General features: G+C 60.9%; 47 protein-coding genes (2 of these 47 cut by a window edge). 24 read left to right on the forward strand and 23 right to left on the reverse strand.

Annotated elements, in window-relative coordinates; translation table 11 throughout:
* The 8 genes from AAE484_RS14640 to AAE484_RS14675 form a co-directional block, all read left to right on the forward strand.
* Positions 1-377, forward strand: the 3' end of a protein-coding gene (locus tag AAE484_RS14640) for a tryptophan halogenase family protein (RefSeq protein WP_341939163.1). The gene continues 1,195 nt to the left of window position 1, outside the view; the window shows 377 of its 1,572 coding nt (coding positions 1,196-1,572); the start codon falls outside the window, past its left edge; its stop codon occupies positions 375-377.
* Positions 378-409: 32 nt separating this feature from the next.
* A complete protein-coding gene (locus AAE484_RS14645; protein ID WP_341939164.1) occupies positions 410-1,915 on the forward strand; it encodes a tryptophan halogenase family protein in 1,506 nt (501 codons plus the stop codon).
* Positions 1,916-1,924: 9 nt separating this feature from the next.
* Positions 1,925-2,650, forward strand: a complete 726-nt coding sequence (locus AAE484_RS14650; protein WP_341939165.1) for a DUF6445 family protein — start codon at positions 1,925-1,927, stop codon at positions 2,648-2,650.
* On the forward strand, positions 2,647-3,459 hold the full coding sequence (locus AAE484_RS14655) for a cupin-like domain-containing protein (RefSeq protein WP_341939166.1): 813 nt from the start codon (positions 2,647-2,649) through the stop codon (positions 3,457-3,459). The genes AAE484_RS14650 and AAE484_RS14655 overlap by 4 nt, the downstream gene beginning before the upstream one ends.
* Positions 3,460-3,548: 89 nt before the next feature.
* On the forward strand, positions 3,549-4,352 hold the full coding sequence (locus AAE484_RS14660) for a polysaccharide deacetylase family protein (RefSeq protein ID WP_341939167.1): 804 nt from the start codon (positions 3,549-3,551) through the stop codon (positions 4,350-4,352).
* A 308-nt stretch (positions 4,353-4,660) separates the two neighbouring features.
* Entirely contained in the window at positions 4,661-7,171 is a 2,511-nt protein-coding gene (locus tag AAE484_RS14665; protein ID WP_341939168.1) for a glycoside hydrolase family 3 N-terminal domain-containing protein, read from the forward strand.
* Positions 7,172-7,261: 90 nt separating this feature from the next.
* Complete coding sequence (locus AAE484_RS14670; RefSeq protein WP_341939169.1) at positions 7,262-9,412, forward strand: glycoside hydrolase family 16 protein; 2,151 nt, start codon at positions 7,262-7,264, stop codon at positions 9,410-9,412.
* A 124-nt stretch (positions 9,413-9,536) separates the two neighbouring features.
* Positions 9,537-11,441 carry a DUF5060 domain-containing protein gene (locus AAE484_RS14675; protein ID WP_341939170.1) on the forward strand — a complete coding sequence of 635 codons (1,905 nt, stop codon included), beginning with the start codon at positions 9,537-9,539 and terminating at the stop codon, positions 11,439-11,441.
* Between the two features lie 139 nt (positions 11,442-11,580).
* Here the strand turns inward: AAE484_RS14675 and AAE484_RS14680 are convergent, their stop codons facing one another.
* Both AAE484_RS14680 and AAE484_RS14685 read right to left on the reverse strand, forming a co-directional pair.
* Positions 11,581-12,444, reverse strand: coding sequence for a helix-turn-helix domain-containing protein (locus AAE484_RS14680; protein WP_341939171.1), 864 nt, complete (start codon positions 12,442-12,444; stop codon positions 11,581-11,583).
* Between the two features lie 343 nt (positions 12,445-12,787).
* Positions 12,788-13,942 (reverse strand): AraC family transcriptional regulator, encoded by a 1,155-nt coding sequence (locus AAE484_RS14685; RefSeq protein WP_341939172.1) that lies wholly within the window; start codon positions 13,940-13,942, stop codon positions 12,788-12,790.
* A 219-nt stretch (positions 13,943-14,161) separates the two neighbouring features.
* On the opposite strand from AAE484_RS14685, the gene AAE484_RS14690 reads away from it, so the two are divergent.
* Together AAE484_RS14690 and AAE484_RS14695 are read left to right on the forward strand one after the other, a co-directional pair.
* The gene (locus AAE484_RS14690; RefSeq protein WP_341939173.1) at positions 14,162-16,066 is read left to right on the forward strand and encodes a glycoside hydrolase family 9 protein; all 1,905 of its coding nucleotides are present in this window, start codon (positions 14,162-14,164) and stop codon (positions 16,064-16,066) included.
* A gap of 49 nt (positions 16,067-16,115) precedes the next feature.
* Entirely contained in the window at positions 16,116-17,069 is a 954-nt protein-coding gene (locus AAE484_RS14695) for an alpha/beta hydrolase (RefSeq protein WP_341939174.1), read from the forward strand.
* Between the two features lie 11 nt (positions 17,070-17,080).
* Here the strand turns inward: AAE484_RS14695 and serA are convergent, their stop codons facing one another.
* Both serA and tsaA read right to left on the reverse strand, forming a co-directional pair.
* Positions 17,081-18,310, reverse strand: a complete 1,230-nt coding sequence (gene serA, locus AAE484_RS14700; RefSeq protein WP_341939175.1) for a phosphoglycerate dehydrogenase — start codon at positions 18,308-18,310, stop codon at positions 17,081-17,083.
* A 99-nt stretch (positions 18,311-18,409) separates the two neighbouring features.
* Complete coding sequence (gene tsaA / locus AAE484_RS14705) at positions 18,410-19,141, reverse strand: tRNA (N6-threonylcarbamoyladenosine(37)-N6)-methyltransferase TrmO (protein WP_341939176.1); 732 nt, start codon at positions 19,139-19,141, stop codon at positions 18,410-18,412.
* 234 nt (positions 19,142-19,375) lie between these two features.
* Here tsaA and AAE484_RS14710 point away from each other — a divergent pair, with 234 nt between their 5' ends.
* On the forward strand, positions 19,376-20,464 hold the full coding sequence (locus tag AAE484_RS14710; protein ID WP_341939177.1) for an endonuclease/exonuclease/phosphatase family protein: 1,089 nt from the start codon (positions 19,376-19,378) through the stop codon (positions 20,462-20,464).
* Positions 20,465-20,471: 7 nt separating this feature from the next.
* Here the strand turns inward: AAE484_RS14710 and AAE484_RS14715 are convergent, their stop codons facing one another.
* Complete coding sequence (locus AAE484_RS14715; RefSeq protein ID WP_341939178.1) at positions 20,472-22,862, reverse strand: response regulator; 2,391 nt, start codon at positions 22,860-22,862, stop codon at positions 20,472-20,474.
* A gap of 252 nt (positions 22,863-23,114) precedes the next feature.
* Here AAE484_RS14715 and AAE484_RS14720 point away from each other — a divergent pair, with 252 nt between their 5' ends.
* Positions 23,115-23,288, forward strand: coding sequence for a DUF6435 family protein (locus AAE484_RS14720; protein WP_341939179.1), 174 nt, complete (start codon positions 23,115-23,117; stop codon positions 23,286-23,288).
* Positions 23,289-23,295: 7 nt separating this feature from the next.
* Here AAE484_RS14720 and hemW read toward each other — a convergent pair whose 3' ends face one another.
* The 13 genes from hemW to AAE484_RS14785 all read right to left on the reverse strand — a co-directional run bounded on the left by hemW (position 23,296) and on the right by AAE484_RS14785 (position 37,802).
* Positions 23,296-24,519, reverse strand: a complete 1,224-nt coding sequence (gene hemW, locus AAE484_RS14725; protein ID WP_341939180.1) for a radical SAM family heme chaperone HemW — start codon at positions 24,517-24,519, stop codon at positions 23,296-23,298.
* Between the two features lie 106 nt (positions 24,520-24,625).
* The gene (locus tag AAE484_RS14730) at positions 24,626-26,653 is read right to left on the reverse strand and encodes an alpha/beta hydrolase family protein (protein WP_341939182.1); all 2,028 of its coding nucleotides are present in this window, start codon (positions 26,651-26,653) and stop codon (positions 24,626-24,628) included.
* 160 nt (positions 26,654-26,813) lie between these two features.
* Positions 26,814-27,416 (reverse strand): RdgB/HAM1 family non-canonical purine NTP pyrophosphatase, encoded by a 603-nt coding sequence (gene rdgB / locus AAE484_RS14735; protein ID WP_341939184.1) that lies wholly within the window; start codon positions 27,414-27,416, stop codon positions 26,814-26,816.
* Between the two features lie 20 nt (positions 27,417-27,436).
* Complete coding sequence (locus AAE484_RS14740) at positions 27,437-27,970, reverse strand: DUF4426 domain-containing protein (RefSeq protein ID WP_341939185.1); 534 nt, start codon at positions 27,968-27,970, stop codon at positions 27,437-27,439.
* A 41-nt stretch (positions 27,971-28,011) separates the two neighbouring features.
* The gene (locus AAE484_RS14745; RefSeq protein ID WP_341939186.1) at positions 28,012-28,413 is read right to left on the reverse strand and encodes a DUF4168 domain-containing protein; all 402 of its coding nucleotides are present in this window, start codon (positions 28,411-28,413) and stop codon (positions 28,012-28,014) included.
* Positions 28,414-28,633: 220 nt separating this feature from the next.
* On the reverse strand, positions 28,634-30,022 hold the full coding sequence (locus tag AAE484_RS14750; RefSeq protein ID WP_341939187.1) for a sigma-54-dependent transcriptional regulator: 1,389 nt from the start codon (positions 30,020-30,022) through the stop codon (positions 28,634-28,636).
* Positions 30,019-31,503, reverse strand: a complete 1,485-nt coding sequence (locus tag AAE484_RS14755) for a sensor histidine kinase (RefSeq protein ID WP_341939188.1) — start codon at positions 31,501-31,503, stop codon at positions 30,019-30,021. Before AAE484_RS14755 ends, AAE484_RS14750 begins: the two co-directional genes overlap by 4 nt.
* Before the next feature lie 33 nt (positions 31,504-31,536).
* A complete protein-coding gene (metW, locus tag AAE484_RS14760; protein ID WP_341939220.1) occupies positions 31,537-32,130 on the reverse strand; it encodes a methionine biosynthesis protein MetW in 594 nt (197 codons plus the stop codon).
* Between the two features lie 11 nt (positions 32,131-32,141).
* A complete protein-coding gene (metX, locus tag AAE484_RS14765) occupies positions 32,142-33,296 on the reverse strand; it encodes a homoserine O-succinyltransferase MetX (RefSeq protein WP_341939189.1) in 1,155 nt (384 codons plus the stop codon).
* A gap of 80 nt (positions 33,297-33,376) precedes the next feature.
* The gene (locus AAE484_RS14770) at positions 33,377-35,380 is read right to left on the reverse strand and encodes a dynamin family protein (protein ID WP_341939190.1); all 2,004 of its coding nucleotides are present in this window, start codon (positions 35,378-35,380) and stop codon (positions 33,377-33,379) included.
* Between the two features lie 183 nt (positions 35,381-35,563).
* On the reverse strand, positions 35,564-36,154 hold the full coding sequence (locus AAE484_RS14775) for a YggT family protein (protein WP_341939191.1): 591 nt from the start codon (positions 36,152-36,154) through the stop codon (positions 35,564-35,566).
* A gap of 36 nt (positions 36,155-36,190) precedes the next feature.
* A complete protein-coding gene (gene proC, locus AAE484_RS14780) occupies positions 36,191-37,021 on the reverse strand; it encodes a pyrroline-5-carboxylate reductase (protein ID WP_341939192.1) in 831 nt (276 codons plus the stop codon).
* Between the two features lie 82 nt (positions 37,022-37,103).
* The gene (locus AAE484_RS14785) at positions 37,104-37,802 is read right to left on the reverse strand and encodes a YggS family pyridoxal phosphate-dependent enzyme (RefSeq protein ID WP_341939193.1); all 699 of its coding nucleotides are present in this window, start codon (positions 37,800-37,802) and stop codon (positions 37,104-37,106) included.
* Between the two features lie 100 nt (positions 37,803-37,902).
* Here AAE484_RS14785 and AAE484_RS14790 point away from each other — a divergent pair, with 100 nt between their 5' ends.
* Positions 37,903-38,937 (forward strand): type IV pilus twitching motility protein PilT, encoded by a 1,035-nt coding sequence (locus AAE484_RS14790; protein WP_341939194.1) that lies wholly within the window; start codon positions 37,903-37,905, stop codon positions 38,935-38,937.
* Positions 38,938-39,145: 208 nt separating this feature from the next.
* Positions 39,146-40,294 carry a PilT/PilU family type 4a pilus ATPase gene (locus AAE484_RS14795; protein ID WP_341939195.1) on the forward strand — a complete coding sequence of 383 codons (1,149 nt, stop codon included), beginning with the start codon at positions 39,146-39,148 and terminating at the stop codon, positions 40,292-40,294.
* A gap of 4 nt (positions 40,295-40,298) precedes the next feature.
* Here the strand turns inward: AAE484_RS14795 and ruvX are convergent, their stop codons facing one another.
* The 4 genes from ruvX to gshB all read right to left on the reverse strand — a co-directional run bounded on the left by ruvX (position 40,299) and on the right by gshB (position 43,280).
* Entirely contained in the window at positions 40,299-40,706 is a 408-nt protein-coding gene (ruvX, locus tag AAE484_RS14800) for a Holliday junction resolvase RuvX (RefSeq protein WP_341939197.1), read from the reverse strand.
* Positions 40,707-40,722: 16 nt separating this feature from the next.
* Positions 40,723-41,319 (reverse strand): YqgE/AlgH family protein, encoded by a 597-nt coding sequence (locus tag AAE484_RS14805; RefSeq protein ID WP_341939198.1) that lies wholly within the window; start codon positions 41,317-41,319, stop codon positions 40,723-40,725.
* A gap of 102 nt (positions 41,320-41,421) precedes the next feature.
* Positions 41,422-42,330 (reverse strand): energy transducer TonB, encoded by a 909-nt coding sequence (locus AAE484_RS14810; RefSeq protein ID WP_341939199.1) that lies wholly within the window; start codon positions 42,328-42,330, stop codon positions 41,422-41,424.
* Entirely contained in the window at positions 42,327-43,280 is a 954-nt protein-coding gene (gshB, locus tag AAE484_RS14815) for a glutathione synthase (RefSeq protein ID WP_341939200.1), read from the reverse strand. The genes AAE484_RS14810 and gshB overlap by 4 nt, the downstream gene beginning before the upstream one ends.
* Positions 43,281-43,653: 373 nt before the next feature.
* Here gshB and pilG point away from each other — a divergent pair, with 373 nt between their 5' ends.
* The 9 genes from pilG (at position 43,654) to AAE484_RS14860 (ending at position 56,736) form a co-directional block, all read left to right on the forward strand.
* Positions 43,654-44,049, forward strand: a complete 396-nt coding sequence (gene pilG, locus AAE484_RS14820; protein ID WP_024461427.1) for a twitching motility response regulator PilG — start codon at positions 43,654-43,656, stop codon at positions 44,047-44,049.
* 137 nt (positions 44,050-44,186) lie between these two features.
* On the forward strand, positions 44,187-44,558 hold the full coding sequence (gene pilH / locus AAE484_RS14825) for a twitching motility response regulator PilH (protein ID WP_341939201.1): 372 nt from the start codon (positions 44,187-44,189) through the stop codon (positions 44,556-44,558).
* Positions 44,559-44,600: 42 nt separating this feature from the next.
* Positions 44,601-45,143 carry a chemotaxis protein CheW gene (locus tag AAE484_RS14830; protein ID WP_341939202.1) on the forward strand — a complete coding sequence of 181 codons (543 nt, stop codon included), beginning with the start codon at positions 44,601-44,603 and terminating at the stop codon, positions 45,141-45,143.
* A gap of 100 nt (positions 45,144-45,243) precedes the next feature.
* Complete coding sequence (locus AAE484_RS14835; protein ID WP_341939203.1) at positions 45,244-47,523, forward strand: methyl-accepting chemotaxis protein; 2,280 nt, start codon at positions 45,244-45,246, stop codon at positions 47,521-47,523.
* Positions 47,524-47,590: 67 nt separating this feature from the next.
* Positions 47,591-48,454 (forward strand): CheR family methyltransferase, encoded by an 864-nt coding sequence (locus AAE484_RS14840; RefSeq protein WP_341939204.1) that lies wholly within the window; start codon positions 47,591-47,593, stop codon positions 48,452-48,454.
* A 12-nt stretch (positions 48,455-48,466) separates the two neighbouring features.
* Entirely contained in the window at positions 48,467-54,586 is a 6,120-nt protein-coding gene (locus AAE484_RS14845) for a hybrid sensor histidine kinase/response regulator (protein ID WP_341939205.1), read from the forward strand.
* Between the two features lie 2 nt (positions 54,587-54,588).
* Entirely contained in the window at positions 54,589-55,554 is a 966-nt protein-coding gene (locus tag AAE484_RS14850; RefSeq protein WP_341939206.1) for a chemotaxis protein CheB, read from the forward strand.
* Positions 55,532-56,020 carry a chemotaxis protein CheW gene (locus AAE484_RS14855; RefSeq protein ID WP_341939207.1) on the forward strand — a complete coding sequence of 163 codons (489 nt, stop codon included), beginning with the start codon at positions 55,532-55,534 and terminating at the stop codon, positions 56,018-56,020. The genes AAE484_RS14850 and AAE484_RS14855 overlap by 23 nt, the downstream gene beginning before the upstream one ends.
* A 116-nt stretch (positions 56,021-56,136) precedes the next feature.
* A complete protein-coding gene (locus AAE484_RS14860) occupies positions 56,137-56,736 on the forward strand; it encodes a hypothetical protein (protein WP_341939208.1) in 600 nt (199 codons plus the stop codon).
* Between the two features lie 10 nt (positions 56,737-56,746).
* Here AAE484_RS14860 and AAE484_RS14865 read toward each other — a convergent pair whose 3' ends face one another.
* Positions 56,747-57,472: a 16S rRNA (uracil(1498)-N(3))-methyltransferase gene (locus tag AAE484_RS14865; RefSeq protein WP_341939209.1), complete on the reverse strand. Its 726-nt coding sequence runs from the start codon at positions 57,470-57,472 to the stop codon at positions 56,747-56,749.
* 126 nt (positions 57,473-57,598) lie between these two features.
* On the opposite strand from AAE484_RS14865, the gene hisB reads away from it, so the two are divergent.
* Positions 57,599-57,671 carry the beginning of an imidazoleglycerol-phosphate dehydratase HisB gene (hisB, locus tag AAE484_RS14870; RefSeq protein WP_341939210.1) on the forward strand. Its footprint extends 521 nt past the window's final position, so the window shows 73 of its 594 coding nt (coding positions 1-73); it begins with the start codon at positions 57,599-57,601; the stop codon falls past the right edge of the window.

The following is a 57,671-nucleotide window of genomic DNA, read 5'->3' on the forward strand; positions in this document are numbered from 1 at the left end:
TCGGTTTTCTGAAGTTGCACTATGTGCTCAGTGCGCGGGAGGATTCCGACTACTGGCGGGATCATCGCGCCGAGGAAAGCGTACCGGATGAATTGACCGAGCAACTATTGCTTTGGCGCTCCCGTAGCCCCTGGACCTGTGACAGCCTGTATCGGGAAGAACTGTTTCCCTCCGCCAGCTACCAGTACATTCTTTACGGGATGCGTCCGGACCATACCGCCACGGCCGGGCTGGAAAGACGGGTACGACAATCCGGAGCGGGCGCGCACGCCGCTTTTCACGAGAACGGGATGGAGACCCGAAAACTCCTGCAGGGGTTGCCGGATAACCGGACCCTGTTAAATCATATTCGCCAGCACGGCCTCCATACCGTGTAGACACGATTCGCTCAAAGTGAGCCGAGGTAAGCATGACTGAAAGCATCAAACGCATAGTGATTGCCGGGGGCGGAACCGCCGGCTGGATGGCAGCCGGACTCCTGTCGCAGACGCTCGGAAAGAATCTCGATATCAAGTTGGTGGAATCCGATGATATTCCGACCGTAGGCGTGGGCGAGGCCACCATTCCGCCATTGATGACCTTCCACAAAATGTTGGATATAGATGAGCGGGAGTTTCTTGCCGAGGTGAACGGTACCTTCAAACTGGGCATTTCGTTTGAAAACTGGCGGGAAAAAGGTCACAAGTACATTCACTCCTTTGGCTACGCCGGCAAAGATTGCTGGGCCTGCAGTTTCCTGCATTTCTGGTTGGCGGGGAAGGCCAAGGGAATCGATTACGACTACGGCGACTACTGCGCTGAGTTGCTGGCCTCGCACAAAAACAAATTTGCGGTGCTGCCCAATGGCCGGATGAACTACGCCTACCATATGGACGCGGGGCGCTATGCGGCGTTTTTGCGTCGACGCAGTGAAAAACTCGGTGTTGAGCGGGTGGAAGGCAAAATTGAACAGGTCAATCTCAATCCGGAGAATGGCGACATTCAGTCGCTGACCCTGGCCTCGGGCCAGCAGGTCGAGGGTGACTTCTTTATCGACTGTACCGGGTTTCGCGGGCTTCTGATCGAGCAGTCACTGCACGCCGGCTTTGACGACTGGTCGCACTGGCTGCCCTGCGATCGCGCCCTGGCGGTACAGACCGAAGCGGTGAGCGAGCCGATTCCCTACACCCGCTCCATGGCCCATGATGCCGGCTGGCAATGGCGCATTCCGCTGCAGAATCGGGTAGGCAATGGCCTCGTGTACTCCAGTCGTTATATGAGCGATGAGCAGGCCCGGGAAACTCTACTGAACAATCTGGAAGGGGCGCCGATTACCGACCCAAAACCGATTCAGTTCCGTACCGGTACCCGGCGCAAACACTGGGTGAAAAACTGCCTGGCATTGGGCCTGGCCAGTGGTTTCCTCGAACCGCTGGAATCCACCAGCATTCACCTGATTCAGCGCAGTCTGGTCCGGTTTGTCCAGCTGTTTCCCGCCAGCGGGCAGATGGTTCAGTCGGACATTGATGAATTCAACCAGCAGACCAAGCTCGAAGTCGAACGTATTCGTGACTTTATTATCATGCACTACAAAGTCACCGAACGGGAGGACACCCCTTTCTGGCGGTACTGCAAGCAGATGGAGATTCCGGCCGCGCTGCGGCAACGGATTGACCTGTTCAGCGATTCGGCCCGGGTGTTCAAAATTGAAAACGAGCTGTTTGGCGAAGAGTCCTGGATCCAGGTAATGATGGGGCAGGGGATCATCCCCAAGGCCTATCACCCGATGGCCGATGTGATGACCGAAAAAGAGCTGGCGGACTTTCTGAAGAAGCTCCGTCAGTCCACCGAGCAGCTGGTCGCCAAGTTGCCATCGCACCAGGCGTTTATCGACTACTATTGCAAAATGCCCATGGCCCAGGCAGCCAACAGTTAAGAGACGCTTATGGCGGCAACAGCGCAGTCCGATTATGCCATTCTGAATGCCGAAGCGCAGATCGTCCGTATCGGCGCCGAGCAGACGCCGGTGATCGTATTGGACAATGTGCTCGGTGACCTGGAAACATTGAAACGGGTTGCCTGTGAGTGGGCACCGTTTTCGAGCGAAGGACAGGCAGGTTACCCCGGCGTTCGCGCTAACCTGCCTGCAGATTATGGACGCTGGGTTTTATCCCGGCTGGAACCGTTGATTCGCGAAGTGTACAAGGTGCCAGAGCATTTCCGGGGGCGTTGTATCCACCAGCTGTATTCACTGGTGACAACGCCCGAGTCCGAATTGGCCGTGCTCCAGCGTGTTCCTCATTATGACACACGCCGAGGCTTCTACTTTGCCATCATGCACTACCTGAATCCGGGCCCCTTTGGGGGCACTGGGTTTTTTCGCCACAGGCCGACCGGTTATGAACGAATCACGGATGAGCGGTTTGAGCATTTTGTGGGCGAGGCCGAGCGGCATATGCGCGAGCACGGTGCTCCTCCGGCGCGCTATTGTCAGGGCAGTGATGCGCACTTCGAGATGATTCACGAGGTGGACTACCGACCGGACCGATTGCTGATTTACCCGGGGAGCCTGTTCCACAGCGGATTGATTCAGGCCGACCGTGATCTGAGCACCGATCCGGCCGTTGGACGATTGACTGCCAACCTGTTTCTGGATTTTGATGCCCCATGACTGTTTCCATTGATGTAACCGAAAGCAATCAGCCGGCAACACCAGGAGCCCGGAAGGTGGTCTGCTGGAGCCGGGAGAAGGCCCTGCGCACCGACTTTGAGCAGGCCCCGCCGGAACAACCGGTGTTGCTCAAAGGGTATGCGAGCCATTGGCCCATTGTTGATGCCGCACGACGGTCACCCGAGGCCGTAGCCCGTTATCTGCTGCCCTTCGATGCTGGCAAGCCGCTCGAAGCGATGATTGCCGACCCCAGGGAGCAGGGAAGGCTCTTTTATTCACAGGACCTGAGTGGCTTCAACTTTACTCGCATGAAGGGCTATCTTCCGGATGCGCTGTCCATCCTTGCCTCGCAGTCCGGGAAAGCCAGGCCGGCCGCTTTTTACGTGGGTTCCACTTCAATTCCGGAATATCTTCCGGGGCTGGAAGCGGTGTGCCGCTTGCCGGGTATTTCCCCGGACGTGATCCCTAACCTGTGGATGGGCAACTCCACGCGGGTCGCCACGCACAACGATGCGCCCGAGAACATCGCCTGTGTCGCGGCGGGTCGACGGCGCTTCACCCTGTTTCCCCCGGACCAGGAAGAAAATCTGTATATCGCGGATACGCCGCATACGCCCGGAGGCCGCCCGATCAGCCTGGTAGACCTGCGCGCGCCGGACCTGGATCGCTTTCCCCGCTTTACCCGCGCTCTGGAAACGGCGCAGGTGGCCGACCTGGAGCCGGGGGATGCTCTCTACCTGCCCCGTCACTGGTGGCACAACGTGGAAGCCTTTGGTCCGCTCAATATTCTGATCAATTTCTGGTGGTAGGACCGAGAGGTTGCGCGGGCTTCTTTCGCGCCCGCCGCCGCAAGAGTTCGTGCCGCCTTCAGTCTGTACTTCATTACCGGTTATTGCTTATGAAGAATCTGCGTTTCCGGGCCTGCGGGCTCATGGGGCTGTTGTTATTGTGCTTGCCGTTGTCTGTCACGGCAGAGTCGTCCACCTGGCCCGGTGGTGCCAGAGCGGCGGTCAATCTTGCTTATGATGATGCCCTCGCCTCGCAGCTGGATTACGTGGTTCCCGACCTGAACCGCCACGGTTTTCGGGGCAGCTTCTATGTGCCGGCAGCCGCGCCGTTACTCCTGGAGCGTCTGGAAGAGTGGCGCGCAGCGGCCGCACAGGGGCACGAGCTGGGCAACCACTCGCTGTTCCATCAGTGTGACAAGCAGCGTCCGGGACGCGATTGGGTGGCGCCTCACCGGGATCTGAGTCAGGTCCCGGTGCAGGCATTTGCCGAGCAGGTCGCGCTGGCCAACGATTTTCTGTTTCTGGTCGACGGTGAAACCGAGCGGACTTACACGCCCCCCTGTGGTGATGTGCAGGTGGGCGACAGGGACTATCTGACACCCGTGAAGCCGCTCTTCCTGGGGGCGAAAGCCATTGGTGCGGGCGGCGTGACGCCCTCGATGGAGTCACTGGACCGCTTCGGTATTACCGTCGCGGTGCCCTCGGAGGTGTCCGGTGAGGAGCTGATCGCGGTGGTTGAAGAGGCGGCGCGCCGGGGCACCATGGCCAACTTTACCTTCCACGGTGTCGGTGGTGACTATCTGTCGGTCTCCCGGGAGGCTCATACCGCACTGCTGGAGCACCTGGCAGCGCACCCCGAGCGCTACTGGGTGGACAGTTTCGTCAATATCATGCGCCACCTGCAGGATCACTGACCACTATTCCACCTAAGTGTAACCGCCCGCAACCAGCGGGCGTGCGAGTCCCACCTTTGCCCGGTCAGCGCCACTGCAAAGTGGCAAACACCACCTTTCCATCCGTCCTCAAAGTGGGACGACCCCTTCCGGCCACCGGTCAACAATGGCATCACGGACGAGCGTGGGACTTGTCCGGGTTATCGAACGACGTGGTCTTCTGGCATGGGCTGTCAGGCGTCGCTCTGAACTCTCCTTGAAAAAGCTTGGCTCCGCGCGGGCGACCCCGGGGCCTTTTTTCCCCCATACGAATAACAGCGAGATCGACAATGAAGAAACCCTTGACCCTCTGGGTCCCTCTGACACTGGCGGTGCTGGTGGGGTGCAACGGCCCGACCAGCAACAATCCATCCGAAAGCAGCTCCGGCGCCACGCTCTGGCCTGAGCATCCGACCCCGCTCGAGAATCCGGGTGCCTACGAGGCGGACATTGAAGCCTTGCTGGCACGTATGTCTGTCGAGGAAAAAGTGGGCCAGATGATTCAGCCCGAGCTGCGCAATGTCACGCCTGATGACGTCAAACGCTACCACCTGGGTTCTGTCCTCAATGGCGGTGGCTCTTTCCCCGGCGGCGACAAGAATGCCACGGCCGATGACTGGCTGGCCCTCGCCGATGGTTTCTATGAGGCATCCATGGACGACAGCGATGGATTTGCCGCCATTCCCATTGTCTGGGCAACGGACGCCGTGCACGGCCATAACAATGTCAAAGGGGCGACCCTCTTCCCTCACAACATCGGTCTGGGCGCCACCCGCAACCCGGACCTGATCCGTCAGATCGGCACCGTTACCGCACGGGAAGTGGCCGTCACCGGTCTGGACTGGAACTTTGCCCCGACTCTGGCCGTTGCCCGGGATGATCGCTGGGGCCGGACCTATGAGGCCTACGCGGAAGATCCGGAGATTCTCTACGATTACGGCAAGGCCATGGTCGAAGGGCTGCAGGGCGCGCCCAACACAGACGAATTTTTCGGGCCGGGCCGGGTGCTGGCAACGGCCAAGCACTACATCGCCGATGGGGGCACCGAAGGCGGTATCGATCGCGGTGATGCCACCTTCCCTGAAACCGAACTGCGCGATGTCCACGGCCCCGGCTATTTCGGTGCTCTGGACGCCGGCGTGCAGACGGTAATGGCCTCCTTCAGCAGTTGGCAGGGCAAAAAGCTGCACGGACACGGCTACCTGATGAATGACGTGCTGAAGCAGCGCATGGGCTTTGATGGCCTGATCGTGGGTGACTGGAACGGGCACGAATTTGTCGATGGTTGCCGTCAGGACTCCTGCCCCCAAGCGGTCAATGCGGGTCTGGATATCTTCATGGTACCGGATCAGTGGCGAGCTCTGCACGCCAATACCGTTGCACAGGTGGAGTCCGGTGAAATTTCTGAAGAGCGCCTGGATGATGCTGTGCGTCGCATACTGCGGGTCAAATTCCGTGCGGGCATGTTTGAGAAGGGAACGCCGTCGGAGCGCCACTATGCCGGGCGCGACGATCTGGTTGGTGCTGACGCGCATCGTGCGGTGGCCCGTCAGGCGGTACGCGAAAGCCTGGTGTTGCTCAAAAACCAGAATCAGATATTGCCGCTGAACCCGAGCTCGCATCTGCTGGTCGCCGGCGATGGAGCGGACAATATCGGCAAGCAGTCCGGTGGCTGGACCTTGACCTGGCAGGGCACCGGTAACGAGAAAGAGGATTTCCCCGGGGCCACCTCGATCTATGACGGTATTGCCCAAGCGGTCGAGTCGGCCGGAGGCTCTGTCGAGCTGGACGTGGAAGGTAACTTCAGTCAGAAACCGGACGTTGCCATTGTCGTTTTTGGCGAGGATCCCTACGCGGAAATGCAGGGCGATCGTGCGGATGTGGATTACGAGCCCGACAGTGATCTGGCTCTTCTCAAGCGGCTACGTGCGGATGGGATTCCCGTTGTCTCGGTATTTCTGACCGGTCGTCCTCTCTGGGTCAACCCGGAGATCAACGCCTCGGATGCGTTTGTGGTGGCCTGGCTGCCGGGCTCCGAGGGGGCCGGCGTTGCCGATGTCCTGGTGGCCGATGCAGAAGGGCAGCCGCGCCACGACTTTATCGGAAAGCTCTCGTTTTCCTGGCCCGCCCGCGCCGACCAGACGCCGCTGAATCGCGGCGATGGCCAGACTCCGTTATTCGCCTACGGCCATGGGCTGACGTACGCGGACGAGGGCGACCTGGCACCGTTGTCAGAAGAGAGCGGGTTGTCGGAATCCGAAGCGCAGACCGTATTGCCACTGTTTGATAACCGTCCGATGGAGCCCTGGCAATGGGTGCTCAGCGATGTCACCGAGCGTGCCCGGGTTGTCACAGGCAGCGGTGCGAAGCTTCCCGGCATCGAAATCCAGTCCGTTGACCGACAGGTGCAGGAAGACAGCCGCGCGGTGCGCTGGACCGGAACAGGCCCGGCCGAGGTGGCCCTGCGTTCTCCGGGGCGTGCCGACCTGAGCGCCTATGCCAGCGAAGCCCACTTGCGTGTCGACGTCAGTGTCATCAAAGCGCCCGCTGCTGAGGTGTCACTGGGTATGCGTTGCGGGCAGGACTGTCTTGCCAGCGTAGATGTGACCGAGTGGCTTACGGAGGCTGAAGATGAGGGTTGGCAGACACTGTCGGTTGACCTGAGCTGTCTGGTTGAGGCGGGCGTGGATCCTTCCATGGTGCTGTCGCCTTTTTATATGACGACTGAAGGCCCCCTACAGATCAAGCTGTACAACGTTCGACTGGAAATGGATTACCAGGGGCAAGGACTATGCCCGTAACGTCGACAATTTAAGCGTCGGCTGATGCCCCCGGGACCGCTTGCTGTCGCCCGGGGGCAACACAATTCTAATGACAATAAAGAGGTGTTTATGAAAACAGTGAACTACCCAGTAATCGGCTTGGGTATGGTGCTGCTTGCGGCAGGTTGTGGCAGCGACTCGGACGATTCCCCGAATAATTCCAGCAGTAGTGTCAGTTCCTCCAGCTCTTCATCCAGCAGTGACAGCTCAAGCAGCGCTCCGGGCGCACTCAGTGAAGACTGGACCCTGGTCTGGAGTGACGAGTTTGATGGCGATTCGATCAATACCGACAACTGGTCTCACGAGGTGAACTGCGCTGGAGGCGGCAACAATGAGTTGCAATGCTACACCGCGCGGGAAGAGAACAGCTACGTCGAAGACGGGCATCTGCACATTGTCGCCCGTCAGGAAAGCTTCAGCGGTCCCGGCGTCTTTGATGATGACCCGGCTTACAACCCGGATGATGCCTCGGTCACCCGTGACTATACCTCCGCCCGTCTGCGCACCAAAAACAAGGCGGACTGGCAATACGGTCGTATCGAAATCAACGCCAAAACGCCTCAGGGGCAGGGCCTGTGGCCCGCCATCTGGATGCTGCCTACCGAGAATGTCTACGGCGGTTGGCCGCTCAGTGGCGAGATCGATATCTTTGAGGCGGTGAATACCAACGCCAGTGGCGAAAACGAGATCCATGGCACCCTGCATTACGGCCGCCCCTGGCCCAACAACTTCTACAGTGGTGCCAGCTTTACACCGGCTGACCCTATATGGGATAACTTCCATACCTACGCCATTGAATGGGAAGAAGGTGAAATCCGTTGGTATGTGGACGACGTGCACTTCGCAACCCAAACCTCGGATGACTGGTTTACGCTTGCCTGGCAAGGGCAGGACGAAGGCTTCCAGACCGGTGATACGGCTTCGCCGTTCGATGAAATGTTTCACCTGGTTCTGAACGTCGCTGTGGGCGGCAACTGGCCCGGTGCTCCGGATGAGGCCACCAGCTTTCCGCAGGAAATGGTCGTGGATTACGTCCGCGTCTATGAGTGCAGTGTCGATCCCGATACCGGGAAAGGGTGTGCCTGGATTGATGAAGGCGCTGAGGATGTTCAGGGTACCGGCGGTACTCAGAGTGAGTTCACGTTTTATGAGGATGGTCCGGCGACACTGAACTTCTCCGTGTTTGATACCGAAGTCAGTAATACACTGGTACCCGCCCAGTGGGAGGAAACCGGTGGCAACCTGGTGGTGGATACGGCGCTGGAGCTCGATGCGCAAACGGTCTGGGATGTGCAGTTCAACGGCCTGAGCAACATCTTCCTGTTGTCGGGCGATATGAGTGGGGTCGATTATGTTGAGGATGGTCTGACCTTCTCCGTGAATGAAGAGCTCAGCGGCATCACGTTTGATATGCGGGTCATTGAGGCCAGTGAGGACGCGTCTCTTCTGGTCAAGCTGGACAGTACCTGGCCGAATGTCAGCTCCAGGGAAATCGACCTGCCCGATCCTGGCGTGTGGCAGAGTGTCTCAGTGCGGCTGTCTGATTTCGTTGCGCACACCGACCCGGCAGGATCCGTAAACTACAGCAATATAGTGGCACCTTTCGTTCTCGAGGCGGTCAGCGGTACAGCCCATGTTCAGCTGAACAATGTGCGACTGACCTGTTTCGGTGAATCCTGCGGCGTGAAGCCCAAACTCGACGGTACGGCTCCGGAAGGCACGGAAGCGGTTGACGTCTTTGTTGATGGTAGCCTGGCCGACACCTGGTCCGATCCTGGCGTAGACTTCTATGTTCAGGATGGCCAAAGCATCACCTCCACCCTTGTCAACGATGGTGAACGCGGCGATGTTCTGGAAGTGGCGTTTGGCGCTGGTGGCTTCGGAACCATGTTCATTCAGTCCTCCGATCCCCAGGATCTGAGTGCCTACGCCGGGGGTAACCTGGTGTTCGATCTCAAGGTGGTTAATGCCGGCAACAACAGCGATGGCTTTCTGGTGAAAGCCGATTGTATCTATCCCTGCACGTCGAATGAGTTGCCGGTGCCCCTGCAGAACGACGGTGAATGGCATACGGTGAGCGTATCCATCGCCGATCTGACCTCGGGCTCGGGCTTCATCATGAGCCGTGTGAACACGCCTTTCAGCCTGTGGCCAGTGGCGGAGCAACAAAGCAATGTCGCCTTCCGGCTCGATAATATTCGCTGGGAACTGGCCGAGTAGCAGCGAACGCTGCGTTCACCAAAAAAGCCGCTCTTCGGGAGCGGCTTTTTGCTGGCCTTGGACGTTTGTCAGCCGACCCTACCGGTAGGCTAAAACAAAATGATATAAATACATTGGAGGCAATATGATCGGTCACTACCTGACACGCAGTACTCGATGCCTGGCCATTGGGACATGCATTCTGGGGTTGGGCTTGCTCGTCGGCTGCTCGGATAACAATCAGGAGCAACCGCCAGCCACTACCGGGAACAACCCGGCCGCAAGCACCGCCAGCGATTTTCCTGTCCATAAACAATGGCACAGTGTCACCCTCAATTTTGAAGGGCCCGAAACCTCTGAGCAGGACGCGGACAACCCCTTTCTGAACTACCGCCTCATCGTCACCTTTACCCATGACGGCCAGGAATATCCCGTGCGTGGCTACTATGCCGCCGATGGACAGGCGGAAGCCAGTGGCGCCGATGCGGGCAATATCTGGCAGGTGAAGTTCAGAGCCCCGGAGACCGGCGAGTGGCAGTACCGCGCCCGACTTGAGCGGGGTGATGAAATCGCGCTCGGCTCAGGGTCCGGTGACCGCGTGCCACTCAACAACGCCACCGGCCAATTTATGATTGAAGCCAGCGACAAGAAAGCGCCGGACTTTCGCGCGCTGGGCCGGCTCTCGGTGAACAATGGCTATTTTTACTTCCCCGGTACCGACCAGTACTGGCTCAAGGGCGGTACTAACAGCCCGGAGAACTTTCTCGCCTACGAAGGTTTTGATGGCACTTACCGGGTTGAAACGACGGCTCGCGAGGGGGAAGCGAGCGCTGACAGCGAACTGCATCATTACGAAGCGCATCGGCAAGACTGGCACTCGGGCGATCCCACCTTGCGAGAGGGCACCGGTAAGTCGATCTTTGGCGCTGTCAATTACCTCGCCGGGAAGGGCATGAATTCGCTGTATTTTCTGACGATGAACATTGAAGGCGACGGCAAAGATGTGTGGCCCTATTCCGGCCCGGAGGACTTCACCCGTTTTGATGTGAGCAAACTGGCGCAATGGGAACAGCTGTTTCAACATATGCAGAACCGGGGCATTCTCATCCACCTGGTCACGCAGGAAACCGAAAATGAGAGGCTGCTGGATGACGGTAATGTCGGCCCAATGCGCACCCTGTACTACCAGGAGCTGATCGCCCGCTTTGGCCACCATCTCGGGTTGATCTGGAATCTGGGCGAAGAGAACGGTTACGCTGAGTGGTCACCGCCGGCGCAAAACACCGAACAACGCAAAGCCATGATCCGCTTTTTTGAGCAGGCGGACCCCTACCAGAACCCGGTGGTCCTTCACACCCATGCGGAAGTGGGCACCCGTGAGCCCGTGGTTGAACCCCTGCTGGGCTTCGAGGGGCTGGACGGCCTGTCACTTCAGGCGCACGAACGGCGTCACGCCTATGAGGTGGTCATGAAGTGGAGAGAGCGCTCAACGCAGGCCGGTCAGCGCTGGCTGATCACCATGGATGAGATTGGTATGTGGCACACCGGGGCCGACACCGACGAAAATGATCCGGGCCACCCGAGCCTGCGCGGTGATGTGCTCTGGGGAACGCTGCTATCCGGGGCCGCCGGGGTGGAATGGTATTTCGGTGCCAAGGTCCCCCACAACGATCTGACCTCCGAGAACTGGCGTCTGCGGGACGAACTGTGGACTCTGACCCGGCACGCCATGGACTTTTTCCAGGATTACCTGCCCTGGTGGAAAATGGAGCCGGCACACGATCTGGTGCCTCAGGAGGGCGCTTTCTGTCTCGCCCAGAGCGGCGAAGTGTACGCCGTGTATTTCCCCAACGGCACGGAGCAGTATCAGATTGATCTGAGCGGACTGGGCACCGACTTCGAGGTTCATTGGTACAACCCGGTGTCCGGTGGCGACCTGATGTCGGGAAGCGTGTCCCGGGTGCAGGGCGGTGAGGTGGTCAATCTGGGAAATCCACCGAGCCGGGCCACAGAGGATTGGGTTGTTCTGCTGCGCAGCGCCGGACGCTAAGCAACAGCGGCAGCGGCAGCGGCCGCTGGGTCGAAGGGACACCTGTTCCACAGACCTGGCCTTGCGGTCGTTGCCCGCCCGGAGGACACTATCCTTCCCTCCAGACGGGCAATTGCCCCGGGCTTCAGTGCTTCCCCTGTTAGTGTTCGAGACCTTTCTCTTTACGGTATTCCGACGGGGATACCCCGGCGAGGCGTTTGAAGAAACGATGAAAAGCCGACTTACTGTTGAAGCCAGAGTCCAACAGAATATCCAGAATCGTTTTGTCGGCCATCTCTGGATCGGACAATAACCGTTTGGCCTCCTCCACCCGGTAAGAGTTAACATACTCAAAGAAGTTGGTGCCAAAGTGTTTGTTGATGACCGATGAAACGTCCTTGACCGGCAACTCCAGGTGCGCACCGAACTGCTCGATGTTCAGGTTGTGCTTCAGGTACACCTTGTCGACCTCCATGGCCTTGCGTACCCGGTCAATGGCCGAGTCGGAGGGTTTCTCCTCCGAGTGCGCTCGGGTTTCCTCGGGCCGGGTCGTCAGCAGCTGGTGGGCGTACACGAGACTGTAGGTAAACAGGCCGTTGATCAGAATGAAGGTAATGTAATTGTCGGCAACACCCAGATAGTTCGAAGTCTCCGGGGTGGTGTACCTCGCGAGTATGTGGACCATCGTGGTCCAACTCCAACTGACGAAAAAACCGAGGGTCAGCACATTCAGCCAGCGGGGCTCGGTATTGGAAAAATGTGAGTATTCGTCTTTGAGGGTGGCCTGATAGCGCTGTGCCAGAACAACGGCGGCAAACGAATAGGCCAGTGGCGTCAGCTTGGCGGCATCCCACAGCCGGGTCACCAGCGTTTCGGGCTGGGATTCGCCCATATTCCAGATGTGGCGCAGGTCATTGCTGTCGATCGTGAACGCCGCCATTACCAGAATGGTCAGCAGCGCCGGTAAGAGATGCAGTGCGTGTATGGGCTTGAGCGTAAAGTCGACCCTGTTAACTGGGCACATTTCAGGGGATTCGGTTCCGTTAACGCTGCGCAGATGGCCCGTAAACCGCGTATTGCGGTGACGGCCGCTTGCTTGTCTTTATGACCAGAATGGGTGTGTTCAGCGTGGGAAACGGCCCCCCCCCCTTCCGGGCCAAATAATGGTCACATAATATGTAAGGTTGTGCCTGGGTTGATGAAGACGCTGAGGATGTTTCAGGCTACCGGTGGCGTTCAGAATGAGTTCACGCTCTATGAGGATGGTCCGGCGACACTGAATTTCTCCGTGTTTGATACCTGGGTCAATAATACACTGGTGCCGGCCCTGGCCTCCTTGACCGCCGGGCGGGCAAGCTCCGCTGCTTTCAGTGCTTCGCCTGTTTGTGTTCGACACCTTTCTCTTTGCGGTATTCCGACGGCGACATACCGGCAAGGCGTTTGAAGAAACGATGAAAGGCCGACTTACTGTTGAAGCCCGAGTCCAGCAGAATGTCCAGAATGGTTTTGTCGGCCATCCCGGGGTCGGACAACAATCGCTTGGCTTCTTCTACCCGGTAAGAGTTAACAAACTCAAAGAAGTTGGTGCCAAAGTGTTTGTTGATGACCGATGAAACGTCCTTGACCGGCAACTCCAGGTGCGCACCGAACTGCTCGATGTTCAGGTTGTGCTTCAGGTACACCTTGTCGACCTCCATGGCCTTGCGTACCCGGTCAATGGCCGAGTCGGAGGGTTTCTCTTCGGAGTGCGCGCGGGTTTCCTCGGGCCGGGTTGTCAGCAGCTTGTGGGCGTACACGAGGCTGTAGGTAAACAGGCCGTTGATCAGGATGAAGGTAATGTAGTTGTCGGCAATACCCAGATAGTCCGCTGTCTCCGGAGTGGTGTACTTCGCGAGTATGTGGACCATGGTGGTCCAGCACCAGCTGGCGAAGAAGCCCAGAGTCAACACATTCAACCAGCGGGGCTCGGTATTGGAAAAATGTGAGTATTCGTCTTTGAGGGTGGCCTGATAGCGCTGTGCCAGAACAACGGCGGCAAACGAATAGGCCAGTGGCGTCAGCTTGGCGGCATCCCACAGCCGGGTCACCAGCGTTTCGGGCTGGGATTCGCCCATATTCCAGATGTGGCGCAGGTCATTGCTGTCGATCGCGAACGCCGCCATGACCAGAATGGTCAGCAGCGCCGGTAATAGGTGCAGTGCGTGTATGGGCTTGAGGGTAAAGTCGGCCTTGGTAATGGAGGTAACATAGAGGTAAAGCGCAGGGCCCTTGAGCATCAGCGCGGTCATCAGGAAATAGGGGATCCAGTAGTGATCGATGGTCGGAGAAATATGGACCTGGTCGTTCCAGAGTATAAGCGTGGTGGCCGAGGCCGTGGCGATCACCAGAAGGAAGGCGCTGAGAAGCCGACCGTAGAGTCGTTTTTCGGCCGGCATTGCGGCCTGAAGCAGTGCCAGCAGTATACTCTCGGCGACGGTCATCAGAAGAATGACGTCGTGAATGTTGAATATATAGTCTTTCATGAGGTCTCGGGGCCGTCGTATTATTCTGGTTAGTATACCCTGTTAACTGGGCACATTTCAGGGGTTTCGGTTCCGGTATCGCTGCGCAGACGGGCCGTAAACCGCGTATTGCGGTGACGGCCGGTTGTTTGTCTTTATGACCATAATGGGTATACTCAGCGTGGGAAACGGTCCCCTTTCTGGGCCAAATAATAATCACATAATATGTCAGGAGTTACCATGGTAAGTGCAATGACCCGGTCAATCTCCAAAGCCTGGGCGCTACTGGTCTCGGCCACCCTCTGCCTGTTTCTGGTGACCGGCTGCGGCTCATCCGGCAGCGACGCCGACGATATGGAAACACCATCCAACCCCACCGATGGTGAGCCCAATGAGGACGATAACAGCGACACTGAAGATGACAGTAACGCTGATGATGGCGAGGACCAGCAGGATCAAGAGGATTCGGAGAACGACGGCGAGCTGGCCGGTGGCATCCGCCTGAACCAACTTGGCTTTCTGCCGGACGGGCGCAAATGGGCGGTGATTCCCGATGTGGCGGCCGAAAACTTCAGTATCATCGACGCTCAGACCGATTCCGAGGTACACACCGGCGAGCTGAGTGCTGCGGCCAACTGGGCTCCGGCGGGCGAGTCGGTCAAGCTGGCGGATTTTTCCGCGCTGGTTGAGCCCGGCGAATACCGGGTCCGGATCGAAGGGGTGGATGACTCCCCGGTCTTTTCCGTGGACTCGGAAGTTTATACCGAGCTGAATGCCGCCGCGCTCAAGGCTTATTACTTCAACCGCGCCAGTATCGAACTGGAAGAAACCCACGCCGGTGATTACGCCCGTCCGCTGGGGCACCCGGATGATGTGGTCCGGATTCACTCCTCCGCTGAAGACGGATCGCGTTCCGCCGATGACGAAATATCCGCTCCCAGGGGCTGGTACGACGCCGGGGATTTTGGCAAGTATGTGGTCAACTCCGGCATCTCCACCTACACCCTGCTGGCGGCCTACGAGCATTTTCCCGACTATTACGCCGCCCGGGATGTGAATATTCCCGAAAGCGGAGACCAGTGGCCGGATATTCTGGATGAGGCCTTGTGGAACCTGGCCTGGATGCTGGATATGCAGGATGAGGATGGCGGCGTCTACCACAAGCTCACCACCCTGAACTTTGCCGGGGCGGTCATGCCCCATGAGGCTGACGCTCAGCGTTACGTGATTGGCAAGGGCACCTCGGCCACCTTGAACTTTGCCGCCGTGATGGCCCAGGGCAGCCGTATCTGGAAGGGCCTGGGCGAGGACGAACTGGCGGCACAGATGCTCTCGGCGGCGGAGTCAGCCTGGAGCTGGGCGGAGGCCAACCCGAACGAGGCCTTCACCAATCCCGATGACGTTTCGACCGGCGAGTACGGAGGCAACAATATTCCCTCCAACTTTGCCTGGGCGGCCGCCGAGCTTTATATCACCACCAATGATGACAGCTACTACGAGGCATTCGAGCAGCGGGGCATCGATATCTGGGTGCCCGGCTGGACCGACAGCCGCGGTCTGGCCTGGATGTCTCTGGCGTTCCATCGGGACAGTCTGACTGGTGCGGCCGATCTGACGCAGATCAACAATCGTATTACTGGCCTGGCGGACAGCCTGGCCAACAGCTGGTCCAGTTCCGCCTACCGGGTGCCCATGGGCACGGGTGACTTCTACTGGGGCAGCAACAGCAATGCCCTCAACCGGGCCATGATGCTCCTGCAGGGCTACCGGCTGTCCGGTGATGAGGATCACCGGGACGCGGCCCAGTCGCTGTTGGACTATATCCTGGGCCGCAATCCCACTGGCTACTCCTACGTGACCGGCTATGGTGACAAAACGCCGATGGACCCCCATCACCGTGCCTCCTACGCGGATGAGGTCGAGGCGCCGGTGCCGGGCTTTGTTGTGGGCGGGCCCAATACCGATTATCCGGCCGACTGCGAAAACCAGGGCAACGATTACCCGGCCGGGGACGACGCCATCGCCAAAGCCTACCTGGATGACTGGTGCAGCTATTCCACCAACGAGGTCACCATCAACTGGAATGCGCCGCTGGTGTATGTATCGGGCGCCTTACAGGCCTGGTCAACCCAGGGAGAGGATTAAGCGCCAAGCTTTGATAGACTGGGCTCATACGTGAGTAGGAGCCCAGTCTGTGACCCGACCCGATTTTTCCGACCTGCCCGAGGCGCTGCCGGAGCTGACCTTCGATCTTCAGAAAGACCTGGAGTCGCCGGTCAGTTCCGGTGTCCGCGCCTATCTCGATCATTATTTACTGCCTGTCGCGGAGGACACCCCGGGTGTACAGCGCGCACTGGGCCGCGTCTCGCTGGTGGGGTATGACATTCTGGTGCATTACTGGCGCCCCCCCGAGCCCAAGGGCACACTGATCATTGTGCACGGCTACTTCGATCACAGCGGGCTCTATGGCCAGGTGGTGCGTTTTGGCCTGGCTCACGGCCTGACGGTGCTCGCCTACGACCAGCCCGGTCACGGCCTGAGCTCGGGCGAGCGGCTGGCCATCGATGACTTTGATCGCTACGCCGATGTGCTGGCGGCGCTGTTGCGCCGGGCCGAGCCGGTGCTCTCCGGCCCCCGTTATACCCTGGGGCAGAGCATGGGCGGAGCGGTGCTGCTCAATCATCTGTGGCGGTACGGCTCGGAGCCGACCGGTCGCATTGCCCTCTGTGCGCCGCTGGTCTTGCCCCGGGCCTGGGGGCTGAGTAAGTGGTTACACACCCTGCTCAGACACTGGGTGAAACGCGTCCCCAGAGCCTTCAGCGACAGCTCCCACGACCCGGACTTCAACGAGTTTCTGGCCAGGCACGACGGCCTTCAGGACGCGTATGTCAGCGTGCAGTGGGTGGGAGCCATGCGCGCGTGGGATCAGAGATTTCGCGGCCTGCGCCCGAGGGAGGATGAGCTCTTGGTGGTGCAGGGTACTCGTGACGGCACGGTGGACTGGCGCTATAACCTGATGCAGATCCGGCGCAAGCTCCCCAATGTGAGGGTGGAAATGATTGAAGGGGCCCGGCATCAGCTGGTCAATGAGAGCGAGCCCTACCGGGCTCGCGTCTTCGCCGCTGTGGAGCGGTTTTTCTTCGGCTAGCCCGGGGCTCTTTAGAAGAGCACCCGGCAGCGGATGGTCCCTTCAATCTCGCGCAGTTTCTGCAGTACTTCCGGGCTGTAGGGCGAGTAGATATCCAGCACTACATACCCCACTTTCTCGTTGGTCTGCAGGTACTGGGCCGCGATGTTGATCTGATTGTCGGAGAAAATCCGGTTGATCGCCGACATCACGCCGGGCACGTTGGCGTGCACGTGCAGCAGACGGTGCGCATCGGGGTGGCCGGGCAGCGCCACTTCCGGGAAGTTGACCGAGCTGGTGCTGGTGCCGTTGTCCGAGTACATGATCAGCTTCTCGGCCACTTCGACGCCGATGTTCTGCTGGGCTTCCACGGTGGAGCCGCCAATGTGCGGGGTCAGGATCACATTGTCCAGGCCGCGCAGCGGAGTGACGAACTCATCATCGTTGCCTTTGGGTTCGACCGGGAAGACATCGATCGCGGCCCCGGCGAGTTTTTTCGCTCTGACCGATTCGGCCAGCGCCTCAATATCGATTACCGTTCCGCGCGAGGCGTTGATCAGGAAAGAGTCCGGCTTCATCTGCGCCAGCTCCTCGGCGCCGATCATGTTTCTGGTGGCCGCGGTCTCAGGCACATGCAGGCTGACGATGTCGGCGGTGTTGAGCAGCTCGTTCAGGCTGCGCACCTGACTGGCATTGCCCAAGGGTAGCTTGGACACCACGTCGTAAAAGCAGACCTTCATGCCCAGCGATTCGGCCAGGACACTCAACTGGCTGCCGATCGACCCGTATCCGACAATCCCCAGGGTTTTGCCGCGAATCTCGTAGGAGCCCGCCGCCGACTTCATCCAGCCACCGCGATGGCAGGCGAAGTTTTTCTCCGGAATGCCGCGCAGCATCAGGATGGCCTCGGCCAGCACCAGCTCGGCCACCGAGCGGGTGTTGGAGAAAGGCGCATTGAACACTGCGACGCCGTGCTCCTGCGCAGCGCTCAGGTCGACCTGATTGGTGCCGATGCAAAAGCAGCCGGCGGCAATCAGTTTGGGGGCGTTTTCAAACACGCGCCGGGTCAGCTGGGTGCGCGAGCGCAGACCGACAAAATGGGCATCGCGGATACGCTCGATCAATTCGTCTTCGGCCAGGGCGGTTTTCAGATAGTCGATATTGGTATAGCCGGCGGCGTTAAGCGTATCGATGGCGGACTGGTGTACACCCTCCATCAACAGAAACTTGATCTTGCTTTTGTCCAAAGACTTCTTGCTCATGAACGCGGTCACCTCAGCTGATTGGGTGGGCAAACGCCCTGCGGGGAGTGGTGGAAAAGGGCCGGCATCATACCATAAGTTGTCGCGCCGTTGGGTGCTTTAGCCCGACGGGGGCCGGCGTGGCGTCACCGCCGTGACCACCAACCGGTGCTCGCCCTCATCGGCCGGCTCATAGCGCCAGTGCACCTCGGCGTCCTTGAGCGTCATGCCGTAGCGCCGCTGCGGATCCGGCTTCTGGTACTGGGGCCGGGGGTCCTGCTGCAGAATCTGGCGGATCAGCGCTTCCCAATCCTGTCCCAAGCGTTCGGTCAGTGCCCGACACGCGGCTTGCGCCTCAGAAGAGAACACCACGGTGGCCCAGGTCGGGGCCGCCCCGGCAAACTGATTCTCCGCTTCGGGAACCAGGTCGGTGTAGGGCACATAGGGTTTGATATCCAGCACCGGGGTGCCGTCCAGCAGATCAATCCCCGACAACTCCAGCCAGATCCGTCCCTGCCTCTGTGTCACGCCGTCAAATTTCACCACGGACAGCCCGATGGGATTGGGCCGCAGGGGCGAGCGCGTGGCGAAAACACCCAGGCTCCGGTTGCCGCCCAGACGTGGCGGTCGCACCCGGGGGCGCCACTGGTCACTGGGCGGGCGATGGAACACAAACTGCAGCCAGAGGTGGCTGCACTGCTCCAGCCCCTCCAGCGTCTGGGGATCATCGAAGGGCGGGAGCAACTCCAGTTGCCCCCGGGCGGCCGCTGCCAGCCCCGGCTGGCGGGGAATCCCGAACTTCTCGACAAAGCAGGAGTGAACAATACCAATGGCCTGGAATTCGAAGTTCATGTTGGCTCTCTGGGCTTAAGTTCTCTGGGGGAAGCTCTTCGGGGTGCGCTGAGTCATCGGCGAGCGCCTGACACTGTTCGGAGCGTCCTGTCTATCTGAATGGCCGTTATGGTGGCCGTTGGCGTCACAAAACGCAATCGTCTGCCTTCGGTCGCGCCGGGGTGAGAACGGGGCCGTTGCGGGTTCACGCGGGAAAGCATAGGCTGGATGTTGTCATCAGTGAGGGAGCCGTTCATGTGGATCAGTCTGTGGGTCGCCGCGACGCTGTTATTCGTGTTGAGCGCGTTGCCGCTGTGTCGTATCGAGGCTTGGTGGGTGCGCGGCCTGGACTTTCCGCGCCTGCAGCTCGCCCTGGTGGCGCTGTTGTTGTGGGGGCTGGAGCTTGCCCTGCTGGACTTTGGCCGCCTCGGGTCCTGGGCCTTGATGGGGCTCACGGTAGTGTGCCTGGGCTTTCAGGCCTGGTGGATCTGGCCCTACACGCGCCTGCATTCCAGGGAGGTCAAAACGGCCCGAAAGCACGACCCGGACAACCGGATTGCGATCATGACCGCCAATGTGCTCGCCTCCAACCGCCGCGCCGATGACCTGCTGGCACTGGTGCGCGAGCATCGGCCCGATATTCTGGTGACGCTGGAGTCCGACCACTGGTGGCAGAGCCAGCTGGATGCGCTTGAGCCGGACTATCCCCATACCATCAAATGCCCGCTGGATAACCTCTACGGGATGCACGTCTATTCGCGCTATCGACTCGACCAGCCGGAGATCCAGTTTCTGGTGCAGGAGGATGTGCCCTCGATGCACGCCGAAGTGGTGCTGCCCTCCGGGGCGAGGGTGGCGGTGCATTTTGTTCACCCGGCGCCCCCGAGCCCCACCGAAAACGACACCTCGTCCGAGCGCGACGCCGAGCTGTTGGTGGTCGGGCGCAGTGTGGCCGATCTGAAGGTGCCGGTGATTGTGACCGGGGACCTGAACGATGTGGCTTGGTCGAGCACGACGCGGCTGTTTCGCAAGATCAGCGGGTTGCTCGATCCGCGTATCGGGCGTGGCATGTTCAACAGCTTTCACGCCGGTTACCCCTTTGTCCGTTGGCCCCTGGATCATCTGTTTCACAGCGAGCATTTCGCGCTGGAGCAGCTGCGGCGGCTGCCCGCGTTTGGCTCCGATCACTTTCCCGTGTTTCTGAGCCTGATCTACCGTGGCGACCAGCGGAAGCAGGGGGGGCTGGAGGCGGATGCGGACGATCTGAACGAGGCCCGGGAGAAGATGGCCGACGAGTCGGTCTCCCCGGGCGAAGTGCACCACCCGGAGTCGGTGGGGGCGTGATTCTCGCTCACGAGCTCTTGGTCAAACCTGCTTTCTTTAGGGTCTGGTACAGCTTGGCCAGAGTGATCGGCTTGCCCAGATAGTGGTTCATGCCGCTGGCAAACACCTCCTCCCGATGCTCCTGCAGCGCGTGAGCGGTGAGCGCGATAATGGGCACGGCCGGTCTGTTGCGCTGGCGCTCGAACTCGCGGATGCTCCGGGTGGCCTCGAAGCCGTCCATTTCCGGCATTTCGCAATCCATCAGAATCAGGTCGAAGTCTTCCGCCCGAACGGCGTCGTAGGCCTCCATGCCGTCATCCACCAGTGTGGGCTCAATGCCCAGTTTGCCCAGCATGCCCTTGATCACCATACGGTTGACGCCATTGTCTTCGGCGACCAGGACTTTGAGGTGGGAAAACTGGGCGTAGTCGTGTTCCGGTAGCGCCGGAGTCTCGTCGGCCTCGCCCTGGTAGCCGAGCATGTTGGCCAGACGGCGGCGGAAGCTGCGCGCTGAAAAGGGTTTGTGCAGCACGCTGTGAATATCCAGCTCGGTCAGCGTTCGGGTATCGGATTTCAGATCACCGGCATTGAGCAGCAGGCGTGGAATGGCTTGCGCGGACGGCTCCGCCTTCAGTTTCTCCGCCAGGGACAGGCCGTCGGTATCATCGAGCTGGCTGCCGATGGCAATGGCGTCGATGGCCTTGTTTTCACCGTTCAGGGCGGCAAGACGCTGCAGCGCCGCTTCACTGGAGCTCACGCAATCCAGGGTCATGCCCCAGCGCTGGCAGTGCTGCTTGAGAAAATCGCACAGGCGCCGGCTCGGGTCGGCCAGCAACAGGCGCCGGCCGCGCATGACCTCCAGAGCTTTCTGTTCCTGTTGCAGGGCCAGGCGCGAATCGACGCGCTGGAAGCGGGCGGTAAACCAGAACTGGGCACCTTCCCCCTTCTGGCTGACCACCCCGATGGTGCCACCCATCAATTCCACCAGGCTTTTGCAGATGGCCAGCCCCAGCCCGGTACCGCCGTACTGACGGGTGGTGGAGCTGTCCTCCTGATTGAAAGAGTCGAACAGATTCTGCTGGGCCGTCCGGTCGATACCGATGCCGGTGTCCTGAATGGAAAACTTCAGAACCGCCTGCGCGTCGGTGCTGTCCGGGTCGAGAGTCACATCCAGAATGATATGGCCCTCAGAGGTAAACTTGAAGGCGTTGCTCAGCAGGTTGATCAGCACCTGCCGCAAACGGGTCGGGTCGCCTTTGACCTGCCGGGGCACATCCGGAGCGACGCCTCCCATCAGCTCGATATTGCGTTTGTTGGCGGTGGCACCAAACAGGCGCAGACAATCTTCGATGAGGTCTTCCAGGTCAAACGCCGCCACCTCCAGTTGCATCTTGCCGGCTTCAATCTTGGAGTAATCCAGAATGTCGTTGATGATGTCGAGCAGGGACTCACCCGAGCGGTGAATCACATCCAGGTAGTGTTTCTGGGTTTCATTGAGCGGTGTGTCGCGCAGCATGTCGAGCATGCCGATGACCCCGTTCATGGGAGTGCGGATCTCGTGGCTCATGGTGGCCAGAAACTGGCTTTTGGCCCGGTTGGCGTCTTCGGCGGCGAGCTTCTGACGCTGACTTTTGAGTTTCTCCTCTTTTTCGCTGAGCAGCGCCAGCTCGATCGCGTGCCGTTGCTCAATGTCCTCCAGCAGCGTTTCGCGCATGTGGTTGATGGCATCGGTCACATTGTCGAGCTCATCGGGCTTGTCATCCGGCTTGATGCGCTTCAACTTCAGCGGCATGGTCAGGTTATCGAGATGCAGCTGACGGGTGTAGTGCGCGATGGTCTCCATATGCCGGGTCAGCAGGGTGTACACCAGCCACAGAATGAAGAAGGAGATGATCAACGTCTTGGCGCCCTGAATACCGGCAATGAACAGGGTCCTCTGCCACAGGCGGTCGTAAATGTTGGTGAGGCTGGCGGTGATTCTCAGGGTGCCCAGTTCCTGCCGGGGTGTGCTCTCGTCCTGGTAGGTGAGCGGGTATTCCTTGATCAGGTACTGGTTGGGGTTGGCGGCCAGCGTCTCTTCGTCGACCGACTCCTGGCTGACCACCAGCGTCTGTACCGTGTCATTCCAGTCGCGCCAGACCACCTCGACCTGAACCACGTCCTCCACATCCAGGACACTGTCGATCTGGATGTTGAGCTGGTCCTGGTCAAACCCCCAGAGGCTTTTGGTGATGCTCGCCAGCGTGCTCACCCGAACCTGGTCAATGCGCTCTTCCAGAGCCGCCATATCGTCGTGAAAGCTCGAATACAGCTGCATCAGAATGGCGATCAGGGTAATCACCGAACTGCTGAGCAGAATCAGCCCCAGCAGGCGGGTGGAGATCGGGTTGTCGCGCGCGTAGCGGATAAGTTTGAGCATGGGATGCAGAATCGCCAGCCATCGGGCCCCAAGTGGTTTGTAGTCAGTGTAGCATCTCTCCGGGGGCTTGGCGCTTGAGTCAGGCCCGGGCTGTCTGCGCGATTGTTGGTCTTTTCTCGGCCCCGGAGCGTATAGTCGAGTAGACTGGCTGAGCCGGTGGTCGGGTAAGGAGTGCTCGCTCCGTCCGGTGCGGCATCAGCATACCGGCGGTCACTTGGCCGTCGTTTCGATAACCGGTGACGGGAAGGTCCCATGTTTGGTTGGTTTGGTTCAGATCCGCGCAAAAAGCGGCAAAAGGCTTACGAGAACAAGCTGCAGGAGGCGATGGTGGCGCAGCGCAGCGGCGACATCAAACGCTATTCTCTGCTGAGTGAAGAGGCCGACAAGATCTATCGCGAAATTCTGGAAATGGATAAACAGCAGTAGCGGCCCATCAGAACTGGGCGAGAACATCGTTGAGAAAACGCCGCCCCAGGTCGGTGGTCCTCAAGTGTGTCCGTTGATCGTCCACCAGGCCTTTGTCCCGCAGCGCCTGCCACTGGGGTTCCAGCGCCGATAACGGCAGACCGGTCCGCTCGGTGAAGGTGCCGGCGGCGACGCCGGCGTTCAGGCGCAGGGCGTTGAGCATGAAATCCAGTGGCAGAGCCTCGGCGCCCAGAAACTCCCGGCCAGCGACGAACGGATTGTGAGGCGTTTGACTCTCGTCCGACGCTTCGCTGGAAGCTATCCGGTCTGATTGATCTCCCGGGTCGCGTTTGTCCCGGCACTTGTTCAGATAGTGCTTGGGCAGGCGCGTTTTCCACAGGCGCATGATCTGGCCCGACTCGGGCCGGGTGATTTTACCGTGGGCGCCCGCCCCGATCCCCAGATAGTCGCCAAAGGTCCAATAGTTGAGGTTGTGCCGCGCCTGCTGGTTCGGGCGGGCATAGGCCGAGACCTCATATTGCTCGAAACCCGCCTCGGCCAGCTGCGCCTCCCCTCGCGACTGGATGTCGGCCAGGCTGTCTTCTTCCGGCAGTACCGGCGGTGAGTTGTAGAATTCGGTATTGGGCTCGATGGTCAGCTGGTACCAGGACAAGTGCTCCGGGGCCAGATCGATGGCCTGGGCCAGGTCGGCGTAGGCGTCCTCCGGCGTCTGCCCGGGCAGGCCGTGCATCAGGTCCAGATTGAGGTTGTCAAAACCGGCCTTGCGAGCCACCGCGACGGCCGCCAGCGCTTCGGCCCGGCCGTGAATGCGCCCCAGCCGGTGCAGCTGCTGCTCATTGAAGCTCTGGATACCGATGGACAGGCGGTTGACCCCCGCCGCGCGAAAGCCGCTGAAGCGCTCCTGCTCAAAGGTTCCCGGGTTGGCTTCGAGCGTGATTTCCGCCTCCGGCGCCAGACCGATGATCCGGTTCACATCCTCCAGGATCTGCCCGATGGCCTGCGCTGACAGCAGGCTCGGGGTCCCGCCACCGAAGAACACCGTCTGCAGCGGTCGCCCCTGCGCCAGAGGCCGGTCGTGCTCCAGGTCGGCGCGCAGGGCGGCCACATAGTCGGCTTCGGGCAGGGTGTCGTCGGCCTGGTGGGAGTTGAAATCACAGTAGGGGCATTTGCGCACGCACCAGGGGATATGGATGTAGAGCGAGAGCGGCGGTAGTGGCAGACTGGCGGTCATGGGTACTCGGCTGGTGAACAGAATCCACGCCACTATACCATGAGGGCCACCGGCATATGGAGGGCGCTCCCGATGGCCGGGAGCGACCCGATTGCGGCGACCGTCGTCATTCCTCCTGCTGTGCCAGCTCGGTGGGCGCGGCGAGGTGTTCGTCCAGAAATACCAACAGACTTTCCAGCATCTGCGCCTCGGCTTCCGGCGTGTCCAGGTTGTGGCCCGAGTCGTCGATTTTTTCAAACGTCACCGGTTTGCCGGCCTCTTTCAGGTTGTCGCGCATCAACTCCGCCTGCTGAATGGGCACGACTTTGTCGTCTTCGCCGTGAATCAACAGTACCGGTATCTGCATTTCGTTGGCGAAGTTGGCAGGCGAGTAGGCGGCGATGCGCTCGGGGGTAAAGTAGTCTCTGGCCATGGAGCGGGAGAAGTGGTCGATCACCCAGTGGTTGCTCCCATGCTCATCGAGTTCGTACTCCATCATGCTGGTCAGATCCGACACGCCATTGATGGAGGCCGAGCACCGGTAGATCTTGGGGGTGAAGGCGGCGCCCGCCAGGGCCGCGTAGCCGCCGTAGCTGGCACCGACGATGCAGACGCGCTCCGGGTCGGATATGCCCGCTTCACTCAAAAACGCGACCGCATCGCTCAGATCATCCTGCATCCCGCGGCCCCACTCACCGAGGCCGGCCGCCCAGTGGGCCTTGCCAAAGCCGGTGGAGCCCCGAAACTGGGGTTGAAGCACCGCATACCCATGTTCCGCCATGGCTTGCGCCCAGGCATTGAACGATTGTCGGTCGTAGGAGTGGGGACCGCCGTGGGGCATGATCACGGTGGGCATGTTGGACGGGGCTTCGGCGTAAGGCCGGGGAATGGTCAGCAGTGCCGGAATGGTCAGCTCGTCCCGTGCCTGGTAGTCAATCGCTAACACGGGGTGAACACTCTCGTCCGGAATATGGGGCCTGGCAGCGAACAGGTGGCCCAGCGGTTTGTCCCTCTGCGCCAGATAGTAATCACCTGCAGTGGTGTTGCCGGAGACCAGCAGGATGGCCCGTTGCCCGTCTTCGCTCCAGTCGACTAGGGAAACAGAGTGCTGGGGGAAGTCATCCTGCAGTGCTTTTACCCACTGGTTCATGGCCTCATCAAAGAAAAAGTACCGGGGCTGGAAGCCGCTGTAGGCAACTCCCTGAACCACTCCGCTCAGATCAGTATGCACGTTATCGATATCCGCATCGTCTCCTCCCACGCTCAACGCCTCGATCTTGCCATCATCCAGCGCGAGGGTGTAGTAGTTGGTAAGGCCGGTATCCCGGTTCTCGCGCAGCATGACCAGTGATTCCATGTCCGGTGTCAGGCCGCTGAACCACGCCCTTCTGAAAGTTGAATCGTCGGAATAGATGGCGCGCCAGCTTCGTCCCTCCGGTACCCAGATCGAATGGATGCGTGTCTCAGCGTCGTAGCGCTCCTGCGCCAGTACATCACCCTTCTGGTTCACGAAGAAATTTTTCGCGTCGCGATGTCCTTTGCTGTGAACGCGTGGCCGTCGCGGCGAGTCCAGGTCGACCCGCATCAGAGCGTAGTCGGGGCTGCGGTCGTGGCGCTCTCCGACATAGGCGGGCATGTAGGCGTGGGAGTTGTCGGCCGAGAGGCCAACGATCCGTCCCAGGCCGGACTGGCCCTTGAAGATCCCATCGCCGGGGGTCAGCAGCTGCTGCAGTTCGCCGGTTTTGGCGTTCAGGGAGAAAGCGGTACTCAGATCGAGTCGGCCCTCAAAGCCCAACAGTCTTCGGTCCTCTTCGACCACCCTCACAATCAGGTGGTCGTTGTTCACAAAATGGAGGCCGCTCGGCTTGCTGCTGGACACATCGGCTCCGGTTACCATCTTGCCCTCTTTGAGCGAGTAGACGATCACCAGGTCACGTTCGTCATTGCGGGCGCGAAAGCCGATCATTTCGCCATTGGGCGAAATGGTGATCATGCTGCGACTGCTCGGGATGCTGTATTTCTGGGCGGTGTCGATGGGCTTGGGTGTATCGGCCCAGAGTGTTGAGGGGCCTGCCATCAGTAGCAGTAAAAAGCCGACGAATCGGGCCGAATATGAGCTACAAAAGAGCCGGGGGGAGTGCGGATGCTTGTCCATGAGTCAATTCCATTGTCAGAGCCGTTTGAAGCCTGCCAGTTGACCGGTCTGTCCGCTGTTCCGCCGCCGTAGGGGTAGGGATTATTATTGACGGGCGAGCCCTGGTCCTGGCCGTTATTTATAATACGATTCTGGAGTTTATTTTAACCTTTGGCGCATTTCAAGGCTGGGCGGGGGCTTTCAAAGCCTCCAGCAACGCCCGGGTGGCGATGGCCCGGTGGCTCAAGCGCGATTTGGTTTCTTTGCCCAGCTCGGCGGCACTGCACTGATGCTCGGGGACCAGAAACAGGGGGTCGTAACCGAACCCGCCGCTGCCCCTGGGCTCGGTGAGAATACGCCCCGACCAGTGGCCGCTGCAGATCAGGGGCGTGGGGTCGGCGGGGTGGCGCAAAAAGGCGAGCACGCAATGATATTGAGCTCCGCGCTGGGCTTCGGGTACGCCCTCCAGCTCGCTCAACAGCTTGTGGTTGTTGTCGGTATCGCTGGCATCGGCGCCGGCGTAGCGGGCCGAGTAGATACCGGGTCGGCCGTCGAGCGCGTCCACGGCCAGACCGGAGTCATCGGCCAGTGCCGGCAGCCCGGTTTCGGCGCTGGCATGGCGGGCCTTGAGGATCGCATTCTCAACGAAGGTAAGGCCGGTTTCCTCGGCGCTCTGGACACCAAACTCTCCCTGGGACCGCACCTGGTAGCCACAGTCGGACAGCAATTGCTGGAATTCCCTGAGTTTGCCGGCGTTGCCGCTGGCGAGTACCACCGTTTGCATAAGCAGGATCCTGTGCGTGTCTATTTTTCCAGGTACAGTTTCTGGGAAAAACTCAGTTCAAAGGGGCGCTCGGCTCCCTCCGGTTGTATCTGAAGACGGAAGTTGTACATCTCTTCGTCGGTATGACGCACCGTGGCGATGTAGTAGGTCGCATCCCCTTCGTCAATCTCCCGGAATTCCAGATTCTGCGTCTGCTGTAGCAGGTTACTCGCCGTGCCGCTGACTTCGGCGGGTAGCCCCAGGTTGGACGCCTCACCACCGGTGCGGGCCACGCTGACATTGACCAGAGCCCGATCCCGGGCCCGATTCAGCTGGTAGGTGCTGGCAATATCGGCGCGCACGAAGGTGCTGTTGAACACACTGTAATAGACCTGATAATCCCCGAAGGATTCAGAGCCGCTCTGGGCCTGGGCGGTCAGAGAAAGACAGAGGCTGGCCAGCAGGCCGCCAAAGGTGGTGAGCAATCGTTGGATCATGGTGCGCTCCGGGGTGTAGAGAATCAGCCCGAAAGTGTACCGCAAGAGGGGCGTGGCTAGAAACAAAAACGGGAGCACTTGGGCTCCCGTCAGATCACGTTGCGCGTGCCGCGCCGGCTTTACTGCTCTACGCGAGCCGTCAGCGCTTCTTCGATCTGGCCGCGCAGCTCTTCATCCTGGCTGGCCTGATTGGCGATCTGCTGATACTCGGAGATGGACAGGCCGGACTCGCTCACCGCTTCCTGCATTTCAGTCTGAGCTTGCTGCTGGAGCTCGGTGGCCTTTTCGGGGTCTTCCACGGCCTGCAGCTTCTGGGTGTATTCCTGGTTGATGCCCTGGACGGCCATGTAAGCGTCAACGAAGTTTTCAACGTCTTCGCTGCTGACGTCAATGCTTTCGGCTTGCTGCGGGGCCGAAGCACCTTGCTGCGCTTCACCCTGGGCGGTGGCAGTACCGGCCGCCAACAGCAGGCCGGCGGCAGCCAGCAGGGCGAGTACGGGGTTTTTGATTGAGTGGCTCATGGTGAATCTCCTCACAGGTAGTTTGGAAGGGGCTTCTCGGAGCCCCGCTGTCTAGGTTTGCGACCTATGGTGAGTAGTCTGCAATGGCTATGCCAGGTTGTTAAAAACAGCCTAACCGATTGATATTGTTGGTTTTATGGATTTTAACGATGTCGGGAGCCCATCCGCGCCGCTGGTCCCTGGCGCTCATGTGCCAATCTGGCACATCCCATTTTGTTGTTTACGCATCGGTTTCCAGCCAGCGGTACAGGGTGCGACGGCCAATATTGAGGATGTCGGCGGCCCGTCGTTTGTTGCCCTCGACCTGGTTCAGGACGTAGTGAATGTAGCTGCGCTCCACGGCTTCCAGGGGCACGATCTGGCCGTCCCGGGTGGGCGGCTCCCATTGTTCTCCCGAAGTGGGTTCAGGCGTGGGAGCGCTCTGTTGCACCCGGGGCGGTAGATGATCCGGGCCAATATGGCTGTCGGTGCAGAAGGTGACCGCGCGCTCGATGATGTTGGCCAGCTCGCGCACATTGCCGGGGAAGGGGTAGCGCTTGAGCAGCGCCAGAGCATCACTGGTCAGACCGTCCACGGGCATCTGGCGGCGTTCATTGAACTGGTTGATCAGGTGAGCGATGAGCCGTTCGAGATCGTCACCACGCTGGCGCAGGGGCGGCACTTCGATCGCGAAAGTCTCGAGTCGGTAGTAGAGGTCCTCGCGGAAGCGTCCTTCGGCCACCTCCTCGGGCAGCTCCCGGTTGGTGGCCGCGATAATGCGCACGTCCAGCGCCTGCTCGGTATTGCTGCCCACCGGTCGCACCCGGCCGTCCTGGAGGGTGCGCAGGAGGCTCGACTGCATTTCCAGTGGCATTTCGCCGATTTCATCGAGCATCAGGGTGCCGCCATTGGCGGCGGCGAAGAGCCCCCGGCGGGCCTTGCTGGCACCGGTGAAGGCACCGGCGGCATGGCCGAACAGTTCGCTCTCGAGCAGGTTGGCGGCGATCCCCCCGCAGTTGATGGCGACAAAGGGCCCATCGCGCCGGTCGCTCTCGCGGTGAATGGCCCGGGCCACCAGCTCCTTGCCCACGCCGCTTTCACCGGTGATCAGTACCGGCGCATCGGCCTGAGCGATCTGGCGGATCTGGGTGAACAGCTGGCGCATGCTCGGGCTGCTGCCGATCATGCCGTGGAACTCGCCCTGATCCAGCAGGCGGCGATAATAACTGAGCTCCTGCTCCAGCTGCTGGCGCTGCAGCGTCCGGGTGACCGACAGGCACAGGTGCTCCAGGTCGAGCGGCTTGGTCAGAAAGTCATCGGCGCCGCGCTTGAGCGCATCGACCGCCTGGTCGATGGTGCCAAAGGCGGTGATCACGATGAAACTGGGGGTCACGGGCAGCTGTCGCAGCTCCTCGAGCAGATCCAGGCCGTTGCCATCGGGCAGGTGCAGGTCGCTGATCACCAGCTTGGGGGCCTGATCCTGCAGAAACTGTTGGGCGCTGGCCATATCGCCCAGCCCGATGCACTCGTGCCCGGCGTCAGTCAGCTCTTCCAGGAGCAGCTGCCGCAGGTCGGGGTCGTCCTCCAGAATCAGGATATCAGAGGGGTTCTGTGCTTTGGGGCTGCTCATTCGGACGAGGTCTCGTTCAGGGTTGTGGGGGAATTGAAGGGCAGGAACAGCTCAAAACGGGCGCCGCCCAGGTCACTGTTACCGACTTCAATCTGGCCGCTGTGTTCCGTCACCACGGCATTGACCACTGCCAGCCCCAGGCCGGTACCGACCCCGACGGGCTTGGTGGTGACAAAAGGTTCGAGCAGTTGATGGCGCACCTTGGCGTCGATGCCGGGGCCGTTGTCCTCCACGGTGAGGTGGATTCCCTCGGGTGAGCAGATCCAGCTCAGACGGACCCGACCGCCAGGCGTGGCCTGCACGGCATTGCGCAGCAGGTTGATCAGCGCCTGTTCCAGACGCAGCCGGTCCGCCTGCAGAGGGGGGCACTGAGCGTCGCCTCGGGTCTCGATCTGCACTTCCTGTCGCTGACGCTCGCCTTCCACCTGCTGCAGGGAGGATTGTATCAGGTCATTCAGGCGCACCTCCTTGCGCTCGGGGGTGACCGGGCGGGCGAAGTCCATCAGTTGCCGGATAATGCGCTCCATGCGCTGAAGCTGCTGGCGGATGTCATGCAGAGGCTGACTGTCCTGTTCGCTGGTGCGTCGCAGGGCGCGCTGGGCCTTGCCATCGGCCACGCTCAGGGGGGTGCCCAGCTCGTGCGCCACCCCGGCGGCAAAGCGGCCGATCGCCGCCAGCTTTTCGTTCTGATGCAGCTGGCTCTTGAGCTCGTATTCCTTTTCCCGCCGGGCGCTGATTTCCCGTTCGGAGGCGACGATACTGTCGAGCATCCGGTTGATGCCCTCGGACAGAAAGCGCAACTCGGTGGGGCCCTTGGTCTCCAGGCGATTGTCCCGACGGCCGCCGGCAATCTGGGCCATGCTCTGGCCCATGGCCTTGATGTGGCGACCAATGGCGCGCTGGTAGCCGATCCACACAATCAGCAATACCAGCAGCGCGGAGCCCGCAAGAACGCCCACGGCGCGGGCCCGGAATTCGCGGATCTGCTGAACGAAGTCACTGCCCCGGCGGGTCACCTGTAGCAGACCGTTGATACGGCCACCGCTGTCGGTCAGCGGCATGAAATAGGAGAACACCGCCTCGCCCCCGATTTCCTCAAACCCCCCCTGCTCGCTGCCCTGGGAGGCCAGGTCGGCCGCCTCAATGTCCTGGACCTGCACGTTGCTCGGGCCCTGGGCGGTGATGCGCTGCCCGTTCCGGTCGTAGACATACACCCCGTAGACGCGACCGATATCCCCGGCCGAGGTGACGGTGCGTCGCAGGGTTTCCTCGTGGCCGTTTTCCAGGGCGTAGCTCAGGGGGCGACGGATCGAGCGGGCGATCAGCTCAATGTCCTCCTCCATGCCGGCCTCGGCCACCTGTTCCAGCTGACGCAGACTGAAGCCCCCGCTGATGATCATCACGATCAGAAAGGGGGTCAGCACGAAGGCCAGCAGGGCCGTGCGGATAGTGTAAATACCAAAGGGTCGGCTTGAGCTCATGGGCCCTGGGCTCCCGGTTGTGGGCGAGCGGTTCTACTGAGCTTTACACAAATGATAGATCGCCGTCTCACCAAACAGGTTGGGTGACAGATCTTTGAGCCAGTTGAGTGACTGTTCGTTCACTACCTGGCGGTGCAGAACGGTAATGTTTTTCTCCCGGCACAGCACTTCAAAATCCCGGAAAGTACAGAAGTGGATGTTGGGGGTGTTGTACCACTCGTAGGGCAGTAGGTCCGACACCGGCATCCGACCCTGCACGGCCAGGTGCCAGCGGGCGCGCCAGTGGCCGAAGTTGGGGAAGGTGACGATACACTCCTTGCCCACACGCAACATTTCATCCAGCACTTTGTGGGGGTAATGCATGGTCTGGATGGCTTGGGCCATGATCACGGTGTCGAAGCTGTCATCGGCGAAGTTCGCCAGGCCCTGATCCAGATCCTGCTCGATCACATTCAGCCCTTTGTCGATACAGGCATTGATCTGGTCCGGATCGATTTCCAGGCCGTAACCCGAGGCATCTTTGTGATCCCTGAGGTACTTGAGGAGGGTGCCGTCGCCGCAGCCCAGATCGAGAATGCGGCTCCCCCGGGCGATCCAGTTTTCCAGTTCGGTCTGGTCCAGGCGCATGGTGTGATTGTTCATGCGTTCACCTCCCGGGCCACGCCGGCCATGTAACGGGTAAAGGCTTCCCGGTACCGGTCGCTGGGCAACAGGAAGGCGTCGTGACCGTAGGGTGAATCGATGGCCGTGTAGGTCACCGGCTGCTGGGCGCCGAGCAGCGCGTCCACGATTTCTCGCGAGCGGTTCGGGGCAAAGCGCCAGTCGCTGCTGAACGAGACCACATAAAACCGGCAGCGGGCGTGGCGGAAGGCCTCCACCGGGTCGTGGTCGTATTCGCGCGCCAGATCGAAGTAATCCAGCGCGCGGGTAATCAGAATGTAGCTGTTGGCATCGAAGTTGTTGGCGAAGTTGTCGCCCTGGTAGCGCAGGTAGCTTTCCACCTGAAACTCGACCGGATCGTACTGGCCGCGCAGGAAGCTGCCGCTGCGCAGTTCGCGCCCGAATTTCTGCCCCATGGCGTAATCGGACAGGTAGGTGATGTGCCCGATCATGCGCGCGACCGCCAGTCCGCTTTTGGGCAGGGTGCCCTTCTCCAGATAGCGACCCCCTTCAAAATTGGGGTCGGACATGATGGCCTGGCGCGCGGTTTCGTTGAAAGCGATATTCTGGGCGCTGAGCTTCATGGCCGAGGCGATCACCACGGCGTGGCGCAGGCGCTCGGGGTGCTCCAATGCCCAGCGCATGACCTGCATGCCCCCGAGGCTTCCCCCTACCACGGCGGCCCAGCAGTTGATGCCCAGAGCGTCGGCCAGGCGTGCCTGGCTCTCGACCCAGTCGCGCACGCGCAGCATCGGGAAGTCCGGACCCCAGGGTTTTCCGGTGTCGGGTTTGGTGCTGCGCGGGCCGGTGGAGCCACTGCAGCCACCGAGGTTGTTGGGGCAGACCACAAAGAAGCGATTGGTATCGATCGCTTTGCCCGGGCCGATGTAGTTGTCCCACCAGCCGGGTTTGCGATCGTCCATGCTGTGAAAACCGGCGGCGTGGTGGTCGCCGGACAGGGCGTGACAGATCAGTACCGCGTTGGATTTGTCGGCATTGAGCTCGCCGTAGGTTTCGTACACCAGTTCGTGGCGCTCGAGCGTGGTTCCGCAGGCCAGCGTCAGCGGCTCAGTGAATGCCATCACCTGGGGGGTGACCAGGCCGACTGAGTCGTTGGGTAGGGTTTCGGGCATGGGCGGTCTCGGTCCTGCGCTCGTAATAAAGCGGCAAGTCTAAAGTTGCGCCGCCCCGGCTGCAAGCGCCGGCGGTTCGCTTATTGGGCCAGCTGCGCCTCGCGGACCGCGTCCAGAGAGACCACCGCGGCTCTTTCGCTCTGCTCCGGGGCCGGCTGTTCGGGTTCGGGCACTGGTGGCAGAGGCCACACCAGGGGGTGCAGCTGCTCCAGCGCCAGCTGCACTTCATTGATGTTCACGCGCAGCGCGCGGACCTGCTCGGTGTGACTCTGTTGCTGGGTCTGCATACGCGTGAGGCGCAGCATACGATGCTCCAGCAGTTGGCGCTGATACTGGTTCTGATGGAACAGCGGCGCCAGCCCCTGGGCCAGCCAGTCGTCCACCTGGCGGTTCAGTTGCTGCCAGAGCTCGCGCGCCTCGCTCACAAGAGTGCCGATGAAGCGCTCGATCAGAACGGGTTTCAGGCTCAGAACGCTGTTCAGGGATGCCCGAAACTGGTCGGCGCGCTGTTGCAGCTGGCGTAACTGGCGACGCTCCGCCCCGATATCAAGCAGATGCTGCTGGAGCGACTGCGACTGGTCCGCTCCGTGTTCCGGGCGTTGATAAATGGAGCTCAATACGCGGTTGGCGCGCTCCACTTCCCGCTCCAGGTGGCTCATCTGACTGTCGAGCCAGTCGAACAGCTCGGCCATCACGCGCGACAGACCCACCGTGGTCCAGCTCAGACCCAGGCGCCGGCGGGTGGCCTCGATTTCGCTCTGCAGTCGCGACATGTGAATGGCCTGGGTCAGGGCCGGTCTCTGTTTTTCCAGCAGCATCTGGCTGGTGCGCAGCGACAGGGCCTGTTTGTGGTACTGGCGATGGCTGGTGCGGATGGTTTCGCGCAGTTCCCGGATCAGTTCGCTGTTGTCTTTTTCGGTGCTGGCGCGCACCAGTTGCAGTTCTTCTTCGGCATCGGACAGATGGCGCTCCAGGCTCTGATGCACGTTGGTGATCATGGCCTGGCTGTCTACAATCTGGCGGTGTTCTTCCAGCTGTTTGCGGTTGCGCTCGACCGTGTGCGCCAGTGCCTGTTCCAGCTGCGGAAAACCGCTCTTCTCCCAGTTGTCCTCCTGTCGCCGCGCGCGTGCCAGAAGCGCGTGCTTGGCCGACAGAGGCAATACCTGGGCGTTATCCAGCTCCAGCTGTCGGGCGGTCTGCTGACACAGCGTCTGGATCATCTGCCGGGTCTGCTCCGGGGCGTAGAGGTCATCCCAGAGACTGTCCACCTTGTTGAGCAGGGTCAACACCGCCGTGCCGCGACTGCGGGTCAGGTCCTGGATGTGGTCCCGCCAGAGGGTCAGGTCGCTGGCGGTGACGCCGGCGTCGGCGGCCAGCAGGAAAATGATGGCCTGGGCCTGGGGCAGGACCTTAAGTGTCAGCTCCGGCTCATTGCCCAGGGCATTGAGCCCCGGTGTGTCGATGATACGCAGCCCCCGGCGCAGCAGGGGATGATCCAGGCTGATCAGCGCGTGGCGCCAGTTGGGCACAGTCACCCGGCCTTCGTGATCGCGCTCGCCCCGGGCTTCGGCATCAAAGCCGAGCGCCTGCGCCTCCTCGGGTGTGACCCAGCGGCTGGCGCAGACCTGCCCCAATGCCGCCCGCATCTGATCGGGCGATTCGGGGTCGAAGGGCACTGTGACCCAGTTCTGGGGAATCCGTTTGAAGCTCTGCAGGCTGACTCGACTGCGCCGGGTCTCAATGGGCAGCAGGCGTACGCAGTTGGGGTACTTGGGATCGCAGTAAATTTCGGTGGGGCACATGGTGGTACGCCCGGGCTGGGAAGGCAGAATGCGCTGCGGTTGATCGCCCATCAGCAGGGCGTTGATCAACTCGGTCTTGCCGCGGGAGAACTCGCCCACGCACACCAGAGTGAAGCTGTCGTTATCCAGCAGTTGGCGGGCGCCTTTCAGGCACTGGCGCACCTCATCGCTGACAAAGCCGTGATCCTGTATCCACTGCTCAAAGCCGCCCAGGCGCCGGTTCAGTTTCTGGCGCCACTGGTGGTACTGGGTCATCTGGTGGTACAGCGCTCGGGTATCCATAAGTCGGCCTGTCGGATTTTATTCTGATGGGCTTTGGTGCCGCATTTTGGTGCACCATTGGACACCGACAGTGGGGACTGGGCCAATGCCTTTTTGCCCCAGCGGGCGCTGACGCAGACAGACGGTCGTGCCCGAGCGTCGCGCCAGCTGATTCTAGCGCGACGAAAAAAGAGGGGGAACGGCTCAAAGGCCCAGAAGCAGACCGCCGGGCATGCCCACGGACCGGGCGAGCTCCGGGACCAGGTAGCCATTGAAAATATGCAGGACCATGAAGGCGAATATCGGAGTGATATCGATTCCGCCCATCGGGGGGATCAGTTTCTGAAAGGGCGCCATGACCGGAGCGACCAGTTGCCGCACGAGCAACAGGGCCGGATTCTGGCTGAACGGTGCCACCCAGCTGGCGACGATGGAAATGATCAGACACCAGAACAGGATGGTCAGCGTCATCGACACCAGGCCCACGGCCGCCCAGGCAACGGTGTAGAGCGGGTTGAGAAAGCCCAGCCCGGCGATCACCAGTAAGAGTTGAATCAGTATCCACTGGACCAGCAGCGCCAGGAACAGGGAGGCAAAGTCGATCCCGAAAAAACCGGGAATCACTTTGCGCAGCGGCATCAACAGGGGGTTGGTGGCCTTGGCGATAAACTGGGAGATGGGGTTGTAAAAATCGGCCCGCACCAGCTGGAACAGAAAGCGCAATAGCACCAGCATCAGATACATGGTGCCCAGGGTGCGGATGACGTAAATGCCGATTTCGGCGGAGGTAGACATGGCGTTGATTCCTCTAGCGTAAAGTCGTTGAGCGCTCTATTGCGCCAGTTCGCGCGACAGTGTGACGGAGCGTTGGGCACAGGCGTCCATGGCGCGCTTGAAAGTCGCGCGCAGCTGGTCCTGTTCAAAGGACTGGATCGCCACCTCGGTGGTGCCGCCGGGCGACATGACGCGCCGACGCAGCTCGTCCACGCCCACCTCGCTGCTCTGGGCCAGGCGCGCCGCCCCCAGGGCCGTCTGCAATGTCAGCTCGGTGGCCGCTTCGCGCTCCAGGCCCAGATCCACTCCGGCGTCAATCATCGCCTCCATCACCAGGAAGAAGTAGGCCGGCCCCGAGCCCGACACCGCGGTCACGGCGTTGATCAGGTCCTCATTGTCCAGCCACTGAACCAGGCCGACGGCACTCATGATCTGTTCGGCCGCCGCCCGCTGCTCGGCACTGGTATGAGCGTTGGCGTAGAGGCCGCTGGCACCGGTTTTGACCAGCGACGGGGTGTTGGGCATGCAACGCACGATGGCCTGATCCTCTCCCAGCCACTGGCTCAGGCTGGCGCCATCGATGCCGGCGGCGATGGACATGATCAGGGGCTTGTGTTCGAGCGCCGGGCGCAGGTCTTCGGCCACACCCCGCAATACCTGGGGCTTGACCGCCAGTACCACCACCTCCGCCGCTCGGGCGATCGCTTGGTTCTCCCCGGTGTTGATGCCGAAGTCTGTGGCCATCTGCTCGAGCGTGTCGGCCGCCCGGTCGCTGGCGCTGATCCGCTCGGCGGGGTAGCCCTCCTGAAGCAGGCCGCCAATAATACTGCGTGCCATGTTGCCCGCACCGATGAAGGCGAGGCGGGGGTATTGGGCGCTTTCGGTCATGGTCAATCCTGTTGTTGGTCGTGTTCGGTTGCCTGCTGGGCGTTTCGAGTCCGCCATAGTATGCCCTAACGGGCCCGGTTGATCACGGTTGCGCCGGCTCTCTGGGGCCGAAAATATCCGTGCCGACGCGCACCTGGGTGGCCCCCTCCGCCACGGCCGCCTCCAGGTCGGCGGACATGCCCATGGACAGGGTGTCGAGGGTCAGGCCCCGGGCGTTGAGCGACTCCATCGCCTCACGCAAACGGGCGAAGCTGGCGCGTTGGTCGTTGAAGTCGGTCTGGGGCGCCGGGATGGCCATCAGCCCGCGCAGCGTCACGGCCGGCATCTCGTTGACGGCCCGGGCCAGCTCGGGTAGTTGTTCGAGGCTGATGCCGGCCTTGCTCGGTTCATCGTCCAGGTTGACCTGCAGACAGATCTGCAGGGGTGGCTCGGAGGCCGGGCGCTGGTCACTCAGGCGCCGGGCGATTTTTTCCCGGTCGACGCTGTGCACCCAGGCAAAATGTTCGGCAATGGCCCGGGTCTTGTTCGACTGTATGGGACCGATAAAATGCCACTCCAGGTCGGGCAGATGGGCCAGGGCCGCCTGCTTGTCCAGCGCCTCCTGCAGGTAGTTCTCGCCAAAACGCCGCTGTCCCGCCCGATAGGCCTGCTCCAGCGCCTCGGCCGGCCGGGTTTTGCTGACCGCGATCAGAGCCACCTGCGCCGGGTCCCGCCCGGCCTTTTCGGCTGCGGTGCGAACACGGGCGGTGACATTGTTGAGCTTCTCGTCTATCTTTTGCATATCTGTCCCGGTTCAGGGCATGCTGTGGCGGTAAGATAACAGCCGAAAAAGGCGCCGCGAGCGACAGCTAACACCACTCAAAGAAAAGTAAGGTAGCAGTATGGATATTACGGAACTCCTGGCCTTCAGCGCCAAACAGGGCGCTTCAGATTTGCACCTCTCCGCGGGTCTGCCGCCGATGATTCGGGTAGACGGCGACGTCCGGCGCATCAATTTGCCGCCGATGGAGCACAAGCAGGTGCATAGTTTGATCTACGAGATTATGAATGACAAGCAACGCAAGGACTTCGAGGAGTTTCTGGAAACCGACTTTTCGTTTGAGGTTCCCGGGGTGGCCCGCTTCCGGGTCAACGCCTTCAACCAGAACCGGGGCGCCGGCGCGGTATTCCGTACCATTCCCTCCAAAGTGCTGACCATGGAAGAGCTGGGCATGGGCCAGGTGTTTCGCGATATCTGCAGCGTCCCGCGCGGGCTGGTACTGGTGACCGGGCCCACCGGCTCGGGCAAGTCCACCACCCTGGCGGCGATGATCGATTTCATCAACGACAGCAAATACGAGCACGTCCTGACGATTGAGGACCCCATCGAATTTGTGCACGAAAGTAAAAAATGCCTGGTGAACCAGCGCGAAGTGCACCGCGACACCCACGGCTTCTCCGAAGCGCTGCGCTCCGCGCTGCGCGAAGACCCGGACATCATCCTGGTGGGCGAGCTGCGTGACCTGGAAACCATCCGCCTGGCACTGACCGCGGCGGAAACCGGTCACCTGGTGTTTGGCACCCTGCACACCACCTCGGCGGCGAAAACCATCGACCGGGTGGTGGACGTGTTCCCGGCCAATGAAAAGTCCATGGTCCGCTCCATGCTGTCCGAGTCGCTGGAGGCGGTGGTCTCCCAGACACTGATGAAAAAGAACGGCGGCGGACGGGTGGCCGCGCACGAGATCATGCGCGGCACCTCGGCCATCCGCAACCTGATTCGCGAAGACAAGGTGGCGCAGATGTACTCGGCCATTCAGACCGGCGCCTCACTGGGCATGCAGACCATGGACCAGTGCCTGGCCGACCTGGTGGCACGGCGGGTGATCCTGCGCGAAGTCGCGCGCGAAAAAGCCAAGATGCCCGATAACTTTTAACCTGGTGTGGGAGTTCAGATCTGGTCGCCTTGCGGGCCAACCCCTTTCCGGGACACGCTGTGAATACATCCCTGTAAGCTCGACGTCGGCATCCATGCCTTCGACGGTCCCGGAAAGGGGTTGGCCCGCAAGGCTCTGTGCCAAAGAATGAATTCCGAGCCCAGCACTTGAGTTTCACCGAACAACCACTTAACCAGCGGATATTACTATGGATTTCGATCGCCTTTTATCGCTCATGGTCGAGAAAGGAGCCTCGGATCTTTTCATCACCGCGGGCGTGCCGCCCTCGATCAAGGTCAATGGCAAAATCGTGCCCGCCACCACCTCGCCACTGCCGCCGGAAAAGGCGCGTGAAGTGGTACTGGGGGTGATGAACGAAAAGCAGCGGCGCGAATTTCTCGACAACAAAGAACTGAACTTTGCCATCAGCGCCCGGGGCATTGGCCGTTTTCGTGCCAGTGCCTTTTACCAGCGCAACCTGGCGGGCATGGTGCTGCGCCGCATCGAGACCACCATCCCCGAAATTGACGATCTGGGCCTGCCGGATGTGATCAAGGATCTGGCCATGACCAAGCGCGGCCTGATCCTGTTTGTGGGCGCCACCGGTACCGGTAAGTCCACCTCACTGGCCTCGATGATCGGCCACCGCAACCGCAACAGCAAAGGCCACATCATCTCCATCGAGGACCCCATCGAATTCATTCACCAGCATCAGGGCTGCATCATTACCCAGCGGGAAGTGGGGATCGATACCGACTCGTTTGAAACCGCACTGAAAAATACCCTGCGCCAGGCGCCCGATGTGATCCTGATCGGTGAGGTGCGCACCCGGGAGACCATGGAGCACGCCATCGCCTTCGCCGAAACCGGCCACCTCTGTCTGGCAACCCTGCACGCCAACAACGCCAACCAGGCGCTGGACCGGATCATCCACTTCTTCCCGGCGGACCGGCACCGGCAGCTGTGGATGGACCTGTCGCTGAACCTGCGCGGCATTGTGGCCCAGCAACTGATTCCCACCCCGGATGGCCAGGGGCGTCGGGCCTGCCTGGAAGTGCTGCTCAATACGCCGCTGGCCTCGGATCTGATCCGCAAGGGCAACGTCAGTGAGCTGAAAGAGTTGATGAAAAAATCCGGCGAACTGGGTATGCAGACCTTTGATCAGGCCCTGTACGAGCTGTACGACGGTGGCGAAATCACCTACGAAGATGCGCTGAGTTACGCCGACTCGCCCAACGACCTGCGCCTGATGATCAAGCTCGGTTCCGAGACCGATGCCGCCTATCTGTCCAATGCGGCGGATGAGCTGTCGATTGAAGGTGACGACGAGGGCAAGGACAGCGGAAGGGTGTTTTAGGTAACTACAGGCTGCCCAGGTAGGTCTCAACAATAATGCGCGCGGCGATGGAGTCCACGGGGTTTTTACCGTAGTCGCGCGAGCCGCCGCGCGCCATCACTTCGCCTTTGGCCTCAAAGCTGGACAGGCGCTCGTCCACCATCTCCACCGGTAGGCCAAAACGCCCGTGCAGCCGGTTGGCAAACTTGCGCGCCCGCGCCGAGAGCTCGCTCTCGGTACCGTCCATATTCAGTGGCAGTCCCACCAGCACCCTCTCCGGGCGCCAGTCGCGCAGCAGCGTCTCAATTTCGGCCCAGTCGGGGATGCCGTCGCGGGCGCGCAGCGGTGCCTGCGGTGAGGCGGTGCCGGTCAGCGTCTGGCCGGTGGCCACGCCGATGTTTTTCAGCCCGTAGTCAAAGGCGAGCAGTTGCACCTGGTAGACCCTTACGCTAAGCGTGGCCAGCGGTGGCGGAGATCAGATTCAGGTCGAACCCCAGATGATTGGCGGCCGCTGCCCAGCGCTGTTCCGCCGGAGTGTGAAACAGGATGTGCCGGTCGGCCGGCATGGTGAGCCAGGCGTTGGCGGCAATCTCTTCTTCCAGCTGCCCCGCTTCCCAGCCGGCGTAGCCGAGCGCGACCAGGCAATTGGCCGGGCCCTGGCCGGCGGCCAGCGCTTCGAGAATGTCGCGCGAGGCGGTCATGCTCAGATCATCGGCAATGGGCAGGGTGGACTGCCAGCGGCTGGTGTCGTTGTGCAGCACAAAGCCGCGTTCGACCTGGACGGGACCGCCGTTGAGAACGGATTGCTCGCCCATATTCTGGGTGTCTTCCAGCTCGAGCTGCTGGAAAATGTCCCCGAGGGTCAGGGGCATGGTGTTGTTCAGCACGATGCCCATGGCGCCCGAGTCGCTGTGGTCACAGATGTAGGTAATACTGTGCGCAAACGAGGGGTCCTGCATGCCGGGCATGGCGATCAGAAAATGATCACGCAGGCTGTCAGCGTTGCTGAGGTCGGTTTTGTCTTGGGAAAAAATAGGTTCATTCATACCTGAAGTATTGGGGGAATGGCGGCGGAAAACAAGCGCTGTCCGAAAATTTTGTGCAGCGGGTTCAGCTCGGTACTCACTCAACGCTTACTCACTCAACGCTTACTTGACGCTCGTCGACAGTCCGGCAATTTCGAAATTCCAGGTCCGGATGATTTCCAGCCGGTCGTACTCCTTGCGGATTTCCCGGGGGAAACTGTTGAATGGAGCCGACAGGTGCACAATCTGCACGGCGGCCTGGTCCAGGATCGCCTGACCGGAGGACTGCAGAATGTCCACCTCGTGGATGGTGCCGTCCGGGTTGATCGCCACCGAGAGCCGCAGGCTCCCGGTGATGCGCCGGTTGAGCGCCTCTTTGGGGTAATGGCGATTGCCGGTGCGCTCGATCTTCTGGCCCCAGTTGTGCAGGTACTCGGCCTCGAACGAGGAGCGGGTGGCCACTGAGGTCAGCCGGCGGATACGGGGGCGCTTGGCGTATTCCTGCCGCTGGCGGTCGAGCTTGGCCTGGAGGCTGGCGATTTCCTGGCTGAGCAGCGGTTGCTCCTCCACCAGCCCCTCCCGCTTTTGCTGTTCCTCCTGGTCTTCGGGCTCCAGCTCCTCGGTGGTTTTGCGCTCGCTCTCGCCGGTGGTGGCGATCAGCGTCCGCTCCTGGCGCTCCTTGGGGGTGGTGGCCTGGACCTGGGGGCTGGGGTTGATGTCCCGCACCTGGGTATCGGCAAATTCGGCCTCGCGCTCGGTGGTCAGTTGGCGCGCCTCTTCCTCGGTGCCGCTCGCCTGCTGGTTGTGTTGTGCCAGATAGTCGGCCTCGTCCGGCTCGCGGTTTTCGCGGTGGCTGGCGAGGGTCACATCCAGCGTCGGGGCCGCCTGTCCGGGGTCGGGCAGGGTGAAAGACACACCGAACACCAGCAGGGCGTGGACCGCCAGCGCCAGGAACAGGGTAAAACTGAGCCGGTCACCGGTATCGACCGGTGCGTTGGGCGGGGTGTTTTCGGTGGTGTTCTGTTCGGTCATTGCTTCGCCAGGTGTCGTTCAATGGCATCCATCAGGCGGGCGCCGATTCGGGTGTCCTGCGCCTTGTCGATCTCGCGTACGCAGGTGGGGCTGGTCACGTTGATTTCTGTCAGATAGTCGCCGATCACATCCAGTCCGACAAAAATGAGCCCCTTGCGCTTGAGGGTGGGGGCGACCTGCTCGACGATCCAGCGGTCCCGGTCGGTCAGCGGCTGGGCCACGCCGCGCCCGCCCGCGGCCAGATTGCCGCGGGTCTCGCCGCTGGCGGGAATGCGCGCCAGGCTGTAGGGCACCGCCTCGCCATCGACCATCAGAATGCGCTTGTCCCCCTGCTTGATTTCGGGGATGTAGCGCTGAACCATGACCATCTGAGTGCCGAAATCGGTCAGAGTTTCCAGAATCACGCTGACATTGGGGTCATCCTCCCGGCAATGGAAAATGCTGCTGCCGCCCATGCCGTTGAGCGGCTTGAAAATGACATCTTTGTGCTCCCGGTGAAAGGCGCGCAGGCGCGCCGGGTCGCGGCTGACCAGAAGCGGCGGGCAGCACTGGGGGAACTGGGTGGCAAAGATCTTCTCGTTGCAGTCGCGCAGACTCTGGGGGTCGTTGACCACCAGCGAGCCCTCGCGCTGGGCCGCTTCCAGAATGTAGGTGCTGTAGGTGAACTCGCTGTCAAAGGGCGGGTCTTTGCGCATCAGCAGCACGTTCAGCTCGGACAGGCGCCGGTCCTGGCGGGGCCCCAGGGCGTACCAGTCGGCTTCGTCATCGGCAACCCGCAGCGGGCGGGTAGAGGCGCGCGCTTCACCCCGGTCAAGGTAGAGGTCGCTCTGTTCCATGTAGTGCAGCTCCCAACCCCGCTCCTGAGCGGCCAGCAGTAGCGCCAGGCTGGTGTCCTTGTAGAAGGTGATATCGGCTATGGGGTCCATGATGACGCCAACAGAGATGCTCATAGAATTCGGCCCGGGTCGCGAAAGGAAAGGGTGAGTTGCCGCCTGCGGCTATGCGCGCTAAAGTTAAGGCTTGGAAGCGATTTACGCAAGTGTTGATCGCCGGAGTTGGCCCCATAATAGCAGGGCATAACAAAAGCAGAACACTAACGAAATTCTTATATATTCAAATGCTTATAGATCTACCTTAAAAACTGTGTTAAAAGTTGGGGTAATGTGTGCTGTTGCTGGATCAGACGCCATTTTTGAGGGTTTAATCCTAAAAATGTGATACCCGTCACAAAGCTGGCAGCGAATATAACAAAAACGCATTGTTGTGCTGGGCTAAAGTAGCATCACAATCACAACGGTGCGGAAAAGGCGAAGGTCGGTATTTATGGACGTTAGTTTGGAAAGCCTTAAAGTGATGGTGATTGACGATAGCAAGACCATTCGTCGCACCGCCGAAACCCTGTTGAAAAAGGCCGGTTGCACCGTGGTCACCGCGACCGACGGCTTTGACGCGCTGGCCAAGATTGCCGATACCCGCCCGGACATCATCTTTGTCGACATCATGATGCCCCGTCTCGACGGCTATCAGACCTGTGCGCTCATTAAAAACAACAGCGACTTCAAGCGCACACCGGTCATCATGCTGTCCAGCAAAGACGGGCTGTTTGACAAGGCCAAGGGCCGCATCGTCGGTTCCGATCAGTATTTGACCAAGCCGTTCAGTAAGAGCGAGCTGTTGGGCGCCATTGAGGCCCACGTAAAGCAGGCTGAGGCCTCCTGAGCGTCAGATACGGACAAAACCGGGTAAAAAGGTCCTGCATTACACACGTTTAAGAGTGTCGGACTCAGTCCCACTTCGCCGCCGACTTTCATTCTGATCCACCGGATTTTCATTGACTCATTGTTCTTGGGGTATTTATGGCCAGAGTATTAATCATCGACGATTCACCGACCGAAATCTATAAACTCAGCTCCATGCTGGAAAAACAGGGCCATGAGGCGCTGACGGCCGAAACCGGCGAAGATGGTATTGCCCTGGCCAAAAAAGAGCTCCCCGATGTGGTGTTGATGGATATCGTGATGCCCGGACTCAATGGTTTCCAGGCGACCCGCCAGTTGAGCAAGTCACCGGAAACGGCCCATATCCCGGTCATCATCGTGACCACCAAAGACCAGCAGACCGACCGGGTCTGGGGCATGCGTCAGGGTGCGAAAGATTTTCTGGTCAAGCCGGTCACGGCCGAGACCCTCAATGCCGCCATCGTCAAAGTGGCTCAAGTGACCCAGTAGAGGTTGAGTCTGTGCCCGATGATTTTCAAATAGGCGGTCGATATGTCTGATTCCCAGACGGCATTCAAATCCCTGGTGGAGCTGGCCGAGCGCAGTCGGTCGGCGGCCCGGGGTCTGCCTGCCCAGCTGGATATCCGCCCCTACTGGAGCGGCATCGGCTTCATGCTGATGGGACAGCGCTTTGCGGTCCCGTTGGGGGAAGTCTCCGAGATGCTTGAAGTGCCGCCTTTCACCCACCTCCCGGGCGTGCAGACCTGGGTGAAAGGGGTGGCGAACGTTCGTGGCCGCCTGCTGCCGGTGTTTGATATGGCGGCCTTCTTTGGTGGGCAGTTGACCGCCGGGCGCAAGCAGCGGCGTGTGCTGATCCTGGAGACCGAGTCGCTCTACAGCGGATTGATGGTAGACCAGGTGTTTGGCATGCAGCACTTTCCCACCGACGAATTTCAGGAGGAAGCGGGTCCGGTGGATGCCAATATCCAGCCCTACACCGCCGGCAGTTACGAGCAGGACGGACAGCGCTGGACGGTATTCCGCCCGGCGTTGCTGGCGCAGGATCCGCGTTTCATCAATGCCGCCAAAGGCTAGCGGCCAGCATGGCTTGTCTGGGACGTGAAAGTCCGGCAGGTTATTTTATTAACGGGCAGGAACAACAATAAGACGTTACGTCATTTTCAGGAGTGCATACATGAAATCCGATTCCAGAAACTTGTTTACCAACGTCCGGGCCAACCCGGCGATGGTCGTTCTGGTGGTCTTGCTAGTGGGCTTCCTCGTGTTGATCCCCATTACTTATGTAATGGTGCAGGAAGGGCTGGAGCGAGACCAGCAGTACCTGCAGCAGACGGCTGAACTGCGAGCCCAGGCCTACCGCCTGACCGCTCTCTCCCGGGAGGCGATTGAGGGTGACGAAGCGGCCTTTGAGGAGCTCGACACGGTGGTGGGCACCATGGAGAGCACCTGGAGCTCGCTGCGCTCCAGTGACCCCACCACTCGCTCCGAGTTGAATCAGGAGTTCGCTGACTACAACCAGGTCTGGAGCGAAGTACAGGACAATGCCAATACGATCCTGGACAACCGGGACACGATTGTCTTTCTGAACGAAGTCGGTCGCACCCTGAACGACTCTCTGCCGGAATTGCAGGCTGAGCACAACAACATTGTCGAGATTCTGCTCGAGAGTGACGCCCCGGCCGAACAGGTCTCCCAGGCGCAGATGCAGAGCTGGCGCGCCGAGCGCATCGGACGGAACGTGGATAAAATGTTGCGTGGTGACGCCGACGCCCAGCGCGCAGCCGATCAGTTCAACCTCGATGCCAGCATCTACGGCCGTGTGCTGAGTGCCATGCAGGAAGGTGACGAGGCCATGCGTATCAGCCAGATCACCGACGAGGAAGCGCAGGAGAGCCTGGCCGAAATCGCCGAGTTGTTCGATTTTGTTAACAGCTCCGTTCAGGAGATCTTTGAAGGCTCGCCCGCCTTGCTCGATGCCCTGCAGGCCAACGAAGCACTTCTTGATGACACCCCGGCGCTGCTCGAAGCGCTGTCCGATATTTCCGATAAAATTGACGCCCAGGCCTCGGTGCGCACGCCCAACAACATGCATATTCTGGCATTGGCGGTCGCGGCGGTTCTGTCCATTGCCGGCATTGGTATGCTGTTGTACCGCGGTACCCGCCGTCGCCTGCTGGAGACGGCCGAAACCAACGAGCGCAACCAGAACGCGATTCTGCGACTGCTGGACGAACTGGCCGATCTGGCCGATGGTGACTTGACTACCACCGCCACAGTGACCGAGGACTTTACCGGTGCCATCGCCGACTCCATCAACTTCACCATTGACCAACTGCGGGTGCTGGTCGCGCGCATTAACGAGACAGCGGTGAACGTATCGGCGGCGGCTCAGGAAACCCAGCAGACCGCACTGCACCTGGCCGAAGCCTCCGAGCACCAGGCCCAGGAAATCGCCGGCGCCTCGGCAGCCGTGAATGAAATGGCCGTGACCATTGACCAGGTATCGGCCAACGCCTCCGAATCGGCCGCGGTAGCAGAACGAGCGGTATCCATCGCGACCAACGGCGCCAAGGTGGTGCAGAACACCATCCACGGCATGGATACCATTCGCGAGCAGATTCAGGACACCTCCAAGCGGATCAAACGTCTGGGTGAGTCCTCGCAGGAAATTGGCGACATCGTAAGTCTGATTAACGATATTGCCGACCAGACCAACATCCTCGCTCTTAATGCGGCGATCCAGGCCTCCATGGCCGGTGACGCGGGCCGCGGCTTTGCGGTGGTTGCGGATGAGGTGCAGCGCCTGGCGGAACGTTCCGCCGGTGCGACCAAACAGATTGAGGCTCTGGTAAAAACCATTCAGAACGATACCAACGAGGCGGTTATCTCGATGGAGCAGACCACCTCTGAAGTGGTTCGCGGGGCGCGCCTGGCACAGGATGCGGGTGTCGCGCTGGAAGAGATTGAAACGGTATCCAACAACCTCGCCGAGTTGATCCAGAACATCTCGAACGCGGCCCGCCAGCAGGCGTCGTCCGCCGGTCACATTTCCAACACCATGAACGTGATTCAGGAAATTACCACTCAGACCTCCGCCGGTACCGGCGCCACCGCCCAGTCCATTGGTAATCTGGCGGAAATGGCGTTGGATCTGCGCGAGTCCGTCGCCGGCTTCAAGCTTCCCGAAGAAGAGGCCGAGGCGGCCGAGCAGATCGCCAGCGCTCAATATTCGGGCTACTCCCCGTCGGATGATGAGTCGGGCCCCGGTGCGGGAAGCGACCTCGACCTGGGTGAAGAGTCGGAGTCCGACTACGAGCGCTACGCCTCAGTGGACAGTGATGATCTGGACGACTCGGATATCATTGATCTGGATGACGAAGTGCTGCCGGAAGAGGACGAAGAAGACTCTGACGGCCGCGGCTCCAGCAAGCGCTCTGATCGCGAGCTGGTGTAAACCGGTATTGGGAACGCCGGCGGCCTTGAGTGCATCGGGCCCCGGCAAAAAGGTTTAGAGAACCCCTATGGTGTGGTCCCTGCAGGCGCCGTCCGACTTGTCCGATCATCAGTTTGTTCAGTGGAGCAAACTGCTGGAGGAGCGGACGGGCATACAATTGTCGAGTCAGCAAAAGACGCTGCTGCAATCGCAGGTGGCGAGGCGTATGCGTGAACTCGGCTGTAGCGACTACAACCAGTATTTTGAGCAGGTTACCGATGGTCTCCCGGGCCTGATGGAATGGTCGGTTCTGGTGGACCGGTTGACGGTCAAGGAAACCAGTTTTTTCCGCCACCGTCCCTCGCTGGAATACGTGCGCCGCTATCTGCAAAACCGGATCAACAATCGCAAACTCGACAAAAGCTTCGATATCTGGAGTGTCGGTTGCGCCAGTGGTGAGGAGCCCTACTCCCTGGCCATGGTGGCCAACGATTGCTTTGAGCTGGCCGCACTCGATCCCTACTACGGTATTACCGGTACGGATATCAGCCAATCGGCTCTGGAGCAGGCGCGCACCGCCGACTATGCCAAACGCAAGCTCGAGCCCCTCTACCCGGACGAAATCAGCCGCTACTTCAAGCGCACCGATGATGAGCGCTTCGTCGTGGCGGAAAAGCTGCGCGACCGGGTCTGCTTCAGTCAGGGTAATGTTACCCGGATCAATTCCATGCCCCTGGTCAAAATGGATGTGATCTTCTGTCAGAATCTTCTGGTCTATTTCCGTCGCTGGCTGCGGCGGGACATACTCAACGCCTTTGCGGATCGGCTCAAGCCCGGTGGCGTTTTGATTATCGGTCTGGGCGAGGCTGCAGACTGGGAACACCCGAGCCTGCGCCGCGCCATGGGAACCGAGGTTCAGGCCTACATCCGCGACGAGCGACAAGAACAATGAGGAATGCTCCGCATGTCAGACAGCCGTAATTTTGCTGCCCTTGACTGGGTTGTCCACGAAATCATCGACACCTTGAAAGAGGCGCGCGACGCGCTCGAGGCGTTCGTCGAAAACCCCAAAGACGAGGCGCGTCTGCGCTTCTGCCTGACCCATATTCACCAGGTGCACGGTAGCCTGCAGATGGTGGAGTTTTACGGGGCGGCCATGATGGCCGAGGAAATGGAAGCGCTTGCCCAGGACATGATCAAGGACTCCGTGGCCAACACCCAGGAGGCCCAGGAAGTGTTGATGCGGGCCATCCTGCAATTTCCGGTCTACCTGGAGAAAGTCAAAAATACCCGGCGCGATAACCCGATTATTGTTCTGCCGCTGCTCAATGACCTGCGCGCGGTGCGCGGTGAAAGCCTGCTTACCGAAACCAAACTGTTCAGCCCCTACCTGGCGCCGGCCCACCGGGTGGAAGGTGAGCGTCTGGCGATGCTGGGCAACGAGTCCCAGTTCAAAGACACGGTGCGCAAACTGCGGCAGATGTACCAGTACGCCGCCGCCGGTTTCATCCGTGGCGTCAACCCGGATGAAAACCTGGCCTACCTCAAAAAAGTGTTTGAGCGGATGCACAAGCTCACACGCGGCACCGCGCGGCAGCCCCTGTGGCACATCTGTCTGGCACTGGCCGAAGCGCTGGAAATGGATGCCATCGAATCCAGTGTGTCGATTAAAAATCTCTTACGTCAGTTGGACCGAGAGCTCAAAGAGCTGGTGGTGCACGGCATCAAAGCGCTGGACAGTTACACCGACGATCAGCTGATCAAAAACCTGCTCTACTACGTGGCACGCTCGGGCAAACACACCCCCGGCTTCGCCAGCGACTCACACTTGCAGCGGGTGTACGAGCGCTATGAGCTGGAGCGGGCTTTGCCCGAGGGGCGCGAGAGTGACGAGGAAGGCAGCGAAGCCCAGGACATGCTCTCGGCGCCCGACGCCGAGGCCATGAATTCGGTGGTGACCGCGCTCAAAGGCGAGCTCGATGCCGTCAAACGGGCTCTGGATGTCTCGCTGTCTGACATGGACCGCCAGCAGGCGCTGGAAGAAGCGCTGCCGGTGATCAAGCGCGTGGCCGACACCATGGCCGTGCTTGGCATTGGGGATCTGCGCAAACAGGTTCTCGAGCAGGGCGCCGCACTGGAGCTGGTGGTCAACGCCGAGCGCGAGATGGACGACGACGAACTGATGGCGCTCGCGGGTAAAGTGCTGGATATCGAGAACCGTCTGGATACCCTCGCCGCCACGGCCGGGCGCAGCGGCGATGCCCAGCACGACCCGGTGGATCTGAATCTGAGCCGGGCACAGGAGTCGGTCCTGCGCGAATCCCGCAGTGGGCTCGAGCAGGCCAAAGACGCCATCGTCGAATACATCGCCTCCCAGTGGGACCGCTCGCACCTGCATTCGGTCCCCGCCACCTTGCGGGAAATTCGCGGCGGGCTGGATATTATCCCCCTGGCCCGTCCGGGCCGCATTATTGGCGCCTGCGCCCGCTATATTGAAGAACAGCTGCTGGAAAGTGACGCTACCCCCGAGTGGTCGCGGCTCGACACCCTGGCCGATGCCATCACCAGCGTTGAATATTATCTGGAGCGCTTCAACAGTGAGCACGCCGAGGAGAACGAGCTGTTGCTCGGCGTTGCCGAAGACAGCGTGTCCCAGTTGGGGTATGCGGTGGCCAAAACACCGCGGCCCGATACTCTGAAAGCGGCGGCTGACGCCGCGAAAGCCGAAGCTCCGTCCACCGACAAGGACGATGAAGAGAGCATTCTGCTCAGTGCCGCCTACGAGTCGGCTTTTGCAGAAGCCGAACCCCGGGACAGTGAGACCCTGTTTGATGAAGCATCGGCAACCGATCACGCCGATACCGACGCCCTGCCTACGGCCGATGTCGAGGAGACCGATACACCGGAGGCCGAAGCGCAAGAAGCCTTTGGACAGGAGAGCGGGTATGAAGGGGTAGATGATCAGGCTCCGGTCGCGGACGCGCCCGACGAGGAAGACTACTCCGTTGAAAGCCTGGCGGCGGAAGTGGCAGCGGCTGACGCCGAGGACACCACCGACGCCACTGAGCCGGATTCAACTCCAGACTCAGAAGCCGAGTCAGAGCCTGCGGCGGAATCCGGACAGGACGACGAAGACGAAATCGATGAAGAAATTCTGGAGATCTTTGTCGAAGAGGCCGGTGAAGTCAGCGAAGCCATTGACGAATACTTCCCGCGCTGGGCGCAGAACTTCGCCGACCAGGAATCCCTTACCGAATTCAGGCGCGCCTTTCACACCCTGAAGGGTAGCGGCCGCATGGTGGGGGCCACCGACATCGGCGAGCTGGCCTGGTCGATTGAGAACATGCTCAACCGTGTCATTGACGGCACCGTGGAACCGGGTCGGGACCATGTGGCGGTGATTGAAAAAGTCCGCGGCCTTTTGCCCGACATGATCGAAGCCTTCCGCACCCAGCAGCCCAACCCCCACCTCGAGTTGGCGGAAGCCTACGCCGCCTACGCCACGGCCCTGGCAAAAGGCGAAGCGCCGGGTCCGCTTCCGGGCGAAGACCAGAGCCCTGAAACCGAGCTCGCCGAGAGCGCTTCGGCGACCGACCCTTACAGCGAATTACTCGATGGCGATCAGCACGCTGAATCGAAAGACCGGGAAGAGGTCAGCACCGACAGCGATGAAGACGACCGCGACGGGCAGTTGTGGGAAATTTTCGGGGTGGAAGCCCTGACCCACCTGCAGGTGGTGGACCAGTACATTCGCGACATGGAGGAGGCCGCGCCACTGTTCACCCCTCCGAGCGATGCCACCCAGCGGGCCCTGCACACGCTCAAGGGCAGCGCGCACATGGCGAACATCACGCCCATTGCCGAACTGGCGACCCCCCTGGAGCGCTTCGTCAAAGAGCTGCGTACCTACCAGGTCGATATCAACGAAGATATTCTGCAGTTGTTGCGCGATGCGGTGGACTACACCACCCATGCCCTGGTGGATATTGAGCAGGGCCAGGACGTGGAAATTCCCCGCCTCGGACAGTTCCTCGCCCGGGTGAATGAGCTGCGCGAAATATTTGTGGCACCGCTCGCCCGCCAACAGGAGGCGGAGTCGAAAGGTCAGAAAGCCATCGACCCCGAGCTGCTCGCCATCTTCATGGCCGAGGAAATGAACCTGCTGCTGGACGCCGACGAGATTCTCGAACGCTGGCGCCAACAGCCCGATGACCTCACGCCACTGCAGCCATTGCAGACCGAGCTCGCCACCCTGACCAACGGCGCCCGTCATGCCAACCTGCCTCCCATGGCGGAGCTGGGTGACAAACTTCAACAAGTCTACAGCGGCATCATGGCCGGCCAGCTGACCGACCAGGACGCGCTGTGCAAGACCCTGACCGACGCGCACATGGCGCTGCTGGATCTGGTGGACGCGGTCGCCGTCGGGCAGAGCCTGGAACCGGCCCCCGCCGCCGTGCAGGAGCCGCTCGATCAACTGCTCGCCCAGCTGACCGCAGTGCCCTCAGCGGATGAAGAGCCCTCAGCTGAAGAAGAGCCCTCAGCGGACAAAGAGCCCGTAGCGGAAGAAGAGCACCCGCCTGCCGCGACCGAACCGCCCGCTGCGAGTGAGTCACCGACCGACGCCTTTGCTGGCGCCACCGAGCCCTTCGGCGCGGCGGAAGATGAAGACGATGTCGACGAAGAAATTGTCGAAATCTTCTTGGAGGAGGCGGAAGATCTGATGGAAGACATCGATCGCGCCCTCAATGACTGGCAGGACGACTGGAGCAACCCCGAATACCCGGAAGATCTGAAGCGCTCACTGCACACGCTCAAAGGCGGCGCCCGACTCTCGGGCATTACCGACGTGGGCGACCTGGCGCACGACTTTGAGGCCCTCCTGATCGGGATGAGCGAGCGCGACACCATCGACCGCGCCTTCTTCCAGCGGCTGACGGACTATCAGGACAAAATTCATACCGGTGTGGCTCGCGTCCAGAAACAGATGGCAGGCGAAGCCCCCGAGCCCGGCGCACCCACGCCGCCGGCCGAGCCGGCCTCCGCCACCCCGCCGCCCTCGGCGAGTCAGGGCTCCATGCAGACGCCGCGCGGTGAAGCCAATGTGGTGCCCTTCGCGCCCAAAGCCAAGCCCGGCACGGCGGCCACGACCGCTCCCGCGCCTCCGCCCGGCGGCGGGTCCGTCAGTGCCACGGGTGGCGGTGGTGGCGGCGCCCAGGTCCAGCACTTGGCCGCGCGCCGCTCGGGCCCGCAGGAAGTGGTGCGGGTCTCGGCCGAACTGCTCGAAGAGCTGGTCAACCTGGCCGGTGAAACCTCCATTGCCCGCGGCCGGATTGAAGAACAGGTGGGTGACCTGGGGATGGCCATCGACGAGATGGACTCCACCATTGTCCGCCTGCAGGAACAGCTGCGCCGGCTGGATATCGAGACCGAGGCCCAGGTGCTGTTCCGGCAGGAACAGATGGAAGCCCACGAGGAATTCGACCCTCTGGAGATGGACCGCTACTCCCAGTTGCAGCAGCTGTCCCGCTCCCTGATGGAGTCCGCCTCGGATCTGCTGGATCTGAAAAACACCCTCTCGGACAAAAACCGCGATACCGAAACCCTGTTGCTGCAACAGTCGCGCATCAACACCGACCTGCAGGAAGGGCTGATGCGTTCGCGCATGGTGCCCTTCTCGCGCCTGGTCCCGCGCCTGCGGCGCATCGTGCGCCAGGCGGCCACCGAACTGGGTAAAGAAGTCGACTTCGAGCTGGATAACGTCGAGGGCGAACTGGACCGCTCGGTACTGGAGCGCATGGTCGCGCCGCTGGAGCATATGCTGCGCAACGCCGTGGACCACGGCATCGAGCCGGCCGATGAGCGCGAGCAGCTGGGCAAGCCCCGGGCTGGTCGTATCATGCTCAGCCTGGCGCGCGAAGGCGGTGAGGTGATGCTGCGCCTGGTGGACGACGGTCGCGGCATCAATCTCGAGCGGGTCCGGGCCAAGGCGGTCGAACGTGGCCTCATGACCGAAGACGCGCAATTGAGCGATCGGGACATCATGCAGTTCATCCTCCACGCCGGCTTCAGTACCGCCGACAAGGTCACCCAGATTTCCGGGCGCGGCGTGGGTATGGACGTGGTGCACTCCGAGATCAAACAGCTCGGCGGCGCCATGTTCATCAACTCCGATGCAGGCAAAGGTTCTGAATTCATTGTCCGGCTGCCCTTTACCGTGTCGGTCAACCGCGCCCTGATGATCCAGATCCGCGACGATTACTACGCGATTCCCCTCAACACCATTGAGGGCATCGTGCGGGTCAGTCCCTTCGAGCTGGAGCACTACTACCAGGACGAAGACGCCCGCTTCGAATACGCCGGGGAGCAATATCAGGTCCGCTACCTGGGCTCCATGCTCGACAGCGAAGCCCGCCCGAAACTCGACAGCCAGTCCCTGCCGCTGCCGGTGGTACTGGTGCGCAGCGCGGAGAATACCGTGGCCGTGCAGGTGGACCGACTGCTGGGCAGCAGTGAGATCGTGGTAAAAACCCTCGGGGTCCAGTTCAGTGCGGTGAGCGGCGTTTCCGGTGCCACCGTCATGGGTGATGGCAGCGTGGTGGTGATTCTCGACCCGCACGCCCTCATCCGCGAAAAACTGGCGCTGGGCATGCCCTCGGCGACGCTGCTCGAGCCGGTCATGCGCGATTCGCAGCGCGATGCCTCCAACGAGAAAACCGTGATGGTGGTGGACGACTCGGTGACCGTGCGCAAGGTGACCGGTCGCTTCCTGGAGCGCGAAGGTTATCGCGTGATCACCGCCAAAGACGGGGCGGAGGCGCTGCTGACGCTGCAGGATCACATTCCCGACGTCATGCTGCTGGATATCGAAATGCCGCGTATGGATGGCTTTGAAGTGGCCAGTAACATGCGCAGCAGCACCCGCTTGCAGGATATTCCGATCATCATGATCACCTCGCGTACCGGTGAAAAGCACCGGGAGCGCGCGTTCAATATCGGTGTGGACAAGTACATGGGCAAGCCCTACCAGGAAGAGTTGTTGCTCAATAATATCCGCGAGCTACTGGAAAAAGTGCAGGCCTGACGGTGGCCAGCCTGCGGATCGGACTGCTGGTCGACACCCCGCTCAAGCGTCAGTATCTGACGCTCAGTGTGCGCGAGGCCGGCCACCAACTGGTGGTGAATCAGCTGGTTTCCGATGCGACCGAGCCCCCATTGGAAGGCGTGGATGCCTGGCTGGTGGACACGTCGCTCTCGCCCGAGGGTGAGGCACCCGCGGTGGTGGACACCCTGCTCGAGCAGGTGCGGGTGCCACTGATTGTCAGTGACAGCAGCGATTATCGCCCCGGCAGTGACGAACATACCGCCTGGCTGAAGCGCACCCTGATGAAGCTCCGCCAGCTGGCCGGCGACATCAACCTGCAGACCGTGCCGCGGGCGTCGCGGCTCTGGGTGCTGGCTGCGTCCACGGGTGGGCCGGCGGCGGTCAAAACGTTTCTGTCACAACTGCCACCCGCGCTGGGTGTGGCATTTGTGTATGTGCAACATATCGACGCCAACTACACTGGCACGCTGGTCAAAATGATGAGCCAGAGTCCTTATCCGGCGGTGCTGGCGAGTGCCGGTGCGGTTCTGCAGGCCGACCGGCTGATGATTGTCAGCGCCGGTGAGCGGGTCGATATTCTGGAAAACGGGACCCTGGGCGTGCCTGGGAAGCCCTGGAGTGGCCCCTACGCGCCCTCGGTGGACGAGCTGGTCGCCAACGCCGCCCGGGTTTACGCCGATAAGCTCGGCCTGATCGTCTTTACCGGCATGGGCGAGGACGGTGCCTGTGCGGCGCGCCTGGTGCGCCGGCAGGGCGGGCAGGTCTGGGCGCAGACCCCGGACAGTTGCACCAGCTCGTCCATGCCCGATTCCGCCCTGGCCACTGGCTGTGTCAGTGTCACGGGCACTCCCAGTCAATTGGCCGAGCAGCTGGCACGCCATTGCCGCGCATCGGCTCCGAACACCATTGAGGAAAGGCAAACCCATGAACACCCCGCAGCCCACTGAAACCGCCGACGTTCGGGAAGTCTCGAGTCTGCTGATTCCCGTCCGGGATCAGCTGTTGCTGGTGCCCAACGTCTCCGTGGCGGAAATCGTGCCCATTGGCGAGATTGAAACTGTCCCCGGAGCGCCCGACTGGTATCTGGGCGATTACCGGTGGCGCGACCTGACCATTCCCCTGGCCTCCTTTGAGACGCTCAACGGCAGTTCGCGGCCGGTGCCGGGCGAAGATGCCCGCGTTGCGGTATTCAATACCACCGGGGTGAGCGATCACATCCACTTTCTGGCCCTGCTGGTGCAGGGTCTGCCGCGCCTGGCGCGGGTCACCCAGGAAGAATTGCAGGTGCGAGACGACCAGGAGGTGGGCCCCTGCGAGCTGATGCACGTGAGCTGGGCAGGGGAGGACGCGGTCATCCCCGATGTGCCCGGCATTGAGCAGCGGGTTCTGGAATACCTCAAAACCCGCGTCTGAACCTTTACCTGGCCCGGGCGGTCTCACAGACACGCCCGGGGGCGCTTTATCCCGGTCGTACCGTCTCACCTGACCCCTGGCCCGGCAACACCTGATACCTGGAAGGACCTTGAACCATGGCACGTTTCATTTTTACCGGCACGCTTAGCCTCCTGACCTTGAGCACGCTCTTGGTCGCCTGCGGTGGCGAGCGCGAGGAACCCTTTGATCCGCCCGAAGAGCCGGAAGAATTTCGCGAGCGGGTCAACTCGTTCGTGGTGTACGACAATGTCATCAGAGATCAGAGCCGGCCAGAGACCGATACCGACGGCAAGCGTCTGGAGGTCATGGACGATTCGGAAGACTACGATACGCTGCTCAACGCCTATCTCATCCCGGGTGACTTTGTGAATGAGCCGAATTTTGACGAGGGACAGGTCGTGTTATACGACGGTGGCTGGATCGATGAAAGCGGCTGTGAACAACAGCTGGATCTGCGCCGGATCGAAGCGCACTACATTACCGAAGAGGAAGATCTGGTCGAGGTGACTGTGACTCATCGGCGCATAGAGGCCGATGAGGATGCCGTCTGTAATGAAGCGGTACTCTATCGCCCCTTCGAGTTTCACTACGTTGAAAGCCGCGCAGACATCGTGATTGTCGAGCAGGTGCAGGGCCTTTCTGAGGGCAGTGGCGGCAGCAGTAGCTCGTCGTCCAGTAGTTCCAGCGCCAATTGAGCCGGTAAGGCTACCAGTCTCCCCATAAATACTGGGCGAGGCTGACCGCCGCCACCGGCGCGGTTTCGGTGCGCAGCACCCGGGGCCCCAGGGTCAGGGGCTCGCAGCCGGCCGCCCGGGCCTGCTCAATCTCCTCGTCCGAGAGTCCACCCTCCGGTCCCACCAGCAGCGACACCTGGGTGAGCGCTTCCTCCGCGGGCAGCCCTTTGCTGTCGCGGTGGTGCAGAACAAACCGGCGCCCGGCCGGGGCATTGTCCAACCAGCTTCCAAGTGTGGCCGGATCAGCCAGTGAAGGCAGGCGATTGCGCTGGCACTGCTCGCAGGCGCTCACGATCACCTGGCGCCAGTGGCTCAGCTTCTTCTCCAGGCGCTCGCCCTTGAGTTTGACCTCGGTGCGCTCGGTAAACAGTGGGGTGATACGCGACACGCCCAGCTCCGTGGCCTTCTGCAGCACCCAATCCATCCGGTCGCCGCGCGACACGCCGATGGCCAACTCCAGATCCAGAGGCGACTCCCGGTCCTGCGGATCGAAGTCCGTCAGCTCCAGCGTCACCGCCTTTTTTTCGACCGAAACAATGCGCCCCAGATGTTCCCCGCCCTGGCCATTGAACACCAACACCTCGCGTCCGGCGGTCATGCGCAGCACCTTCCCCAGATGCCGGGACGGCGCCTCTTCCAGCGCCACCGTCTGGCCTTCGGCCAGCGGCTGATCGGTGAATATCCGTGGCACGCGCATAGAGCTCTCCTCAGGCAAAAGCCCTATGTTACTTTTGTCCCGCCTGCGCCACCAGCCATGGCACCCAAGGGGCGACTGGCGGTATAATCGCGGTTTTCCGTTCCGTCCCGGTTTCTGGAGACCTCAATGGCCAATCGCCGAGCGCAAGTCAATCGCAACACCCTGGAAACAAAAATCAGCGTCAGTCTCGATCTGGACG

The sequence above is a fragment of the Marinimicrobium sp. C2-29 genome, from assembly GCF_038419845.1.
In the GTDB taxonomy this organism is placed as follows: Bacteria; Pseudomonadota; Gammaproteobacteria; order Pseudomonadales; family Cellvibrionaceae; genus Marinimicrobium.

Excerpts from the sequence above, each read along its gene's own strand:
- AAE484_RS14645 (WP_341939164.1), top strand. The coding sequence starts at position 410 with ATGACTGAAAGCATCAAACGCATAGTGATTGCCGGGGGCGGAACCGCC.
- AAE484_RS14650 (WP_341939165.1), top strand. The coding sequence starts at position 1,925 with ATGGCGGCAACAGCGCAGTCCGATTATGCCATTCTGAATGCCGAAGCG.
- AAE484_RS14655 (WP_341939166.1), top strand. The coding sequence starts at position 2,647 with ATGACTGTTTCCATTGATGTAACCGAAAGCAATCAGCCGGCAACACCA.
- AAE484_RS14660 (WP_341939167.1), top strand. The coding sequence starts at position 3,549 with ATGAAGAATCTGCGTTTCCGGGCCTGCGGGCTCATGGGGCTGTTGTTA.
- AAE484_RS14665 (WP_341939168.1), top strand. The coding sequence starts at position 4,661 with ATGAAGAAACCCTTGACCCTCTGGGTCCCTCTGACACTGGCGGTGCTG.
- AAE484_RS14670 (WP_341939169.1), top strand. The coding sequence starts at position 7,262 with ATGAAAACAGTGAACTACCCAGTAATCGGCTTGGGTATGGTGCTGCTT.
- AAE484_RS14675 (WP_341939170.1), top strand. The coding sequence starts at position 9,537 with ATGATCGGTCACTACCTGACACGCAGTACTCGATGCCTGGCCATTGGG.
- AAE484_RS14680 (WP_341939171.1), bottom strand. The coding sequence starts at position 12,444 with ATGTGCCCAGTTAACAGGGTCGACTTTACGCTCAAGCCCATACACGCA.
- AAE484_RS14685 (WP_341939172.1), bottom strand. The coding sequence starts at position 13,942 with ATGAAAGACTATATATTCAACATTCACGACGTCATTCTTCTGATGACC.
- AAE484_RS14690 (WP_341939173.1), top strand. The coding sequence starts at position 14,162 with ATGGTAAGTGCAATGACCCGGTCAATCTCCAAAGCCTGGGCGCTACTG.
- serA (WP_341939175.1), bottom strand. The coding sequence starts at position 18,310 with ATGAGCAAGAAGTCTTTGGACAAAAGCAAGATCAAGTTTCTGTTGATG.
- tsaA (WP_341939176.1), bottom strand. The coding sequence starts at position 19,141 with ATGAACTTCGAATTCCAGGCCATTGGTATTGTTCACTCCTGCTTTGTC.
- AAE484_RS14710 (WP_341939177.1), top strand. The coding sequence starts at position 19,376 with ATGTGGATCAGTCTGTGGGTCGCCGCGACGCTGTTATTCGTGTTGAGC.
- AAE484_RS14715 (WP_341939178.1), bottom strand. The coding sequence starts at position 22,862 with ATGCTCAAACTTATCCGCTACGCGCGCGACAACCCGATCTCCACCCGC.
- AAE484_RS14720 (WP_341939179.1), top strand. The coding sequence starts at position 23,115 with ATGTTTGGTTGGTTTGGTTCAGATCCGCGCAAAAAGCGGCAAAAGGCT.
- hemW (WP_341939180.1), bottom strand. The coding sequence starts at position 24,519 with ATGACCGCCAGTCTGCCACTACCGCCGCTCTCGCTCTACATCCATATC.
- AAE484_RS14730 (WP_341939182.1), bottom strand. The coding sequence starts at position 26,653 with ATGGACAAGCATCCGCACTCCCCCCGGCTCTTTTGTAGCTCATATTCG.
- rdgB (WP_341939184.1), bottom strand. The coding sequence starts at position 27,416 with ATGCAAACGGTGGTACTCGCCAGCGGCAACGCCGGCAAACTCAGGGAA.
- AAE484_RS14745 (WP_341939186.1), bottom strand. The coding sequence starts at position 28,413 with ATGAGCCACTCAATCAAAAACCCCGTACTCGCCCTGCTGGCTGCCGCC.
- AAE484_RS14750 (WP_341939187.1), bottom strand. The coding sequence starts at position 30,022 with ATGAGCAGCCCCAAAGCACAGAACCCCTCTGATATCCTGATTCTGGAG.
- AAE484_RS14755 (WP_341939188.1), bottom strand. The coding sequence starts at position 31,503 with ATGAGCTCAAGCCGACCCTTTGGTATTTACACTATCCGCACGGCCCTG.
- metW (WP_341939220.1), bottom strand. The coding sequence starts at position 32,130 with ATGCGCCTGGACCAGACCGAACTGGAAAACTGGATCGCCCGGGGGAGC.
- metX (WP_341939189.1), bottom strand. The coding sequence starts at position 33,296 with ATGCCCGAAACCCTACCCAACGACTCAGTCGGCCTGGTCACCCCCCAG.
- AAE484_RS14770 (WP_341939190.1), bottom strand. The coding sequence starts at position 35,380 with ATGGATACCCGAGCGCTGTACCACCAGATGACCCAGTACCACCAGTGG.
- AAE484_RS14775 (WP_341939191.1), bottom strand. The coding sequence starts at position 36,154 with ATGTCTACCTCCGCCGAAATCGGCATTTACGTCATCCGCACCCTGGGC.
- proC (WP_341939192.1), bottom strand. The coding sequence starts at position 37,021 with ATGACCGAAAGCGCCCAATACCCCCGCCTCGCCTTCATCGGTGCGGGC.
- AAE484_RS14785 (WP_341939193.1), bottom strand. The coding sequence starts at position 37,802 with ATGCAAAAGATAGACGAGAAGCTCAACAATGTCACCGCCCGTGTTCGC.
- AAE484_RS14790 (WP_341939194.1), top strand. The coding sequence starts at position 37,903 with ATGGATATTACGGAACTCCTGGCCTTCAGCGCCAAACAGGGCGCTTCA.
- AAE484_RS14795 (WP_341939195.1), top strand. The coding sequence starts at position 39,146 with ATGGATTTCGATCGCCTTTTATCGCTCATGGTCGAGAAAGGAGCCTCG.
- AAE484_RS14805 (WP_341939198.1), bottom strand. The coding sequence starts at position 41,319 with ATGAATGAACCTATTTTTTCCCAAGACAAAACCGACCTCAGCAACGCT.
- AAE484_RS14810 (WP_341939199.1), bottom strand. The coding sequence starts at position 42,330 with ATGACCGAACAGAACACCACCGAAAACACCCCGCCCAACGCACCGGTC.
- gshB (WP_341939200.1), bottom strand. The coding sequence starts at position 43,280 with ATGAGCATCTCTGTTGGCGTCATCATGGACCCCATAGCCGATATCACC.
- pilG (WP_024461427.1), top strand. The coding sequence starts at position 43,654 with ATGGACGTTAGTTTGGAAAGCCTTAAAGTGATGGTGATTGACGATAGC.
- pilH (WP_341939201.1), top strand. The coding sequence starts at position 44,187 with ATGGCCAGAGTATTAATCATCGACGATTCACCGACCGAAATCTATAAA.
- AAE484_RS14830 (WP_341939202.1), top strand. The coding sequence starts at position 44,601 with ATGTCTGATTCCCAGACGGCATTCAAATCCCTGGTGGAGCTGGCCGAG.
- AAE484_RS14835 (WP_341939203.1), top strand. The coding sequence starts at position 45,244 with ATGAAATCCGATTCCAGAAACTTGTTTACCAACGTCCGGGCCAACCCG.
- AAE484_RS14840 (WP_341939204.1), top strand. The coding sequence starts at position 47,591 with ATGGTGTGGTCCCTGCAGGCGCCGTCCGACTTGTCCGATCATCAGTTT.
- AAE484_RS14845 (WP_341939205.1), top strand. The coding sequence starts at position 48,467 with ATGTCAGACAGCCGTAATTTTGCTGCCCTTGACTGGGTTGTCCACGAA.
- AAE484_RS14855 (WP_341939207.1), top strand. The coding sequence starts at position 55,532 with ATGAACACCCCGCAGCCCACTGAAACCGCCGACGTTCGGGAAGTCTCG.
- AAE484_RS14860 (WP_341939208.1), top strand. The coding sequence starts at position 56,137 with ATGGCACGTTTCATTTTTACCGGCACGCTTAGCCTCCTGACCTTGAGC.
- AAE484_RS14865 (WP_341939209.1), bottom strand. The coding sequence starts at position 57,472 with ATGCGCGTGCCACGGATATTCACCGATCAGCCGCTGGCCGAAGGCCAG.